Origin of the sequence: Bartonella sp. AA89HNZF (assembly GCF_042196905.1) — a bacterium.
GTDB lineage: Bacteria > Pseudomonadota > Alphaproteobacteria > Rhizobiales > Rhizobiaceae > Bartonella.
On record NZ_JBHIRD010000011.1, the window covers coordinates 1 to 57671 of the forward strand.

Genomic DNA, 57671 nt, shown 5'->3' on the forward strand with positions numbered 1-57671 from the left:
CTTAAAAACTCTTTGAGAAAAAATAAATTGGTACAAAACCTAGTGGCAAAATATACAAAAACCGCTGGCAAGCTACAACAACCGATGACAAGCTATAACTCCACACAAGAACGAATAAATACAAAATTCAATGGAGCGGGCGATGGGATTCGAACCCACGACCCCAACCTTGGCAAGGTTGTGCTCTACCCCTGAGCTACACCCGCTTACCGATTCGATATATGTCTTGTCTGTATGGCGTAGGCTTCTACGAATTGCAACAAAAAAATATCATTTTAGTTTGATTTATTTTGTCCATGTTTAAATAAAATGAAATAAAGATTGATTTTAGAAAATTCTTCAGTAATAAATTATTCCTTTTTTAATTTTTGCATGGAGAGGGGTGGAGTATAATGTTGAAGAGAATAAATATATTAGGGATTATCATTGCAACTGTTTTTATGATGAACAGTGTTGCAAAGGCCGATGACCAAGTTAAACACGTTAAAGTTGCAATAACGCAAATTATGGTCCATCCTGCTGCGGATGCTGTTCGTAAAGGTGTGGAAGATGTGCTTGCAGCAAATGGTTATAAGCAAGGTGAAAATTTTCACCTTACCTTTTTATCAGCGCAGGGTAATATTTCAACAGCAACGCAAATTGCACGTAAATTTGTTGGTGATAAACCCGATGTTATTGTCGCAATTACCACGCCTTCAGCACAAACGATGCTTGCGGCAACAAAAACAATTCCTATCGTCTTTGCAGCAATTTCTGATCCTATCGGAGCTAAAATCGTTTCTTCGCTTACCAAACCTGGCGGTAATATGACAGGGAGTTCGGATCGTATAGATGTTGCAGAAAGTGTTAGACTTTTACAAGAAGTAAAACCAGATTTGAAAAAAATTGGTTACCTTTATAATGCTTCTGAGGCAAATTCTGTTTCGACACTTAAGGTATTAAAGGATGTAGCAAAAAAAGCAGGAATTGAAATCATTCCTTCATCGGCACCAAAACCTTCAGATGTTCAGGCAGCAACACGCGCTTTAATCGGTAAGGTCGATATTATTTTTGTTCCTGCTGATAATACGATTTTATCTGTTTTAGAAGGTGCAATAAAGGTCTCAGAGGAAGCCAATATGCCTGTATTTACTGTTGATGCTAATACTATCGGGCGCGGGCCTTTTATGACGCAAGGTGTGAATTTCTATGATGTAGGGGTTGATGCTGGGAAATTGGTTGTACGTATTCTAAAGGGTGAAAAGCCTGGTGATATTGATGTTGTGCAGGCGGCTAATAATGACATTCGAATTGATTTGAAAGCAGCTAAAAAAGCAGGGATTGTTATTCCGCAGGCAGTTATTGATCGTGCAACAAAAGTGATTCAATAACTTTTATTGATAGAGTGTTGATACAATAAAAATACGTTAAGTTTTCATGGGGATTGTCTTTACATGAATATATTTGCGTTTTCTGGCGCTGTGGAATTAGGCCTTATTTATGCGTTTGTTGCTATAGGGGTTTATCTTTCATTTCGGGTTTTAGATTTTCCTGATTTAACGGTTGATGGCTCGTTTCTTCTTGGTTCCTGTGTCTGTGGTGTTTTGATTCTCTTAGGTTTTAACGCATGGACAGCTATGGCATGCGCTTTTTGTGCAGGTATGGCGGCTGGTTTATTAACAGCTCTATTGAATTTGCGTTTTGGCATTTTGAATCTTTTAGCTTCTATTTTAACAATGTCAGCACTTTATACAGTTAATCTTCGTATTATGGGAATTATGGGAGGGTCTAATGTTAATTTAGCACTTGCTGATACGGCGTTAACGCCCTTTTATAATCTGTTTGGTTTGTCTGATATTTTTGTGCGTCCTCTTTTCGTTGGTATTGTATTGCTCGTTATGGCGTTTTTGATTTGGCGCTTTTTGGAAAGTGAAATTGGTCTTGCTATGCGTGCAATGGGCGCTAATCCACGCATGGCGACGGCGCAAGGTGTCCATACATCAGCATTGATATATTTTGGAATGGGGCTTTCTAATGCCTGTGTGGCACTTGGTGGTTCTCTTTATATTCAAACTGCGATTGCAACAGATATTACTGGTGGAATTGGAACAATTGTTTTTGGATTGGCAGCCGTGATTATCGGTGAAACTCTCTTTCGTACGCGCAATATTTTTTGGATTATAATCAGCTGTATTGTAGGGTCTGTGCTTTATCGTGTAGCGGTGCAATTTGCATTTGAAGCAAATGGCATTGGTATTGATACATCGACAGATCTTCAGTTGATTACTTCGCTGTTGGTTGTTTTAACTCTTATTGTGCCACGTTATTGGAGGAGGCGTAAACGTGATTGAGTTGTTTCATGTTGGGGTCACATTTAAACCGCAAACGCCTTTGGAAAAACAGGCTTTAATTGATATTAACCTCAAAATTGAGCAGGGTAGTTTTGTTACGGTTATTGGTTCAAATGGTGCTGGTAAATCCACTTTGCTTAGTGTTTTGGCAGGTGCAACGCTTCCCTCGACAGGAAGAGTCGTTATTAATGGACAAAATGTTTCTAGGCAATCAGTCAGTGAACGTGCGGGAAAGATTGCTTGTGTTTTTCAAGATTCCTTAGAGGGAAGTTGTGGTTCTTTAACAATTGAAGAAAATTTGGCTCTTGCTGCTCTTCGAGGAAGTCGTCGTGGTTTGCGTTCAGCTTTAAATCATGAAAAACGGCAACTTTTTCGAGAAAAAATTGCTCAATTAGGCATTGGTCTTGAAGCATATATTCATAATCCTATGGATAGTTTATCAGGTGGGCAACGCCAAGCAGTTTGTCTTGTGATGGCAACATTAGCACATGCGGATGTTTTATTGCTTGATGAACATACCTCAGCACTTGATCCTGGAATGGCTGATTTTGTGATGCGATTGACTGAAAAAATCGTTGAAGAGAAAAAATTAACGACTATCATGGTGACTCATTCTATGCGTCAGGCTCTTGATTATGGCAATCGTACCTTGATGTTGCATGGTGGAAAAGTGATTTTGGATGTCTGTCATGAAGAGCGTAAGGGCTTGGATGTCAATGATTTAATTGGCATGTTTCAGAAAGTTCGCGGGGAAGTTCTTGATGATGATGAACTGTTAATAGGTTAATAATGTGGCTCAGAAAAAAGCACATGAAGTTGATCAATTTCTAACGCGTTTTTCACGTGCTTTTCCTATTGTTCTCATTTATGGAACGGATCGTGGACTGATTTGTGAGCGTGCACAACATTTTGCTAAGCTTACACGGGTGGCAATAGAAGATCCATTTTCAACAGTTCGTTTGGATGCTGGTGAAATTGATAAAGATCCTGCACGTTTGGAAAATGAAGCGCGTACGTTATCGCTTTTTGGGGGAGATCGTTTGATATGGATCTCTAATGCGGCTAACCAAAAAGGTTTTCTTGCTGCTTTAAAGCTTTTAATTGAGAAGCCACCAGAAGCTTGTTTTATTCTCATTGAGGCAGGAGATTTAAAAAAAGGAACAGGGTTGCGCAATGTTGTTGAAACAGCGTCAAAAGCAATGGCTTTGCCTTGTTTTGCTGATGATATGCGTTCTCTTGACAGTTTAATTGATGAGGTTTTAGGACAGTTTAAGAAGACTCTTTCTTTGGATGCACGTAGATGGTTGCATGAAAGTTTAGGGGCGGATCGTCTTGTGTCTCGCGGTGAATTAGAGAAGCTTTGTCTTTACGCTGAAAATGTTCATATTACTCTTGAAGATGTGAAAGCTGTTGTAAGTGATGTAAGTGTTCTTTCTCAAGATGAAGTCATTGATGCTCTTTTATTGGGCGATATATCAGGCTTTGAAGCGCATTTTAACCGACATGCAGCATTGCATGGGACGCTTTTTTTTATTTTAAGTACAGCACAGAGGCATTTTCAGCAATTACAGCTCTTGCGTTATCAGGTAGAGATTGAAGGAAAATCGCCTTTTACGGTGGTTTCTCAAGCACGTCCTCCTATTTTTTTTCAACGGAAAAAAACCGTTGAACAAGCTTTAAAATATTGGAAGTTAGAACAAATTTCTTATGCGATGGAAAGAATTCAGAGTGCTGTTTTAGACAGCCGTAAAAATCCGCTTTTGGGTGAAGCTATCATTCGTCAAGTTTTGTTAGGGCTTACAATTATTGCACGACGCCAGATGGCTGCTTAGTGTTTTAAAAATATTATGATTTTTTATTTTAAATACAATACAGAAGCATTTTCAGCAATTACAGCTTTTGCGTTATCAGGTAGAGGTTAAAGGAACGCTATTTTTGAGGAGGCGTTTTAAGAGCTTTAAAGTTTGATAAAAACTTTCCTTCAAAAGACAATCTTGATACAGTTTTATTATCTTATTGTGCCGCAAAACACTGTTCTTTAGGTTAGTAATATAAGGCTCAGGTGAAATTTTACGCATTCGGTGTTTTTTGTGTGGGGATGTGGTGAATATTAGGTTGGTTCATAGAGTCTTAATGGAGTAACACCCCCATGTAAAACAGAGTGTCTCAAACAAAAGAAGACACTTGTATGGTAGATTCATACGCTTTCTTAGAAATATTTTTCAATGCGCGTCATATCTATTTCGCGTCGGTGTTTATGAATGGTGTAGAAGTAAAGTTCCTTGTGAAGAATATAAAACCCATAGAGCAACTTTATCTTTACGCTTAATAAAAGTGCAAGTCGACACTCATTATATACTTTGCTAGTCTCTAATGTTGCTACAGTTTTTAGCATTAGAGAGCGTTTTTCATCATTTTGCTCACATGTCTTCTTGTGACGTGTAGACAAGAGATTTTAATTGATAAGAGGGTTTGTGATGGAAGAATTTTACAGTATTCGAAGTTATGATTTAAACTGAAAACAATAATTATATTTATAAATCAATGTATTATAGATTAATTGAATCACATAAAATAGTGAGCTAGAGGAATCTTTTAGACAAGAAAATGAATTGTTTGCAGATCGGTATGAATTAAGAATTTTCTTGGGATGAGGAGAAAGTCAAAATAGATTATGATGAAAACGACAGCACCTATGGGGAAACTTTTATGTTTGATACAGAGATGATAATCTTAGCAATGAATGTGTCTCATAAACAGAGCTAGCCATTGTTTATTATTAATAGTTTATTATTTTTCATATTGAATCAATCAGAACAATGTCTTTTGCACATCATAAGTGGGGGGGCGTGTGGATAAAAACTGTACAAGAAAGCACTAAAAATGCCTCTTATGAATGCTCTCAAATTCCAAGGTTTTTTGCAACATTGGGGGTAGGAAAATATAATGATAGTGTTTTATTAAGTGTGAAGAGGGTCGTGCTTAATAGATTATAGTTATAACATTTATGAACACTGTCGTGAGATAGGCTAGGGAGCGAGATGCCTTTTAAAACAAACCCATGAATTTGTAATCCAAATTTATTCTGTTAAGGGCGTTCTATTTTACGTGAGGGGTGTGATTCCATTAAAGGGATATTCGGTGTTTTTGTTATCAAACTTTTTCTTTATTGAGAGGGCGTGTTTTTCTCATATTTATTTGATTTATGGTATCCGGAATCGGGAGAGGAAAATGTTTTTAATGGTATCTGTTGGTATGCGTTGTTTTACGGTGTTTTCAATATTCGCGAAACTTATGTTGATGTTGTAGGTGGAGGCGTAATACGTTTTTATATAGGTCTAATGTACAAATTAATGAACGTATCGGGATAATTGGAGAAGAGTTAGTGTCTGCTTACGCTTTTGATGTGTTTTTTTGTGAGTAAATTAGTAAGATAAAGTAAACTGATGGGATTTTATGTAGAGTCGTTATTATCCTAATTGAGAGTGCATTTTATTTTGTTTCGGTGATGCGCTTTGATCAGTAATTAAGAGGGAGCTTTAGAGCGTGATGTTAGATTTCTCGTCATTTATTTTTTATGTGTTTTCTAGGTAAAGTGATCTGTTGTCAGCTTGTGCAGATGATAATTGGTAAATTGCGTTATTCTTTATTTCCTAGTTGTCATTTTTTAATATTTTACGCATAACTCGTGAACAAACAAACAAGAAAATTGTGATTTTACGATTGTCTTTATTGCCATTTGCAAAGAATCTTTGAAGGTGAAAGATGCTCCATATTCAGTTTGAAAAAATAGCACTCATTGGGATCGGTCTGATTGGGTCTTCTTTAGCAAGAGTGATTAAAAAGAAAAATCTTGCAGCTCAGATTTCTATTGCAACACGTCGTACAGAAACCCTGAAAAGAGCGCGTGAATTGGAGCTTGGGGACTTTTATACGACAGATAATGCAAAAGCTGTTGAAGGAGCAGATTTGGTTATTCTTTCTGTTCCTGTTGGGGCTAGTGCAGAAGTGGCAAAAACCATTCGTGATCATTTAAAACTTGGGGCGATTGTAAGTGATGTTGGTTCTACAAAAGAATTGGTTATTACAGAAATGGCACCTTTATTGCCCAAAACGGTTCATTTTATTCCAGGGCATCCTATTGCTGGAACGGAATATTCAGGTCCAGACGCTGGTTTTGCTGATTTGTTTATCAATCGCTGGTGTATTTTAACGCCTTTTGCAGATAGCGATGTTGCTGCTGTCGCACAATTAACAGCGTTTTGGGAAGCTTGTGGTGCGCGTGTCAAAAAGATGGAGCCTAAGCATCATGATCTTGTTTTGGCTATTGTTTCGCATTTACCACATTTAATTGCGTATAATACTGTTGGGACAGCGAGTGATTTAGAAAAAGTAACAAATTCAGAAGTGATTGCTTATTCTGCTTCTGGTTTTCGTGATTTTACGCGTTTGGCCTCTTCTGATCCCGTTATGTGGCGGGATATTTGTTTGCATAATAAAGATGCTATTTTAGAAATGTTGGGTCGTTTTAGTGAAGGGCTTGCTTTTTTAGAACAGGCAATTCGTTTAGGGGATGGTGAAACACTGTTTAATTTTTTTACGCGTACGCGTGCTGTACGTCGCAATATTATTGATGCCGGACAGGAAATTGATGCTCCTGATTTTGGACGTCAGAGTGTTTCTAAAAAAGGGTGAATAAAAGCAAGGGGGGTTGTTGAATTTCGTTGGTTTTTTCTAGAAATCGATAAGAAGTTTTTTCTTTATTCAGTCATAGATTGCAATAAAAAAGAGTGGCGATTGCTTCGATACAGATAACCATGACTTCAAAAGGTTTTATGTGTGCACGATCATCTTGCTTAGTTCTCTATAGGGCATGTGATGTACAGAAGAGGTTACTGATCTGTAGAAGTAACAAAAAAATGAAGTCGTTGTAGAACTTCATAGAGTGGGTTATTGTTTTTGTTTTGGTATAAAGTCGGGCTTGACCGTATTGATTATTGACCTTTATATTGCAACATTGCAAAATGTTTATTTGCAGAGTTTTGATGATTTTTATAAAACTTGAAATAGACTGAGGAAGAGTTTTACCAGAAAGTATTGAGTTTTGTTAAAAAATATCTTTTGGTATAGCTATCGTATTTTTGGTGACGCAGTAAGTCATTATTGGCGTGATAATGGGAGTGCTTTTGCAAGCCATGTTGCGCTATCGGGGCTTTTAGCATTTTTCCCTTTTTTTATTTTTGGAACATCTTTTGCTCGTTTTCTAGGTGCTTTTACCTATACACCGCAAAAAATTAAAGCACTGGTGCAGTTATTGCCTGATGTTATTGCAGAGCCTTTATCTCAGGAAATTGTCAATGTTTTAACCATTCATCGAGGAGGTGTGTTGACGCTTTCTGTCATTGGAGCGGCTTATTTTGCTTCTAATGGGATAGAGGCTTTGCGTACGGCTTTAAATAAAGCTTACCGTGTTACTGATCGACGGAGTTTGTTGTTTTGTCGTTTTCAAAGTCTGTTTTTTGTAATCCTTGGAGCTTTTGGTCTTGTTATGATTAGCTTTTTATTGATTCTGGCGCCTTTGCTGACCAAAATTATGCAAAATCATTCTTTTTTTATGACTGAATACATTGGTGTTATTCGTTTATGGCGTTATACAGTTGCAGTCGTTATTTTGTTTATCAGTCTTTTGATTGTTCATAAATGGCTTCCAGCAGGACAGCGGAAATTTATAGATATTTTACCAGGAATCGTGGTGACAATGTTTGTATGGTTTATGGCTTCTCTTGCTTTTGCACAATATTTGACGATGTTTGATTATATTTCAACCTATGCGGGGTTAGCATCTATTATGGTTGCCATTATTTTTCTTTACATCTTAAGCGCAATTTTTATTTTGGGAGGTGAAATAAACGCCGCAATAATGTTTTATCGTAACTATTGGCGCTCTCTTCGATGAATGAAAAAAACAGTAGATCGTACGAAAATCAAAAGATAGATAGAGGAATAAAACTTGCCATTACTTTGTTGGTTGATGCGGATGCTTGTCCCGTAAAAGATGAAGTTTATCGTGTGATGAATCGTTATCAGCTTAAGACATTTGTTGTGGCAAATCGTTCTTTGTTCCTTCCAGATGAAGCGCTCATTGAGAGAGTAGTCGTTGCTGGTGAATTCAATGGTGCTGATGATTGGATCGTAGAACATGTGCATGAGGCGAGTATCGTTATTACCAGTGATATTCCTTTAGCAGCAAGGGTTGTGCAAGCTGGGGGTTTTTGTCTTTCGCCAACGGGGCGTATTTTTGATGTAAATTCAATTGGTCAGGCTTTGGCGATGCGCAATTTGATGGAAGATTTGCGTGGACAGGGCAGTATAATAGGTGGTCCCCGTCCTTTTTCTCGTAAAGACCGTTCTGCTTTTTTGTCAGCACTGGATCTTGTTATACAACGTTTAAAAAGACGCGGTTATTAAAGTTATAGGGCTTCTTTAATCACTGCTTTTATAAGTGTTTTGGCATCGTCATTGGCCCATGGAGCTGCACCATTGAAGGAAGCAATGAGATATCCCTCTTTATCAATGAGCAATGTAATGGGGAGTCCTAAAGCAAGCCCCTGTTTTCTAACATTATTGAAAATATCCATTGTTTCATCGCGATAGTAAAGCAAATTATCTGAATGAATATCTCGTAAAAATTGCTGAATTTTTTCAGGAGAAGCAGTTTTATCGATATTAATCGCTATGACATCAAAGTTTTCTCCACCTAATTCACGTTTTAATTGCGCAAGTTCGGGCATTTCTGTGCGGCAAGGTGCACACCAAATAGCCCATAGATTGACCAGCATTGGTTTTCCGGTAAATTCGCTGAGTGTACGCTCTTTTCCTAGAATATCCTTGAAAGAGAGTTTATTCATATCCGAGGGTGTATCAGCAAATCGTATGTGGCTAAAAAAGCCTTTTGCTGCTTTTCGTATCGCCATCATTTTTTCTGCTCGTGCTTTATCAGTGTTTATTTCTTGTGCTTGTGCTGCTGAAATGAAATTGAAAAGAAAAAACTCTCTTTTAGTATCGTAGTTTATGGTTGCGTATAAACTCAATGCAATGATAAAGAATGCAAGGGAGAGTTGCCTTTTTTTATTGTTTTTTTCGCTGATGAAAATTTGAAAAATCATAATTTTGTCCTTTGGATGGGTGTTTTCAGAATATGACAGATGAGAAGTTAAAGAACCAAATATGGGGTGGTCGGTTTACGGCAGGTCCTGCTGCAATTATGGAAGAAATTAATGCCTCTATTGATTTTGATCAAAAACTTTATCGACAAGATATTGAAGGTTCTCTTTCTCATGCGGCTATGTTAGCGCAAACGAAAATCATTTCACAATCAGATTATGAAAAAATTGTTCATGGTTTGAAACTTATTCGCCAAGAAATTGAAGACGGTAAATTTGTTTTTTCACGAAAGCTTGAAGATATTCATATGAATATTGAAGCGCGGTTGAGTGAATTGATAGGTTCTGTAGCAGGGCGTTTGCATACGGCGCGTTCACGCAATGATCAAGTTGCTGTTGATTTTCGCTTGTGGGTACGTGAAGCAACGCAAAAGATAGCACAAGCTTTAAAAGGATTGATAGAGCAATTACTTATTCGCGCAGAACAACATGTTGATACCTTTATGCCGGGCTTTACGCATTTACAATTAGCCCAACCTGTAACATTGGGCCATTATATGATGGCTTATGTTGAAATGTTCGGTCGAGATTTATCGCGAATGCGTGATGCTCTTGAGCGAATGAATGAATCGCCTTTAGGGGCTGCTGCTTTGGCAGGAACAAGTTTTCCGATTGATCGCTTTATGACAGCACAAGCACTAGGCTTTCGGGAACCTACACGCAATTCAATTGATAGTGTGTCTGATCGTGACTTTGCATTGGAGTTTTTAAGTGCTGGTGCTCTTTGTGCGATGCATCTTTCGCGTTTGGCGGAAGAAATAATTCTTTGGTCAAGTGAACAGTTTTGTTTTATTCATTTGTCAGATGCCTTTTCAACGGGTTCGTCTATTATGCCACAAAAGAGAAATCCGGATGCGGCAGAGTTAGTACGAGCGAAAGCAGGTCGATTGAATGGTTCGCTTATGGGATTGTTAACGGTGATGAAAGGATTACCGCTTGCTTATTCAAAGGATATGCAAGAAGATAAAGAATATGTATTTGATGGGGCTTTGAGTTTGAAATTATCACTCGCAGCAATGACAGGGATGATTGCTGATTTGAAAGTGAATAAAAAAGCCATGAAACAAGCAGCGGATTTAGGGTATGCAACAGCTACGGATTTTGCTGATTGGCTTGTCCGTGAATTAGGGATTCCTTTTCGTGAAGCACATTACATAACAGGGCGTGCTGTGGCATTGGCAGAAAGAAAAAAGTGTCGCCTTCATGATTTATCATTAGATGAACTTCAAGCAATTTGTCCTGATGTCAATGCGACACTTTTTGATGTTTTGACCGTTGAAAAATCTGTTGAAAGTCGTAAAAGCTTTGGGGGAACAGCACCTTCAGAGGTTCTTCGGCAAATTGCATATTGGAAAAAGCGTCTCGTGAGCGCTTGAATAATTGTATTTTAAAAGTAAAAAAGAAAGCAAGATGAGGAAAGAGGACTAATGAAAGTTATAATAAAGGGGTTGATGGTTGTCCTTTTTGGGGGCTTTGGTGTCGTTGGGTGTGGGCGTAAAGGATCATTGGAGATGCCTCCTACAAGTGTGGAAAAACCTAGGCAGGGAACATCTGTTGCTAAAAGTGAAGATGATAAACCTTTTATTCTTGATCGTTTGATAAAGTAGGAGGCAAGTGTGGATTTTTTCTCCTATCATCAAGGTATACTTTATGCTGAGGGGTGTTCACTTGCTACGCTTGCACAGGAGGTGGGAACTCCTTTTTACTGTTATTCAGCCAATGCATTGGTTACACATTTTAAGGACTATCAAAGAGCATTTCAAGGGATGCCCAGTCTGATTGCTTATGCGGTTAAAGCGAATTCTAATCAAGCAGTTTTGCGGCTTTTAGCTAACAATGGAGCGGGAGCTGATGTGGTCTCAGAAGGTGAATTACGGCGTGCTCTTGCTGTTGGTATTCCGGCGCATTGTATTGTTTATTCTGGGGTTGGTAAAACCGTGAGAGAGATAGATTTTGCTCTTTCTCAGAATATTTATTGTTTTAATGTTGAATCAGAGCCGGAACTTGAACAGTTATCGCAACGCGCTGTTGCACTTTCAAAAATAGCACGTGTTTCATTGCGTATTAATCCAGATGTTGATGCAAAGACCCATAAGAAAATTACAACAGGAAAATCTGAAAATAAATTTGGTATTCCCTTGTTGTTGGCAAGAGAGGCTTATAAAAGAGCGTCCTCTTTGCCTGGATTGCAGGTTTGCGGTATTGATATGCATATTGGCAGTCAAATTTGTGATTTAAAGCCGTTTGAGGAGGCGTTTATTATTATCGTAGATTTGGTGCGTCAATTGTGGAGTGATGGTTATGCAATAACGCATATAGATATTGGTGGCGGGCTTGGTATTGCCTATGGTTGTGAACAACATACCGTACCCTCCCCTTTTGATTATGCCGCGCTGGTAAAGAAGCATATTGCTCCTTTAGGGATTAATATTGTGGTGGAGCCGGGGCGGAGCATTGTGGGTCAAGCTGGTGTGTTGGTAACCTCTGTTCTCTATTTAAAAAAGGGGCAAGGGCGGAATTTTGTTATTGTGGATGCGGCGATGAATGATCTGATGCGTCCAACGCTTTATGATGCTTGGCAGAATGTCGTCCTTGTGAAACAAGCAGCAAAAGACGCCTCCCTTATTCGTGCAGATATTGTGGGTTCTGTTTGTGAGACTGGTGATTATTTAGCATTAGATCGTTGCTTGCCAATTTTGGCACCCAGTGATCTTTTGGCAATTACGCAAGCTGGGGCTTATGGTGCCGTGATGGCGAGTACTTATAATAGCAGACTTCTGGTCCCTGAAGTTCTCGTTCAAGATATGCGTTATGCAGTTATTCGTCCACGTCTTGATTATGCGCAATTAATGGGATGTGATCATATTCCTGATTGGATTGAGCCCAAATTAGATTGAGCATTATTAAATATTTTTGGTCTTATTTTTACTAAACTTTGATGAAACAATTTATTTTCTAGAAATTGTTCTGTATGGGGTTTATGATCTTAATGCACCACGGTAAAAGGGGATAAATGCTTGTTTATGAAAAATAAAAACATCAAAGGCTTTGCAATGAAGCTTTTGTGTGTGCGCATTTTGATGTGGGGGATCCTTTCATTGGAACGGATCTGGGGTCGGTTATTACCATTTTTCCTTGTTCTTAGTCTGTTTTGTTCGTTTAGCTGGTTGGGACTTTTTGGCGTTTTGGGCTATTGGTTCCATTGGCTTTTACTTGGGGCTATGCTTGTTTGTGCTGGGGTAAGTTTATTTTTTCTTATTGGTTTTCGGTTTCCCACAATGCGGGAAGTGGATCACCGTCTTGAACGTGTCAATGGCCTTAAACACCAGCCTTTGAATATTCAGACAGATCGTTTATGTTCTGAAAATGATGAAGATTTTAGTGTTGTTATTTGGCGTGAACATCAACGCCGAATGGCAAAGCAATTATACCATTTAAAAACTGGATTTATCTCTCTTAATAGTGCGGATTATGATCCTTTAGCTTTGAGGGCTTTGTGTGCTCTTCTTTTTGTGTGCGCTTTTAGTTTTTCTTTTGGTTCACAAGGGGGGCGTTTGGCTGATGCCTTTGATTTTCGTCCTGTCGTTGATGAAAAACTCATGCGGATTGATGCTTGGGTAACACCACCTGCTTATACCGGTGTGGCACCGATTTATTTGACAAAAGATGAGAAAACACAACTAGAAATCCCTGAAGGGAGTAATGTTGTTGTGCGTGTTGTCAATGGGGCTGGCATTACAGTAAAAGCAAAGTCTGTAGAAGATGGGAGGGAAATTTCGTTTTCAGAGAAAACGGAGCAAACAGCTTTGAATGATCCAATTGTTCATTTTGAAACACATTTAAAGCATTCAATAAATTTATTTGTATCATCACGTCGTAAAAAACAGCAATGGCATTTGCAGATAATTAAGGACACGCTTCCAACAATTCATTGGTTGGAAAAACCAGGGAGGATTTTAACGGGATCATTGGAGTTACGATATGTGGTGGATGATGATTATGGTGTGACAAAGGCTTTTGTTGAAATAGAGCCTTTTCTTCCTCAGAATAAAAGTGCTTCTTCTCTTTATAATGCTCCGGAAATAGAACTTCTTCTTCCGCGTGGTGGAAAGGGGAAAATGCGAATGGTGCAGGATATATCAGCGCATCCATGGGCGGGTTCGCAAGTCAAAATTACTTTGGTGGCAGAAGATGGTGCGGGGCAGAAAGGACGTAGCAAAACTTTTGTTATGATATTACCACAGCGCGTTTTTTCGAATCCTGTTGCACGCGCAGTGGTTGAACTGCGTCGTTTATTAGCTCTTAATCCTTTAGCGCGAGAGCGGGTACTTGATATGCTTTCTGCTTTGCTTGTGCGTCCAGAAAAGGGGTTGCAAAATGCATCGCATTTTATTGTTCTACAAAGTGCGTGGACAAGACTTTCTTTAGCACAAACAGACGAGGATTTGCGCAATGTGGTGGATTATTTATGGCAAATTGCTTTGGGTATTGAAGGCAATCAACTTGAATCCGTGCAAAAAAAGTTAAAACAAGCACAAGCTGCTTTACGTGATGCATTGCGTTACGGTGCTTCAGCGGCAGAAATTGAACGGCTTATGGCAGATTTACGTCAAGCTATGGATGCGTATATTCGTGCTTTGGCTGAAAAAGCACCGGATAGTCAAGTTTCTAAAAATTCTAAAAGCTCAAAAAGTCCTAATCTTTCTGAAGCTACATTACAAGAAAAGCTAAATTTAATTGAGGAAATGGCTAAAACAGGCTCTTCTTTAGCAGCTGAACAACTCTTGGCGGAAGTTGAACAGACGCTTGATCATTTGCATGTGCAAAAAGGTAATCAAAATGAGGGAGAAAAAAGCCAATCTGCACAAATGAAAGAAAAGATGGACCAGCTTGGAGATTTAATGCGTCGTCAGCAAGAAATTCTCAATGAAACACATCAGTTAGAGATGGAACAAAAACGCGGAGAAAATGTACCGGAAACACAAAAAAAATCTTTAAAAAAACGTCAAGCTGAATTGCAATCTGAATTATCAACATTAGAAAAAGAATTATCAGAACAAGGATTTGAAACAGGGGGCGCATTGAAAAGGGCAGAAGAAAAAATGAATTCTGCGGAAAATGCTCTTGATAATGGAAATCATCAGGTATCTATACAAAATCAGTCTGATGCTTTGGAATCTTTGAGGCAAGGTGCACAAAATGTTTTGAAAAAAATGCGCGAAACACTTAAAGAAACGGGAGATGATCAAAATGCTGATTCTGGTCCTAAAGATCCGTTAGGACGTCCACTTTCTTCAAAAACAGATGAAGAACAAGAAGGCGAGGCACTCCCACAAGAAAGTGATCAAATGCGTACGCGGCAGATTTTGGATGAAATTCGCAAACGTCTTGGTAAAGAGCATCTTTCAGAAGAAGAAAAAAACTATCTTGAAAGATTGCTTCATTTTAATTAATCAGTGTTGGCTTTTTTCTTAATTGATGTCAAAAACAGTGTATGAAGAACCTCTATGGGGCTCATCTCCAAAAAAGTGATTAAAGTGCTTGTAAGGCAATAATCATCCTGCTGTACTGATTTTTTAATCATTTAAGTTTAAAATATGCAATATTGAAGTGTTCGCTATTGCGGAGAAAGAGCAGAAGTCCATATAAGTTGGATATATGAAAATCTGTAATGTTTGAAATTTGTTTCTACATGGTATGTTGAGTTGGATATCGTTACGCTGAAAGATTTTTATGCTTCTGCACTTGGGCTGCGTGTGCAAAAGACGCTGTGTGACCAATTAAATTTATGGTGGCCTGATCTTACGGATAAACGGATTATGGGGTTGGGTTATGCGATTCCTTATCTTTCTGTATTGCGTGAACGTGCCCAACAATGTTTTGCTTTTATGCCTGCTGCTCAGGGTGTTTCGCCTTGGCCTTGTGCTGAAAAAGTTGCTACAGCGCTTGTTTTTGAAGAAGATTTGCCGCTTCCTGATGCGTCAGTTGATTGTATTTTATTGGTCCATGCATTAGAATATACAGAAAATTCATTTGAAACGTTGAATGAAATATGGCGTGTTTTAGCACCCAATGGTCATTTGATCGTTATTGTTCCTAATCGCTCTGGCTTTTGGGCGCGCAATACGACTACGCCCTTTGGTTATGGCGAACCTTATAGTCAACAACAGCTTATTCGTTTGTTCGAAAAAACAAATTTTATTTCTGGACCAATACAAGAAATTGTACACTATATGCCCTCTACGGGGTATTTTTCGCGGTTGTTCTCATTTTTTTACGAGCCATTTGCTCGCTATCTTTTGCCTTATTTTGGTGGACTCTTAATGTGTCAGGCACAAAAACGTGTTTATCAGGGTCTGCTCGTACAGCGTCGTCAGTCGCGACGTATTTTTATTCCTGCTTTATCACCACAGACAAGAAATATTTTAAATTATAAAGATAATTAATCATTTTGTCATTGTCATAAGAACCGCAAGTATAAAAGGATTCTCTTATTTCAATTTTTTGCATTTACAATTAAAAAATATTCTTTTGTACATTAATATGTGGAATTGGTATGTGAATAAAAATCTCAAGTATCTATATATCGAACCATATTTCATGAATAGCGGAAACATTTTAAAAGAAAAAATGCTGGTATCTTCGTAAGCATAAAAATAGCAGAGTCCAAAGGATCTTGCATAATATGGTTTATGGTGGTAAAAACTGTACAAGGAATGATTAAAATGCTTCTTATGAACCATCTCAAGTATCAAGGGCTCCTCTGCAACATCGAGATCTAACATAAGTGTGTGATGGTGCTGGCTTGTTCTTTTATAAGCGTAAAGATGGTGGTGCTCAGTGGCTTTATCGTTAGGATAAACATTTAGCGTTATATCATGAATTATATAATCTCTTAAGAGGAGATAAAGTCATAAAGAATGGAGGAAAACTATAAAGATAAAAAACATCTCTCAAGTTAGGTTAGTGAATGTGAGATAAAGCAATGCGTGGAGCTGTTTTTCTGAAAAAAATAATTATAAATAGCACTCATCTAAAGATGATAGTTATGATCAAGAATGTTGCTAAAAGATATCACGATTATTTATATGCGAAACATATTAAAAACTTTAGAAAGAACAAAAGCATGTGAAACAGAAGTTACAAAGTATATCGTGAGAGTTGAAAGCATTTTTGTTTCTGGTTCTCATGTTGGAATATTTCGTTTTTTATTCGTAATGTTATATATTTTGTCATAAGAGTAAGTTCTAAGTAATAGCATTCGAATTATATGCGAAGGTTTTTTCATCTCGTTTCTGTTTTCATTTAGGATATTAAAATTATTTTTGAAACAGTAAATCTCGAATTAAAGATTTAAACGGTAACCATTTTGATCTGTTATGAGAATTTGTGCATTGGAGGGATCGTTTTCGATTTTTTGTCGCAAACGATAGATATGGGTTTCTAAAGTATGGGTGATAATATTTTCATTATATCCCCAAACTTGTTCTAACAATGTTTCACGGCTGACAATTTTATCATTGGCATAATAGAGACATTTAAGGATCGCTGCTTCTTTTTCTGTGAGACAGATTTTATTGTTGCATTGATCAAGAAGAAGTTTTTGTCTTAGTTTAAAAGTATAGGGACCAATATGAAAGGTTGCGTCTTCATTTTGTTCATATTGGCGCAACTGTGCTCGAATTCTCGCCAATAACACTGCAAAGCGAAAGGGTTTTGTTACATAATCATTGGCGCCTGTTTCAAGATCTAAAATATTATCACAGTCTGTATCATAATTTGTTATCATGATAATGGGGGCACGAAATCCTTGGGTGCGTAATTGTTTAACGGCTTTGTAGCCATCAAGATCAGGAAGTTGAAATCCCAAAATAGTGAGATCAATATTTTCTTTTTGGATTATTCTCATTCCCGCTTCTGCTGTTTTTGCTTGGGAAATTTTAAATTCTTGATGCATTTGCAATTGTTCTACTAAAATGGGGCGTAGATCATCGCCTTCAACGATTAAAAGAGTGTATTGGTTCATGTTTTTCCTTATAGGCATGTTGATGCACTGATTGATATAGTTTCATGAAAAATGAGATTTCATGCAAGAAAAATTAAAAGAGGAAAATTAAAAAAAAGTCTTTGAAAAAATAAACTTTTATAATTTCTATGGTTGTTTGCCGAAAAGAAGGTGTTTCCGTCTGCAGAGTATTTTACGTATTGGTTGGAAGCATTTTTTATGCTTTAGAATGTGTTTTAGCCATTGAGTGTCATCATTTTTACGCTTATGGAGAAACAAGCTAGCACTATCATTCACTTTGCCAGCTCGTGGGTGTTGCGGACAGTTCTTGGCACTTGAGACGATTCATAAGAGGAATTTTTAGTGCTTTCTTTCACGTTTTTTATCTATATGGGACTTTCTCCGCTTAGAATATGCAAGCAAATAGCTTTTGATTGATTCAATATAAACAGGTTGGGAATGAGAGAATCCAGCGGCATGAGAGGCTCTCATCCAACATGCGAACAATGAACACTCAATATGATGCGTTTTTTAAGCGTGAAGAGAACTGTGCAACACCTAGCAGATATGCACCGTTTAGGAGAATTTCACGGTCATTTTTATTGTTTTTTTATCCACGTTTAGTTTTGTTTTTTCGTAGAGTTTGTGTGCGAAGAGGTCTGTGTGATGCTCGTGGGTGTTGCTTATTATAATCGTTGAGTAAGTCTTGCCTTTAGAAATGCCTAAAAAATACCTAATGAAGGGGGGAAGTTTTGGGGCATTTTATATTGAGAAGAGTGCAGAATGAAAAATGATAAGGAAGAGTATCCTATTTATGTATTTAGCGTGAAAACACATCAATAGAGAGGGATGCCTTGTGCGATATGAAGTGCTTTTTCATATGAGTCTAACGGTAAATTCATCGAACACTCCCATCTTTACGCTTATGAACAAGTAAGCCGGATCACACACTTTGCCAGCTCGTGGGTATTTCGAGACAGCCCTTAGCACTTAAGACGGTTCATAAGAGCCATTTTCACTCTTTTCTTTAACAATTTTTATTCACACACTCATCCCGCTTTTTATGTGCAAGAAAGTGGTTTTAATTGATTCAACATGGGACAAATTTGAAATGGGAGAATCTTACGATATTCGGGACTCTTATTCAACATGCAAAACAGTAATTTATCATTATAAATCAATGGATTATTAATGAATAAAATTTATTGCTTTAAGATAAAAGCATTTCCTTCTTAAGGTTGCCCATCAAACAGACTTCTGTCCATTCCTCTTCTGTCACGGGTTGTACTGATAAGCGGCTGGCCTTGACCAACACCATATTTGCTAGTTTAGGATTGGCTTTGATTTGTTTTAATGAAACAGGTGTTGGCATGTCACAAAGTGCTCGGATATCTACACATTCCCAGCGTGGATCAGAACTTGTAGAATCAGGGTGTGCTTCAGCACATATTTCTACAATTCCTACAATTTCTAAACCTTTATTTGAGTGATAAAAAAAACCTTTATCACCATATTTCATAGTGCGCATATTGTTACGTGCTTGATAATTGCGTACACCATCCCATTGTTCGCCATTAACTCCTTTTTTCTTTTGCATCTCCCATGACCATTTATGGGGTTCAGATTTAAAAAGCCAATAAGCCATGAGTTCTCCTTTTTCATAGACTGTTATGCATTTTTATAAGTATCTTTGTAATACCATCAACGATGATTTTTAAAATGGGGTAAATAACGGCTATTATCTATTTTTCTTGTTTCAAAATAATGTGTAGTAGAGAGACGCGCTCCATTGATATTTCATGTTGTATAAAAGTATTTTGCTCTTTGTTTCTCTTTTCAACTATGGTCTGAAATGCGGTCACTATAAGAGTTTGTTGGAAAAAATTAAGAAAATTGGTTCTAAAAAGCTTTAAGATTACAATGACAATGAAACGAATAAATGGTCAAAGATGATGAGGTCAACGAATGGCATTCATATCTATGCTTTGTGGGAGAGAGTAGATCTTATTATGCTGTAAAATACCGTCATTTGAAGTGTAATGATATAAGGCAGTTTTTTGAGACATGAGGTTTTTAAGAATGTGTGGTGAATATTTAGATTTACGTGTCGAGCTTTGGGTTAAGTGAATTGTGTGAGTGGGAAGCAGGTGGAATCTGCTCGATAGAGAATTCGGACTATCTATAGACCGGAGTGAGTAGAAATCTTCGTTCTTTAAGATGTGTGTGGGACGTCAATTTTATTATGCTTTTGTTCCACGGCGTCCCATCCCGATCAAGGGTGGGGCTTTTTCATCTAATGGCCAGCGTGAGCGGGGTGCAATGTCAAGAGAGCTTGTTTCTCCTCGTGCGAGTTTTTGTGCACCGGCAAAAGCAATCATTGCAGCATTATCGGTACACAAGGAAAGAGGAGGGGCTATAAATTCAAAACCATGTTGATGGGCAAGTTCTTGCAACGTAGAGCGAATGGCTTGGTTTGCGGCAACACCGCCCGCAACAACTAAAGCAGGAGAATGCTTTTCTTGATTATCAGAGAGAGGATATTGGTGGGTAAAGTGTTGTAAAGCTAGGTGAACACGATCACGTACCGTATCAGTCACAGCGGCTTGAAAACTTGCGGCAATGTCAGCAATATCATTTTCTGTAAGGGGAGCTATGGCTGTTGCGGCTTGTCGAACAGCAGTTTTGAGTCCTGAAAAAGAAAAGTCTAATCGTTTTTCACCTTTTAAAGGTCGTGGAAGAGGGATGCGATTTTTATCACCAAATAAAGCTGCTTTTTCAAGTGCTGGTCCACCAGGATAAGGAAGACCTAAAAGTTTTGCTGTTTTATCAAAGGCTTCTCCTAACGCATCATCAATAGTGGTTCCTAAACGCTGGTAGTTGCCTACTCCATGAACAATGATTGTTTGTGTATGACCGCCTGAAACTAAAAGTAATAAATAAGGGAAGCTGACGTTGTGCGTTAACACAGCTGTTAAAGCATGTCCCTCTAAGTGATTTACCGCAATAAATGGTTTGCCAGTGGCAAGAGAGAGTGCTTTTGCGCTCATAACGCCTACCAACAATCCTCCTATCAAACCAGGACCACTGGTGGCTGCAATGCCATCAATATCTTTTAATTTTGTGTTTGCTTCTGTTAGTGCTTGCAGAATTAAATGATCAAGAACTTCAACATGGGCACGAGCAGCAATTTCAGGAACAACACCGCCGTAAGGTGCATGGTGATCAATTTGACTCCAAACAACATTGGAAAGAATTCGGCTGTTTGATTCATTGTTATATTCAATGACAGCCGCTGCCGTTTCATCACAACTTGTTTCTATTCCCAGCAGACGCATTTTAAACAAAACCTTATATTGAAGCTTCTTTCTTGCGTGCGTACCATGAACAGAAAAAGATGCAAAGTATTTCTCTTAGAATTGATTTTTCTATGAAAAATATGTGTTTTGGCATTTTCTTTAAATTTTATGATATCGTTGATTAAAAAATAAAGCTGTATTTTCGAGTATAAAATGCAAATATTTTTTTAAAACTTGTCTATTAAAGTCTATAATTGTAAATATTATTGAGAAAAATGAGATTTGGAAAATTTCTGTAAATTTATACTCTTTCGAAGATATTTGAGAAAAGCTTCATTTTTAAAACTTTTTTCATTTTATTATTTTATTTTTGAAAAAAGTGTGCACAAAAAGTGATAAAGATGGTCGATTCTTCAAAACCAAAAGTTAAATCACATTATACTGGTACGCGCCGTAAGAAACCAGTTATTGAACATGAAGCTATTTCCCATGATTCAGAGGAAAAAATCCACAATTCTGTAGAATCTCCTGCACGAGAAAAACAGAATATGCAAGGTCAGGATAAAAGTATCTCTAGTACAATTTGGCTTTTCTTATCCCTTTCTGGGATTTTGGGGGGATTCATTGCTTTGGGAATTTTTATGGGGCTTCAATGGGCTGGTTTTTTTCCTTCTCCTTTTGTGGCAAATTCTGCTGGGGAGGAAAAAGCCTTGCAGATTGCTGAAGCCGCAAAAAGTCAAGGTGAAGACACAAAGGAACAATTGAGCCGGGTCTTTCAAGAAATCGATGCGTTAAAAACAGAGTTTTCTTCTTTTTCATCACAACAGTTTAAAACAACGAAAAATGATGAACTATCGAAAGAAGAAAGCAAAAAAGCTTTTACGATTTTAGAGGAAAAAGTAAAAACTCTTGAAGAAACTGTACAAACTTTTGTTAGAGAGTCGAAAGAGATAGAGACGGCTTTGTCTGTTGGGCAGAGCAATGCAAATGATCTTGCTGCGTTAAAACAACAGTTAGAAGCACTACAGGAAGAAACTGCTGTTAAAAATAGTGAGAAAAAAGAAATAGATACCGCGCTCTTTACTGCAATTAGTTCATTAAAAAATGCTGTAGAGCGTGGTGGATCTTATAATAATGAATTAAAGCTGTTGCGGCAATTATCGCCTTCGATTAATGGACTTGATGTGTTGCAAAAAACAGCTACTGTGGGTCTTCCAAGTTCAGCACAACTTTCAGTTGATTTTGCTCATGTTGCTGATGCAATTGTTGGCACGCAAAATCTTGTTGCGTCAGATGCTGGTTTTTTTGACCGAATTTTAGCGTGGATAAAAGGGCTCATTGTTTCGCGACCGATTGGAAATGTTGAAGGGACAACGCTGGGGGCTATTGCGGCACGCATGGAAGTTGCCATTCAAGCTGGTGATTACGAAAAGGCTTTGAGTGAATGGCAATCATTGCCCCAAAGTGCAAAAGATGTTTCAATGGATTTTGTTAAGCAGCTTGAAAGACATATTGCTATTCAACAGTTGTTGCAGCAATTGTTATTGTCTGTGCAACAAGGATCTTTTAAAGCAACAAAGATGTAAATAGGCCCAAGATGATACGTGTTTTTATTTATATTTTTGTTGTTTGTATCCTCGGTTTAGCTTTCACGTGGGTTGCTAATCACAATGGTATTTTTGTTCTCACATTTTTGCATTTCAGATTTTCTGCTTCATTTCTTACAGTGTTAAGTGTGCTTATTTTGTTTTTTGTAACGCTGGTGCTTTTATGGTGGTTATTGTCTTTCTTTTTTTCCATACCGAATGCTCTTTCCAATTATTTTTATAAACGCCATCAAAAGCGTGGTTACGAAGCTCTTTCAAAGGGGATTCTTGCAACTTTTGCTGGTGATAGTATGGTTGCGCAAAAAATGGAAACACGGGTTGCTAAATATCTTGCAGGAAAACAAGAGCCATTGGTAAAACTCTTACAAGCGCAAACCTTGTCTTTACAAAATGACTCTGTTCGCGCCATCGGTCTTTATGAAGAGATGAGAAAGGAAGATCCGACAAAACTGGTTGGACTTTATGGTTTGTTTCGTGAAGCGATGAAGAGTAAAGCTTATGAGGCAGCGCAACAATATGCCGAAGAGGCACTGACTTTATCGCCAGCACTTTTATGGGCGCATCAGGCGGTGCTCGATCGGTTAAGTACTGAGGGTAAATGGGATAAGGCACTTACTATTTTTGAAAGAACGCAAAAAGCTCTCCCGCGTTCTATTCGCGCGACTCCAGAGCGGCAGCATATACAGGTTTTACTACTAAGTGGGCAGGCACTTTCTTTGTTTGATACACATCCTGTACAAGCACGTGAAGCTATTTTGAAAGCCCATAAATTGGCGCCTGATTTTGTTCCAATAATAGTTATTGCTGCTGATATTCTTTATAAATTAAACGAAACGCGTAAAGCGGATAAAATGATTATAGCGGCTTGGCAAAAGGAGCCTCATCCTGACTTGGGAGCGCTTTATCTTGAAAGAGAAGAAGGAGCCATTGGGCGATTGAAAAGGGCTAAGACACTTGCTTCTTATAATAAAGATGCATTTGAGTCGGCTTTCCTTATTGCTAAAGCAGCTTTGGATGCTGGTGAAACAGCATTAGCAAGAGAGAAGGCACAAAAAGCATTACAATGTCATCCACGGGAAAGTGTTTATTTATTGTTGGCAGATATTGAAGAGGCACAGGGAAACAGTCAAGGTGCTGTGCGTCAATGGCTTTCTTTAGCACTTCGTGCTGAACGTGATCCAGTGTGGATGTGTGATGGGGCCATTTTTTCTTCTTGGTCAGCGGTTTCTCCAATCAGTGGACGTTTGGGCTGTTTTGAATGGAAGGCGCCTCCTTGTATGCCTTCTCTCACATTAGAGGCGGACAATATTGTGTCGAAAAGGCAAGACAAAGAGTATGTTATGGGAAAAAGTGATGATGTTGGAGATAAGAAGCTTGAAAAATTAACACCTATAGATGATTCTCTTTTGCATAATGCGCAGGTGGAGAAACAAGATATAAAAGAAAAAGATGTAAAAATGTTCAGTCAAACTCACTTAAATGTTGATGATCCAGGGGTTAAAACAGAAGAAGAAACATCTTTATCGAGGAAAAAATTTCGTTTATTTTAAATTGCATCAATATGGTAGTATGAGCGTTTTTTCAGAAGAAAAAATTAATATAGAAGAAAAAAAATTATCTTTAATCTTGTCCAATAAAATTATTCTCTTATGCTTAAAAAATGAAATTTTGCTTGGTAGCAGAGGTGATTGGTTAAAAAATGTTTTTAAATCAGAGATGTCTTGATAAAAAACAAAAAAATAACAAACCAAGGATTGCTGTCGTTATTCATCGGCGCTCTACCTATACTGGTCGTTTGGGAAAATTTTTACAACAAAATGGTTTTGTTCTTGATATTTATCGTCCTATTTTTGGACAAAAACTCCCTGATACATTAGAGCATTATGCCGGCGTTGTTATTTTAGGGGGACCGATGAGTGTGAATGACAGCGAAGCCTATATTGGTGAGGAAATTGATTGGATTTCGTTATCACTAAAGGAAAATAAGCCTTTTTTGGGTATTTGTCTTGGAGCACAAATGTTAGCGCGAAATCTAGGGGGGCGCGTTGGTACAAGAAGTGATGGGACTGTTGAAGTCGGCTGGTATCCACTAGAAGCAACCCCACAAGGGAAGGAATTGATGAATTGGCCAGAGATGGTCTACCATTTCCATGATGAAGGTATTTATGATTTACCGAAAGAGGCAATGCTTTTGGCAACAGGGAATACATATCCTACACAAGCTTTTCGTTATGGAAACAATGCATGGGGCTTGCAGTTTCATGCTGAATTTACACGCGCTATGATGCGGCGTTTGGTCGTGCGTTCGGCACATAAATTGACTGAAAAAGGTGCTCAACCTGCTTGTGCACATTTGAAAGGTCGTTTAATCTATGATCGAGCTTTGAGCCAATGGTTTGAAAGCGCATTACACCAGATTTTTTGTACACCGCCCGTACTTGTGTAATTATTGATAACGCATTGATTTATATGGGTAATTCACGGTTTTGTATATTGAATGAGAACCCCGAATATAGTAAGGTTTTTTCATTCCAAACCTGTGTATATTGACTCAATAAAAACCTCTTGTTTGCATGTCACAAGTAGGGCTGGCGTGTGGGCAAAAACTGTATAAGAAAAGACTAAAAATGCTTCTTATGAACTGTCTTAAGTGCCAAGAGCTGTCGCAACATTTGGGGGCTAGCCAAATATAATGATGGTGCTGGCTTTGGGGCCTCCATAAGCGTAAAGATGGGGGGCTCAATGGCTTTATCGTTAAGAAACACTATTCATTATCATTTTTGTTGTGCTGTAAAAGAGTATGGTTTAAGGCAGAGGTAGAAAATCTATGTAAAACTTTACACATGAGGTATTTTTTGTTAAAGGGTATAATCGTTCTTCTTAAGAAAACCTTGTTGAGTTTATGAGATACAGTACTTTAGAATGATGTATGGGGGCTTCTTGAAGTGATCAGTAGATAAAGTCCGGTCGATTAAGAAGTTGGGTTGTGTATAAACTGACCGGGGTTAGAAATCTTTGTCCTTTTTAGGGTGGGAGAAAGTTAAGAGATAAAGAAAGTTTTAATGTTGTCCAAATCCTCTCAATTACCATTAAGACGAAAAAGTTTTTCTTTAAGCTATTTAATTTTTGGGCTTTTTTGTTTGGCTCTGATATTTATTTATAGCGCACTCTGGTTTTTTTTTCACGTAAAATAGAAGACCATGTTTCTGATATATTTGTAAAAGTATCTTCCCATAATATGGCGGCGGTATGCGAGAATGTACGCAGGGATGGTTATCCTTTACGTGTCGGTGTTGTTTGTGACAAGTTTCAATTTTCTTGGCCTTTACATGGGGTTTCTTTATCGACGGGGCGTTTGACGGCTGGTGCACCAATTTATTCACCTTATTTGGTCGAGTTTAATGTTCGTTCTCCTGCATTAATTGTTTTTTCCGGAAAAACTCCTATAGTATCGCATTGGCGCAATTTGGTGATTGAAACAGAGCCTTATTGGAAAACGGGTAAAACATTGAAGTTTATAGCTGAAGGGCTTGAGATTTCATCTTTTTCCTCTTTCTCTGAAGATCAAAAGCTTCAAGAAGCATTAAGAGCACAAACGATAGATAAAAAAACGACACAAGAAAATATTGAAGATCCGGCATCTTTGCAAAATACGCATGACGTGATTATTCAGCCATTAGAGCCACAAGATATGCCTCAAAAAATAACGGCAGAATTTTTGCGTTTTGATCTAAAACATGAAAAGAATGATTTATCGGGACATATAACTTTTGACGGTTTTGATGCTTCTCCCTTTTTAAAATCTTCTTTTGTTGATATTCCTAAAATTGATGGTAATTTGAAATGGATTTTAAATGACATTTCTTTTCTGTCTGAAGATGAAGAAAAAAATTGGCAACAGCGACTGTATGGAAAAAGTGGACTTTTAAAGCAAGGTGAATTGACTTTTCATACAGGTGGTGCAGTGCGTATTAGTGGACCTTTTTCTTTTGATGATGAAGGATATTTGACAGCAAAATTTGAACTTGTCCTTATTCAGTCCATGAAGCTTCTTGACACTCTGCAGCGCTTATTTCCCGCGCAAGCCAATAATCTTCAAGCGTTATTTTTTATTTTAGGTGCTTTGCCTAAAAATGCGGACGGCGCTCCCGTTCTTTCATTGCTCATTAACAATGGGTGGGTAAAACTGGGATTTTTAAAACTTGGTCGTCTTGCTCCACTTTAGGTGTTGTACCAAAGCCTTTTTTCATCTTTACTATCAAATTTCGACTTTTTCTGATTTTCACACTTTTTTGCAATTTTAGAGTGTCAAAATATATTTTAACAAAATGCGTATTTAATGGTAAAAAAAATAGCGATAAAAATAAAAAATTATCACCTACTCCTAACTCGTCCAACCTCTTTTCACTTAGTACAAAATCTTATGTCAAACTACATATAGCAACAGTGTTTGTATGGAAAAAGTGGTATTTTAAAGTATGCTGAATTGCCTTTTTATACAGGTGGTGTGGTTCTTTTTAGGAACCTTTGTCTTTATATATGGAATGAGCATATTGCATATATCTGTTTGGGTGTAACCTCTTAAAACAAGTAAATAGCCTAGTTGGAGGAAGATATGAAGTTGTAAAGCGGAAAATCAACATCCATCTTTACTGTCATTTTTTATTCGATTTTACGCATTTCAAAAGCAGTTACAGTTATATCTTTTAAATAATGGATTAAGCTTATCCTTTTATTTCTGATATTTTTTAATGAAGCCATATGTCTTCCACGTAAAACAGAATATATTTGTATTGCATATTTACGCATTTGTTAAAAAAATATTTCTCAGTACTTCTTATTTCCGATGTCGCTTATGAATGGTATAAGGATAAAGCCATTAAGCACCACCATCTTTTCGGTTATGGAGTAACAAGCTAAGGGGCAACACCATCATATTATATTTGCTAACTCTCAATGTTACTGCAGATTTTGGCACTTGAGGCGGTTTATGAGGGGCATTTTTAGTTCTTTCTTTACTGTTTTTATCTATTCGGCTTTCCTATTTGCAATATGCAAGGGGAAATGGGGTTAATTAATTGAATATAAACAGATTTTAAATGAGACAAATTTAGAATATCGAATTATCAGTCATCATAAAAATGATAAAATTATGATTGTAAATCAATATATTATATTTTTATGATGAAGGATATTTGACAGTAAAATTTGAATTTATTTTTTATTTTGAGTGCTCTGTCTAAAAATGCAGGATAGGGCTTCCGTTCTTCCCTTGTTGGTTAGTCATGGATGGATAGAACGGAGCAAAAGCTTAGCTGTTTTGTACTGCTTTTAAGTCTGAAAGTTTATGTTTTTAGGGTGAAAAATCAATCTTGTTGTTTTTTTGAAATTGTTGCAAACAATTCTATTGTGATAAATAGCGAGATTTTATTTTGGGTGTTATGTTTAAAATGCAAACTCCCGCTCTATATTTTTGCTGGTTTGTTGTGGTGGTGGGATAGAACGGGAGATTGAGTGGGTCGTTTTGTATTTGCTTTAGGTTTGAAAGCCAACATTTTGAAGTTGAGAAATCAATCCTGCTGCAAAAGTAAAACGAGAAATATTGAGATCATTTTCAATAAGGGCACTAATGCGGTTTGTAATATTATGAATATTATTTTCTTCTGTTTTTTTCCAAGTGTCAAAAGGATCTTTTTTCTTGCCATAATTTTTGAGGATTTTCATAACGATTTGCCGTAAGCTTTCGGAAACATTTTCTTTGGCTTGGCTTAGAGCCATACTATCATAATAATCTAAGATGGGAATTGTTCGACGAGCTTCATTAATGCGGTTTATACGAATGATTTGTGCAAGCGAGAAATAAATCTCTGCAGTTTTAATAAGATCACTGTTGCTTTGTTTTGCAATCAAAGAAATATCACAGATTATTGGTGCTGCTTCCAAGAGAGCCAATTGTTTTGCTAATGCTTTTGGTGCTCCTTCTTCACTGTAGTGTAGTGCTTTTTCTTCAATCTTTTGATTAATATCGTTGTTGGGAGAATGCATAAGCTCTTTTTCAATAATACTACGGGCTTGCTTTATTGTTTTTACAATTTCTTCTAGTGGACGTGAGAGATCCATGTTGTGCAAACCCCAATTGGTCGTTTCAAAGAGCATTGGGGTCATTGCTGCATAGAATTTGTTTTGGACAAGACCAGGTATTTTATTATCAAGCTTATCAATTTGATCAGATAATTGAGGAATTTCAAAACCATCACGGATGGCAATAAAAACGCGAATAATATTTTCAACCTTTTGTTGTGTTTCATCGTGTAGCCGATTAACAAAAGTGGGGCCTCCACGATTTACAATGTCATTGGCAATCAGTGTTGCGATAATATTACGACGCAATTGATGGTTAATCACTTCCTTCTTAAAATTTTCTTGAATTTGGGTTGGAAAATAGTTCAGCAAGGCTGTATTGAAATAGTGATCATCAACAATGGGGCTATTAGCAATTTCTTCTTTTAAGGTCAATTTAGCATAGGCAAAAATAACGGCGAGTTCTGGACGGAGAAGACCTTTGCCTTGGGTTGTTCTTTGTCGTAAAATTTGCTCATCAGGGAGTATTTCAACTCTGCGATCTAGAAGCTTTTTTTGTTCTAAATCGTGCATAAAGCGTATTTGATAGGGCAAATCAGCAATGCTTTGGTTTTCCGCCAAAGAAAGCGCAAGAGGTTGTAGATAATTGTTGCGCAAGACGAGTTGCTCGACTTGAGGCGTCATTTTTTTCAAGAGCTTATTGCGATCTTCGCGGGTTAACGTTTTGGCACGTAGTGCTGATGCAAGAACAATTTTGAGATTGACCTCAATATCAGAACAATTCACACCAGCAGAATTGTCAATGGCATCCGTATTACATCGACCACCATTTGAGACATATTCAATCCGTCCACGTTGTGTAACACCAAGATTAGCTCCTTCACCAATAATTTTTGCACGCACTTGTTCTCCGGTAATGCGTATTGCATCATTTGCGCGATCACCTACTTGGGCATCATTTTCTGTTGCAGCACGGATATAAGTACCAATACCGCCGAACCATAAAAGATCAACAGGGGCTTTGAGAAGAGCAGAGATAATTTCAAAGGGTGTTCCTGTTTGTTTTTCAAAACCAATGGCTTGTGCTGCTTCAGGTGAGAGAGTAATGGTTTTTTCTTTTCGTGAGAAGATACCACCGCCCTTTGATAATTTGCTTTTATCGTAATCTTGCCAACTTGAGCGAGGAAGTTTAAAAAGGCGCGTACGCTCTGCGTAGCTTTCGTCTATGTTTGGATCTGGATCAATAAAGATATCGCGGTGATCAAAAGCGGCAATCAATTTTGTTTGTTTGGAAAGCAGCATTCCATTACCAAAGACATCACCAGACATATCGCCAACACCGACACAGGTGAAGGGCGTTGTTTGAATATCATGATTAAATGATTCTCTAAAATGTCTTTTGACGGCTTCCCATGCGCCTTTAGCTGTAATACCAATGTCTTTGTGGTCGTAACCTGCTGAGCCTCCAGAGGCAAAAGCATCATCAAGCCAAAAGTGGTTTGCTTGGCTGATGGCGTTGGCTGTATCAGAAAAAGTTGCTGTTCCTTTGTCTGCTGCTACAACAAAATAGGGGTCAGGGTCATCATGACAGATGATATTGTGGGGCGCACTTATTTTGCCATTAACCAGATTGTCTGTGATGGAGAGCAAAGCAGTGATAAAGTCTGTATAAGCTTGACGTGCTGCTTCTATGATAACAGCACGGTCATTTGTTTGGGGAAGCCGATGGGGATAGAATCCACCTTTTGCACCGGCAGGAACGATAACTGCATTTTTAACTTGTTGGGCTTTGACTAAGCTCAGCACTTCGGTACGATAATCTAATGCACGATCAGACCAACGAATTCCGCCACGGGCAATAAGTCCAAAACGCAAATGGACTCCTTCAACTTCCGGTCCATAAACAAAAATTTCTCGGTAAGGGCGCGGTTCAGGCAAACCTTCAATCTGGCGCGGATTTAATTTGGTGGCTAAAATACGCCGTGGACTTCCATCAGGAAGAGGCGTAAAGGCATTTGTTCGTAAACTCGCCTCTATAAGGTTACAATAACGGCGTAAAATGAGATCATCATCTAAACCAGAGACTTTTCGTAATTTTTCTTCAATGCGCTTTTGAATGACTTGTTGGTTTTTTTCCCGTTCTTTTTCTGTATGGCTTTGATGAAATTTTAAATGAAATAAAGCATAAAGATCTTGGGTGATGTCAGGATAAGCATTTAAAGTTTGGGCAACGCGATCTTGCGAATAAGGAATTCCAGCTTGTTGGAGATAGCGCCCATAATGGCGGAAAATAACAATTTCATGCCAATCAAGCTCAGCTGTTTGGGTGAGAGCATTAAAGCCGTCATTATCAGCATTTTGTGCCCAAATGGCTTCAAAGGTTTCGGCGTGTTTTTGACCGTCTTTTTCAAAATCGATACAGCGTTGGAAAGTACTTTCTAGCTGCATATCATGAAGATACACAGAGCGCCCATTGCCATCTGGTAATTCAAGAGTTTGTTCAGCAATAACGCGAAACCCCATATTTTCAAGGAGTGGTACACGTTTGGAAAGGGCAAGTGCTTCATGGCGGTGAAAAAGCCGAAGAGAAATGCACTGTTTTTCTTTGTTTTGTGCATGATAAAAGATCACGAAAAGGGGCTTTTCATCATGAAGACTTAGAATATGTCCGGCATCGTTAATAGCGTCTTCAGCTGAAAATAAATCACGATAGCTGTTGGGGAATTCACTGGCTAGACGTGTTTGTTGCTCTGTTATTTTCTTGTTAAGAGCGATGGCTTGAACCCTGTCTTCCCAACTTCGTGCAATCGAACGTACATGTTGTTCAAGTGTGGAGCGCTCATGAAGGGGAACAGTTTCGTTTCCTTTGCGATGGATGATATAATAGACACGTATAAGGGTGCTTTCCAAAAATAGCGGATAAGATTCAAAAAAGTCACCTTTATAAAGCTCTACAAAATGTTCGCCAACTTTTTCACGCAGGCTGCTGCTATATTGGTCACGCGGTACGTAGACAAGGATAGAAACAAAGCGCCCAAAAGAATCAGTGTGGGCAAGAACCCGTAAACGTGGGCGCTCATCTAATTGTAGAATAAGCTTGGTGTTTTCTGTCAATGTATCAACATCAGAGCGAAACATTTCATCTCTTGGATAGGTTTCTAAAGCACTGATGAGTGCTTTTCCTGAATAATCGGCGTGATTGTGTCCAAGACGTTGAATAATAGTTTGGGCTTTTTCTTTTAAGAAAGGAATTTGCAAAATAGAACGTGTATAAGCTGAGGAGGTAAAAAGCCCTACAATGCGTAATTCTCCACAGAGTTGGTTTTCTTTATCAAAGATTTTAAGACCAATATAATCCAGCCAAACAGAACGGTGAATTTTGGAGCGGCTGTTCGCTTTTGTCACGATAAATAGATTATCGCTTTCCATGAAGGATAAAACTTCTTGAGGAGGCTCTTTCATGCTTTTATCGTCAACAATATGAATAGAAGCATCCGTGAGTATACCAAGTTCAATATTACTCGCTGTAAAGGATTTTAGGGGTTTTTGGTCTTTGATGAAGTTGTAAGTGCGCATACCAAGGAAAATGAAATTATCGTCCATTAGCCAGTGAAGAAACTCAATGGCTTTTTCGCCTTCTTGTTTGTAGTGCGGGGGAAGACTTATTTGGTAGGCATGAATATGTTTTTCAACTTCTTCAAGCATAGGTTTCCAGTCTTGTACAGCAGCATTAACCTGTTCAAGAACTAAGGTGAGTTCATTTTCAAGTTTCTGCGTCTGCTGTTTATTGAGTGACTCGATGTGAATTTGCATCAGACTGATGCGTTTTCCAGAAGCACTATCAAGAATGGGGTGTGCAATCAAATAAATATGGTTTTTGTGTTGATTGAAGACATTTAAAATAGAATCGAGAAGGAAGGGTTTGTTATCATTGACAAGCGTGATAACGGTTATAGGCTTGTTATTACGGGTCAAGTTTTGTTCAAAGAAGATGGTATTTTTTCCCGTCTGATGGAGATTAAAAGCTTTTACCGCGATAGCAGTGGCCCTTTGAAGTTCTTCACTTTCGTAATAAGCAATATCTTCTTCATCGGTTTGAGCAAAAAGGATTTGTTCTATTTTATCTTGGGTGTTTTTTATTTCTGTTTTTTTTTGTTGCAACACATTCACTCTCCCTTTTTGCTCTTAGGGGCCTTTTCTTCTCTTTGTTAAAAGCAGACCATTATATTTTTACATACTGTAACACCTTCTTCCTAAAGAAAATAGCTCTTTATTTGGAAAGAATGAGTTTGTTTTTGCTATTTTTTAGTAATATTTTGTACTTTAAAGAAATATTTTTCTTCAAGGAAAAGGCATTTTTAGTATTTTTGTATGTTAATAGTTTGTTTTTTAAAATATACAAAATGAAAGTAAAAAAAGAAGCAAAAGTAAAAAAAGAATGGCGCATTTACCAGAAAGACTTTTAAGTGGTTACCAAAACTTTATAAACAATCATTTTTTATATAAAATAGCAGATTATCAGCAATTGGTGATTGAGGGGCAGAAACCTGAAGTTTTGGTCATTGCTTGTTGTGATTCGCGTGCAGTACCAGAAATGATTTTTGATGCTAAGCCAGGGGAAATTTTCACCCTGCGCAACGTGGCGAATGTGGTTCCTCCTTTTTCTCCTGATGACCAATATCACGCAACATCAGCAGCTCTTGAATATGCTGTGCAATTGCTTGAGGTGAGACATATTGTCGTTTTTGGTCATGCCCATTGTGGAGGTATTCGTACTGCTCTTAATGAGACATATAAATCTTTATTATCAAATGATTTTATCGGTCAATGGATCAGTCTTTTAGCACCAGCCGCAGAAATTGTTTTGAATAATAAGTCGCTGTCGTGGCCAGAAAAACAGACGGCATTAGAGCAGCTTTCTATTCGTCATTCGTTGAGAAATTTAGAGACGTTTCCATGGATAAAGCTTCGCAAAGATCAAGGTTTTTTGACATTGCATGGGGTTTGGTTTGATATCTCTAGCGGAAAATTATGGAGCATGGAACAGGAAACAGGTTGTTTTATGCGTGTTGAAGTTGAAAGTTTTGAAGTATAGTATTTGTTGTTTTTATTTCTTCGTATAAAAAGACATTTTATGATAAAACTTGACAAAGCTGGGGTTTTATTGTTTGAAGGAGCAAGCTTTCAGTGACAAAATTAACTTGGAGCCACCGACTGAGACCCCGGTTTAAGGGTATAAAGAGATCTCAGAGGTCAACATCCGACGGCGCGATGCGTTCTCGGATGCTATTTTGGTTTGTTTGTTATGCAACAATGAGGTAAATGATGTTTGAATCCTTGCAAGAGCGACTTGGTTCTATCCTGTCTCATTTGACGGGACGTGGCGCTTTATCGGATCAGGATGTTGTAGAGGCGCTGCGTGAAATTCGTCGCGCTTTATTGGAAGCTGATGTTGCTCTTGATGTTGTGCGCTCTTTTACCGATAGAGTTCGGGAAAAAGCTGTTGGGGCCCAAATCGTTAAATCAATTAAACCAGGCCAAATGGTGGTTAAAATTGTTCATGATGAATTGGTTCATATTCTTGGAAATGAAAGTGTTCTGAGTGATTTAAATGCACCAGCTCCTGTTGTTATCATGATGACTGGTTTGCAAGGTTCGGGAAAAACAACCACAACAGCAAAGCTTGCAAAACGTTTTACTGATAAGCACAATAAAAAAGTTCTCATGGCGTCATTAGATACACGCCGTCCCGCTGCACAGGAGCAATTGCGCCAATTGGGAGAACAGGCAAAACTTGCAAGCTTGCCTATTATTGCGGGTCAGCTGCCCGTTGATATTGCATTACGTGCTGTGCAAGCTGCTAAATTGGGTGGTTATGACGTGCTTATTCTTGACACAGCAGGACGTAATCATATTGATGAAGCTTTGATGCTCGAATTGGCTGAAATTAAAGCATGTTCCCTTCCTCATGAGATTATGTTGGTGGCTGATAGTTTGACGGGGCAAGATGCTGTTCATCTTGCTTGTTCTTTTGATGAGCGTGTAGGGATTACGGGGATTATTTTAACACGGATGGATAGTGATGGGCGTGGTGGCGCTGCTCTTTCTATGCGTGCTGTTACAGGTAAACCAATTAAAGCAATTGGAACTGGTGAAAAAATAGATGCTTTAGAAGAATTTCATCCCAGTCGTATTGCTGATCGTATTCTCGGAATGGGGGATATTGTTTCTTTGGTTGAAAAAGCGGCAGAAACAATGGATCACGAGAAAGCTGCTGCTTTTGCAAAAAAAATGCAAGCCGGAAAATTTGATCTGAATGATCTTGCAGAACAGTTGCAGAAAATGAAAAAACTGGGTGGAATGGGCGGTATTATGGGCATGTTGCCGGGAATGGGGAAGGTCAAAGAGCAGATTGCGGCTGCGGGGTTTGATGATCGTTTGTTTGATCGTCAATTGGCTATTATTTCATCTATGACACCGAAAGAGCGGGCGAATCCAGAGCTTTTAAAACATAGCCGCAAACAACGAATTGCTAAGGGGTCTGGTACGACAGCGGCTGATATTAATAAACTTTTGAAGATGTATCGCCAAATGGCTGATATGATGAAAGCCATGGGTGGTAAAGGAAAAAGTGGTTTGATGGGAAAAATGTTGGGAGGCCTTGGTTCCAAAATGGGTTTTGGAGGCAAGGGGAATTTGAGTGGAGATTCTCCAGTTATACCTGATTTATCGGGAATGGATTTGAAGCAACTCTCAACGCTTCAAAAGCAGATTGAAAATAATGATGGAGGGAAGATTTTGCATGGACTTCCCAAGCGTGGGCCTATATTTCCTGGTCTTTCCAATAGCATTGCCGATGGGGGAAAATTTCCTCAGCATCCTAAGAAAAAATAAGATGTAAAGAGGGAAAGGAATATGATGCAGGAAACAGTATTAAACGAATTAGCACATTTACGAGCATCCATTGATAATTTTGATGCAACCTTGATTCATATCTTAGCAGAGCGGTTTCGTTGTACGAAAGCTGTTGGGCGCTTAAAAGCCCGTTATGATTTGCCTAAAGTAGATCCTCTGCGTGAGCAATATCAGGTAGCGCGTTTGCGGCAATTGGCTATAGATAGTCATCTTGATCCTGATTTTGCTGAAAGATTTTTAAAATTTATTATCAAAGAAGTTGTGAGTCATCATGAAGTTATTGCTGAAGAGCAAAAAACAAAAAAGTCAATTTAAACGAAAGCCAGAGCTGACAATAGGAGATAAAATATGGCATTGAAAATTCGTTTGTCCCGTGGAGGTTCAAAAAAACGTCCTTACTATCATATCGTCGTTGCAGATGTTCGTAGTCCGCGCGATGGGCGGTTTCTTGAACGTGTTGGTGCATGGGATCCAATGTTGCCTAAAGATGGACCGAGGGTGAAACTTAATGAAGAACGTATCCAATATTGGCTTGGGCAAGGGGCTCAACCAACAGATCGCGTTTTACGGTTTTTAGATGCAGCTGGCTTGAAAAAGCGTCCAACTCGTAATAATCCACATAAAGGTGAACCGGGTAAAAAAGCACAAGAACGTATAGCAGCAGCAAAGCAAGCGGCAGAAGAAGCAGAGGCAGCGGCTGAAGCAGAATCTGCTACAGCATAAGAAGCATGATTGTTTAATCAACGTGTTTTTAAAAGCTTTAGAAAAATAAATATTATCCGTTTTTGTCTATCAAAAACGGATTTTCTTTAAAAAGCTGCTTGTTTAAATCCGCACTGGTTTTTTTAATCAATGGTTTTAAAAATCAATGGCGCGGCCTTTAATTTCCCAGTCTCCATAGCGGGAAGGGTCCTTGCCACCGCGTCCGCCGTTTTCTAAAGGTTGTTCTTTTTTTGTTGCGCGTTTTCGTCTTTCTTCAGCTTCTTTAAGGGCGCGTTGTGCTGCGGGAGAAAGAGATTGCTGTTTAATGACAGTTGCATTTTTTTTGCTTGTTTTCTCATCTTTTTTATTCATTTTACACCTATTCCATTGAAGAAGCAGAAAGAAAACACCATCATATAGTATTGATTGACTTTTATCATGGAGTTTTTTGAGTAATGAATATAATGCGTACAGCTATGCTTTTGGCTTTTTTAACTGCTCTCTTTATGGGAGTTGGTTATCTTGTTGGAGGGGGTGGTGGCATGGTCATTGCTCTTTTGATGGCAAGTGGTTTAAACTTTTTTTCTTATTGGAATTCAGATAAAATCGTTTTACGCATGTACGGGGCGCGTGAAGTTGATCAGCATTCTGCGCCGGTTTACTATAAAATTGTAAGTGATTTAGCGCAAAGAGCTTCTCTTCCTCAACCAAAAGTTTATGTTATTGAGAATCCACAGCCAAACGCTTTTGCAACGGGACGTAATCCGCAAAATGCAGCTGTTGCTGCAAGTACTGGATTGTTAAAGCGGTTGAGTTCAGAGGAAATTGCTGGCGTTATGGCACATGAGCTTGCACATATTGAGCATCGTGATACGTTAACAATGACTCTAACTGCTACAATTGCAGGGGCCATTTCAATGCTTGGTAATTTTGCTTTCTTTATGGGAGGACCGCGCAGCTCTTCAGAAGATTCTCATGGGGTAGGGGCAATTGGAGGATTTATTGCCTTACTCGTGGCACCTTTTGCAGCGATGCTGGTGCAAATGGCGATTAGCCGTACACGGGAATATGCTGCGGATCGGAGAGGGGCTGAAATATGTGGTAATCCTTTATGGTTGGCTTCCGCATTGCGTAAGATTGCTGATGGGGGACGTGGGGTATATAATGAAGAAGCAGAGCATAATCCAGCAACCGCGCATCTGTTTATTATTAATCCTTTGAGCGGTGAGGGAGCCGATAGTCTTTTTTCGACACATCCAGCAACTGCAAATCGTATTGCTGCTCTTTATCGGCAAGCAGAAGAGATGAAAGGGGCTCTTGCCAAAAGTGTGGGCTGGAATAAAGAAGACGCTATACATGAAAAAAGCAGCGGGATGAACTATGGAGATTTTCATAGTGGTCAGGCTCATGCATTAGATGAGCAAGAAAACATTTCTTTTCAGCGTGTTACAAAACGTCCTTCTTGGCTTCGTTATGAAAATTCAAAAAGATCTCGTTCATAGAGTTATTGAGGGAGTTTTTAAGGAAGCAGTAATATAAAGGTGGTGTTTTGAAACACAAAAAAGCGGGGCATGTGTCTGAAAAAAATGTTCCAGGATTAGCTGTTCGGCAGGTGTGTGTGCGCCTTTTAGGGGCGGTGGTTGATAAGTGTACGCCTCTTTCTGGTTTGACGGATAATGAACACGGACATCCACACTATTTAAAACTTTCACAACGAGATCGTTTGTTGTGTCGGGCTATTTTGATAGCTTCATTACGTCATCGAGGGCAGATTATAGCGGCTTTCTCACGCTTTTTGGCACGTCCTTTGCCTTCACAAGCACTTTCACTTCAGCATCTTTTGCATATCAGTGTCGCACAAATTCTTTATCTTGATATTCCTGATCATGCGGCTATTGATTTAGCTGTACGTGTGGCAAAACTTGATCCTCGTATGCATCGTTTTTCAGGAGTTGTGAATGCTCTTTTGCGCAATGTTGCGCGTGAGGCAGAGCTTTTACGCCAACAAGTTCCTACCATTGAAGGTGTTCCAGCGTGGTTTGGACAGCTTTTAGTGTCAGCTTATGGAACAGAAAAGGCACATCAGATTATAGCAATTCAAAGTATGGAACCCCCTCTCGATTTGACAGTGAAATCTGATAGCGTTGGATGGGCTGAAAGACTTGGCGGTGTTGCGTTGCCCAATGGTTCAGTTCGATTGAATCGTTTGGAGTGTTCTGTTTCTGATTTACCTGGCTATCGTGAAGGGTCTTGGTGGGTTCAAGATTTTGCTGCAGCCTTGCCTGCTTGTTTATTTGGGAGTATTCGGGGTAAACGCGTTGCTGATCTTTGTGCGAGCCCTGGGGGAAAAACAGCACAATTGGCTTTGCAGGAGGCAGAGGTGACTGCAATTGAGCTTTCTGCTAACCGCGTCAAGCGTTTAAAAGAAAATATGGAACGGCTTCATTTTTCAGCTCACATTTGGCAGGGCGATGTGAAAAACTTCCATCCCACACAGCTTTTTGATGCAGTTCTTCTTGATGCCCCTTGTTCTTCTACAGGAACAATCCGTCGTCATCCAGATATTTTATGGACGAAATCGAGAGATGATATCGTCAAGTTAGCGGCGTTGCAATATGATTTGCTTGTCGCAGCAATTTCTTTGGTAAAGGAAGGGGGACGTATTGTTTTTTCCAATTGTTCATTGGCAAGAGAAGAAGGTGAAGATCTTATTGAGAAAATTTTATCGATACGCAATGACATTGTTTTAGACCCTATTTATCCAGAGGAAATGGGAGCATTGGAACATTTGCTTTGTGGGGGGATGTTACGGACAACGCCTGCGGATTTTTGTCATAAAAATTTTGATGCTGAGAAAACCGTATTTTTAGGAATGGATGGTTTTTTTGCTGCGCGCTTACGAAAAATTGCTTAATTAACGCTTCATTTACAAAAATGGTCGAAATTGTATTTGATTCAGCATAAATGGAGATGAAATTTTGGCGGTTGCGGTAAAAGCTACTCAGGTAAAAGTGGCAGACTGTATCGATACGATACAGAATGTTATGCGGCGTTTATGGGTTGGACCATTGTTTCGTTGGCGGTTTTCAGGGTTTCGTCCTCATAAAATTTTAGCGCATCCCATGGATTTGCATGTAGCTGATCCAATGATGGCGCATGAATTTTATCATGGTCGTTTTGCTTTTGCTGGTCACATTGTTCATTCTGGTGCTGTTTCGCCGTTTTCATTGGTTCCACCAACGCTAGAATGGGAAGCGGCTCTACATGATTTTCATTGGTTGCGCCATATGGAGGTAGCAGAAAGTAATTTAGCTTCTGCACATGCACGCTCTCTTTTAGAAGATTGGTTTGATCATACTGGCAAGAAGGTAAAAGGGCTTGCTTGGAGTGGTCCTGTTGTGGCGCGGCGCTTGATTTCATGGATTTGTCATTCGAAAATGTTGTTAGAAGGCGCAAGTGAGCGGTTTGAAAAACGCTTTTTACGTGCACTTGGTTTGCAATTTCGTTATTTGCGCGTGACAATTTGTAGTATGGAGCACAATGATCAACGTTTACAAGCAGCAGTGGCTTTGACATTCGCCTCTCTTGCTTTGCCTGTTTCTGTGGCAGTGAAAAAAAAGGTACAAACGACGCTTATAGAGGAGCTTTCCCGTCAAATCCTAGTTGATGGTGGGCATATTTCCCGTAGTCCTGTTATTTTGCTGAATTTGTTATCGGATTTATTGTCGTTACGGCATCTTTTTATGCGTAGCAATGAAACGGCACCTCGTATTTTGATTGATTCTGTTGAGCGTATGTTGCCAGCTTTACGATTCTTTATCCATGAGGATCAAACGTTGGCCCATTTTAATGGGGTTGGTCCCCTTGTGTCGGAACGTTTATCATCACTTTTGGAGCTTGATGAAACAGGAGGGAATCCTTTTAGTTATGCCCGTTATTCAGGATTTCAGCGCTTAAAAGCCAATCAAACAACAGTGCTTGCAGATACAGGAAAGTTTCCACCCCGCTCTGTAGCACAGCAGGCTTGTTCGGGATGTTTGTCTTTTGAAATGTCTTCACAAGGGCACCGTTTTATTATCAATACCGGTATTAATCCTGATGGGAGGGAAGATTATCGACATTTAGGGCGTGTTACTGCAGCACATTCAACAGCTACGCTTAATGATTGTTCAGTGGGTGCTTTTTATTATAAAAATAAAAATGGCGCGCCATTTTTGTTTGATGGACCAACAGATGTTCAAGTGTGCCGTATAGAGGATTCAGAGAAGACGGGTTTTATTGCGAGTCATAATGGTTATGTGAGACCCTTTAATCTTATTCATGAGCGTGGTCTTATTTTGGCGACAAATGGAGATACGATCGAAGGTTTTGATCGCTTTTTTATGCCAAATAAAGGGGGAAAGAGACACAAGAGTGTGCAAAATGAACAAAATCATGTTGCTGTTCGGTTTCATCTTCATCCACAAGTTGAAGTTAACTACGATGGCAAACGTGTGTGTTTAGCCGTAAAGAACGAGAACGTGAAGAGCGAACAAGTATGGTATTTTATATCGCCTGACGCAGATATTTGTCTTGAAGATTCGATTGATTTTGCAGAATTAACAGGTCCACAACGGACACAACAGATTGTTTTATATTTTCGTCCTGCATTTCAGGAAAAAGTTCGTTGGCGTTTTATCCGTAAAGCGTTTGATAAAAAATTAGAACATTGTTCCAACCCATAGTATATTGCGTTTTATCTTGTGTGTCGCAAAACATTATTGTTTATTGTAGTAATATTCTCAAAATTTGAAGATCATATCAATTTTATACACGAAGCATTTTTTTGGAGTATGGGTTGGATGTTTTTAGGCAAGGTTTGCTCATAGAGTTTCATGAGGTGATGCTAAAAGGGATTGGCTTCAGAAAAAAAGATTTTTGAAAGACCATTGTTGACAGATGAGTACTAGTTAAGGATTTTGATCCTTTAAAGATATGGAGAGAAAATTAAGCCGTTGCTTATCTTCAATAAGTTCTTAAGTGTGCTGTTGGGATCAATATTTCTCTCTGAGAGAGTTGCATTAATAGGATTACGCTCTTCACGAAAAACAGAGCGCTATTGTATATTCACGGACTTATTTTAAAGAAAAATCCCTTAACGCTTCCAAGCCTATTTTGCGACGATGCCCGTGATAGGTATAACGGTAAATCCATTAAGCACCCCCATCTTTACGCTTATGAAGGAGCAGCTCAGCACTATCACACTATTGATCAGTGTCCAATGTTTGTAACAAGCTCTTGGCACTAGAGATGGTTCATAAGAGGCATTTTTAGCCTTCTCTTAATAGCTTTTATCCATACAGCTCCCCCCGCTTGTAACGTGCAGGCGAATGGTTTTGGTTGATTCAACATACATAAATTTGAAATGGAAGAATCTTACGGTGTTCGGGGTTCTCATTTAATATAAATAACGCTAAATTATTATTATAAATCAAAAGTTATATATCACAGAAGCACCGAAAATTCGAGAAATGATACACAGCAATGGCCAAGAAAAACAACTCTTCTGCTCTTTGTTACTATACTAAAAATGAAGTCATAATAACAAACCACAAAATGCATGCTTTTTCATAGCAAAGCATTCTCTCAAATATCTCAAACAACTTTCATAAAGATTTACGCGAATAACGTCGTGCAATTGAATCAATATCACCTCGACAAATTCCAAGATCGCTGAGTTCATATGTTGAAAGACGACTTAACGCATTAACGGTTCGACGATAACGGCGCCAATTACTATAAAAACGTAGAATATTCATATCCTCTACTCAAACTTTTCATTACACTCTTTAGTTTAAGAATAGAGTATATTACTAAAAAGAGTTGTGTTATAATATCATAGCAGGTATGCATCTACATACAAGATAATACCCCTTTAACATTTTCCTCATGCGAAAGGGTAACCATTAAAAATATCAACAAGAACATCTTATCCCTAACCAATGGCTAAATTATGTGCATTTTCTGCGGTGATAAACTTCTTCACGTGTAGATTCTTTGGATTGAATAACTGCTTCCATTTCAACAGTTATCAATAGTCATACGATAATTATGAAAAAGTCCTTGAAACCTTTGTTTCATACGAAAAGAAAAGCAGCAAAATTATTAATGGCGGAAGTGACGTGTTCCTGTAAAAACCATCGCTAACCCCTGTGCATTAGCAGCGGCGATAACTTCTTCATCACGCATGGAGCCTCCTGGTTGAATAACTGCTGTTGCCCCTGCTTCAGCTGCTGCTAATAAACCATCTGCAAAAGGAAAAAATGCATCTGATGCAACAACAGATCCTTTTGTGAGAGTTTCTGTTAAGCCTGCTCTTTGCGCACTTTCTGCTGCTTTACTTGCAGCAATTTTGGCTGAATCGATGCGGCTCATTTGTCCAGCTCCAATTCCAACTGTTGCACTATTTTTCGCGTACACAATAGCATTCGATTTAACGTGCTTTGCTACACGAAAAGCAAATTGAAGATCACGCATTTCATCTTGAGTTGGGGTCCGCTTTGTCACTACTTGCAATTTAAGATCATCGACTACCACGTTATCACGTGATTGCACTAAAATGCCTCCCGCTAATGTTTTAGCAAGAAGTCCTCCACAACGTGGATCAGGAACTCCACCTGTAATAAGCAAACGAAGATTTTTTTTCTTGGCAATAATTTCACGTGCCGCCATTGTGGCATCAGGAGCAATAATCACTTCTGTAAAAATTTTAACAATCTCTTCAGCACATTCTTCATCAAGGGGCTGATTTAAAGCAACAATTCCACCAAATGCCGATACATTATCACACATAAGAGCTTTCAAATAAGCTTCTTTCAAATTTTCTCCTTCCGCAACACCACAAGGATTGGCATGTTTAATAAGAGCGACAGCAGCGGTTTTTTGCGGATCAAATTCTGCCACAAGTTCAAAGGCTGCATCTGTATCATTCAGGTTGTTATAAGAGAGCGCTTTGCCTTGTAAAAGTTTTGCTGTTGCAATACCAAAACGTTTTTCATTATTGCGATAAAATGCTGCCTGTTGATGTGGATTTTCTCCATAGCGCATAACACTTTCAAGATGACCAGAAAAACTCTGCCACGATGGAGTTTCAATTTCTAAATCCCGTGCAAACCACGATGCTATTGCCGTATCATAAGCAGCGGTGTGTGCATAAGCGCGCATTGCTAGCTGATGACGCATAGATAAGCTTAAACATCCATTATGCTGCTTTAATTCAGCTAGAATCGAATCATAGTCGTTTATCGCTGTTACAACACCGGTATAAGCATAATTTTTTGCCGCTGCGCGAATCATTGCCGGTCCGCCGATATCAATATTTTCAAGAATTGTTTGATTGTCGGCGCCGGATTGGGCTGTCTCTTCAAAAGGATAAAGATTCACAACTAAAAGATCAATTCCATGAATGTTGTTCTTTTCCATAGCATCTTTATGGCTAGGGTCTTCTCTTACCCCTAACAAAGCACCATGAATCAAAGGGTGGAGTGTTTTAACACGCCCATCCATTATTTCAGGAAATCCGGTAACTTCAGCAACATCTTTTACGGGTAAACCAGCCGCTATGAGGGTTTTGGCTGTTCCTCCTGTTGAAATCAATTCAACATTGTAAGTAGCGTTAAGAGCTTGTGCAAAAGCAACCACACCCGTTTTATCAGACACAGAAAAGAGAACACGACGAACCTGATGAAGATCAGGTATGGGAAAATTTTTGGCAACAACACCCATAACAGCAGCCTTAAAAATGAAAGAGTTAAAATTCTAGTAAAACAAGCTTATACGTTTATAGCATAAGCCTTTAGCAAAATACATTGAAAGGATAAACTGTCTTTTTAGAATATAGGAAGACTCACCTTTTTCTATTATTCTGTAAAAACCTCTCATTTGAGGTGTGATGATAGGTATAAAAGTCTCATTGAGACATTAAATGTTTTTTTGTTGCTTATAACTCAACATCTCACCTTCATAGCAGTTTTGAAACAAAAATGCATCCGTATGTTCTCTGCTATATTAGCCTTTATACTAGATGAAGGCGAAAGTATTGCATATATCAATTGGAGTAATCTCTGAAATGGGAAATAATCTAATGAAGCAAGAATATAAAATTATAAAGGCAAAAATGGGTGACTATCTTTCCTATTATTTTTAAATTTGACTTTATGTTTTTCAAAAGCGTTATGACAATTCTTTTTAAGAGTGTGGCGTAAATCTTTTGTGGATGGTATAAAGTTCATTGTATGCCTATGATCTTTAATTTAACAAAGGCGCAAGTTGGTAGCTTTTATTCTCTTTATCAGTTTTCAAGATTCTAAAAATTTTTGTTACTTGAGATGGAAGAGGTATTTTTTTAGTTTTTTTGCCGTAGCAGAAAAAGAAAACCTCCTAACACACCAGCAGCTAAAATAAACCACGTGATTGCATAAACGAGATGATTATTTCGAAAATGGATAATCGTAAGACCAGCAATGGGAAGGTTTGCTTGTGGGGTTGTTTTTTTTCCGGCATCAATGAAATAAGGGGCAACAGTGGATAAACCAAGTTTTTGTGCCATAGCGGGGAGATCGCGCGTATACCATAAATTTTTGTCAGGATTATTTTTGCGTGGAAAAAATCCATTTTTTTCACTCATGCGTAATAAACCTATGATCGTTGTTTGTTCTGTGTCCGTGGTAGAATGTTGCTGAGATGGAGTATTTGTATCCAATTGCTCTGAGTTTTGAAAATTGTTACGTTCATCCATGGGGATAAAACCACGGTTGATAAAGGTCAATGTATTGTCATCAGTGGTTTGTAAAGGAGTCAAAACCCAATATCCCGTAGTATTTTGAGCGGTAGCCGTGACCAAAATATTTTTATCTGTTAAAAATTTTCCCGTGATAACAACAGGTTGATATTCATATTTTTCAAAAGTAACATCTGCCCATTGATTTTTGGGGGGGGCTTTTATGGGGGGCAAATGAATGCGCTGATTGGTACTGGTGATAAGATTTGTTTTCCAGTTTAACCGTTGTACTTGCCATATACCTAATGCGCTGAAGAGAAGAAAAAAACAAACACATAAAGTTCCAAACAAAAAAGAAGAAAAACGGTTAGGATTTTCTTGAAGCTTTGTCATGGGGGACTCTTGTTTACTCATGATTTATATTTCCTTTCAGGACAATAAGCTTTCATTCTAACATGGTGTGACTTTAAAAAAACATTTTGTACGCCTTATTGCAGAAAAAGATGAAAAATGCTCCCATAAGAGATGAAAAAGGTTTTATAAAAGACTTGACCTTTTGTTGTCGACCCCCTATTAGAAAGAAACTTCCCAATGATGCCCGTTCGAGGTAGTGTTGTGCGTGCTTTACGTTCATTCTATCCTTTGGGTATAGGGATTTGAAAGTTTCTTAGAGTTTTAAGGGTGAAGTTTATGTCTCGTGCATGTGAATTGACAGGGAAGACGGTTCTGTATGGTAATAATGTTAGCCATGCAAATAATAAGACTCGGCGTCGTTTTTTACCAAATCTTTGCAATGTGACATTGATTTCAGAAGTGTTACAGCAAAGTTATCGTTTGCGCATTTCTGCAAGTGCGTTGCGTTCTGTTGAGCACCGTGGTGGTCTTGATGTTTTTTTAATGAAAGCAGACGATAAAGAGTTATCGCAACGTGCGCGTTTATTAAAGCGCCAAATCATTAAGAAGAAATCTGAGCAAGAAGGTGAGAAAAAAGCTGGGCAAGCAGCGTAATTTTTAACGTCATTGTTTCCGGCTTTTTTCTTTTTGATCGCTCTGTTTTATTGGTTCCATACCCCAGGTTAAAAAAAATGTCTTCAAGCGGTCTTTTATTAGAACAGCAAAGAAAAAGGTATGTTGTTTTTTCTATTTTTGCAATGTGCCTTGCTGTCACTGCTTCTAATATTTTAGTTCAATATCCTGTCTATTGGTTTGATTTGAATGAGCTGTTGACTTATGGGGCTTTTACCTATCCATTTGCTTTTCTGATTAATGATTTGACCAATCGTTTTTATGGTCCATCTGCTGCGCGGCGTGTGGTTTATGCTGGTTTTTTTGCGGGTGTCTTTGTTTCTTGGGTATTGGCGACCCCACGGCTTGCAATTGCCTCTAGTCTGGCATTTTTATTTGGGCAACTCCTTGATATTATTGTTTTTACTCCGTTGCGACGTAAAACATGGTGGAAAGCTCCTTTAGCAGCAGCATTGGTTGGTTCGGCTTTGGATACAGTGCTGTTTTTTTCTCTTGCTTTTTCTAGCTTTTTTGCCGTTCTTGATAGGATAACAGGCTATGCTGATAGTTCTCTAGTGGAGAGTACTGTTTTGGGAGGGATAGGCATGCCAGTTTGGCTCTCACTTGCTTTTGGTGATTTTTCGGTAAAAATTGTTATGAGTCTGTTGATGTTGATTCCTTATGGGACAATTCTTAACATTATAAAGCTTCCTCTTTATCGAGGGCATTCAAAGGATGCTTCCTCTTTTGTTTGTAACAAATAATAGTCTTTTTGTTTTCCTGAAGCCAAGAAAATTGTACGCTATATTTAGTATGGCAAGTTATTTATAATGATACTTTATCATTTACCAACTTAAGTAAGAACTCTAACACAAAATACTTTTCTTCTTTCAAAACTCTCTTGTGAGGAAGAAATAGAGTCATTTGTTTGTATCTCACAAGAAGGCAATGTGAATAAAATTGTTTGAGAAGGGGCTAAATATACTTTTTACGAGCGGTTTAAGGTGAAAAAAATTATAACTTATTTTCATTAATAGATTAAAATGATAATTATGTTTTTCATTTGAGTGAAAAAGTCCAATATCATAAACTTTTACGCGTTTTAAATACTCTTATTATTGAGTGAATAAAAATTATTTATTTGTCTATGTTACAAGAGAAATTGGCGTGGAGACAACGCCATTTGAAAAGGAAATACTTCTTATGAAGAGCTTTAATGCAATAAAAGTGCAATATTAGACGCTGGAAGTATACTGATTGACCTTAAAATATTGGAAGCTTGAAAATAGGTTTCTGCTGTTGGCTTTTCGCTTGTAAAGCGTAAAGGATGATTGCGGATTCTACATTATGCTATATATGGGTACTGTCGTGAAATCGGCTTGGAAGCAAGGAAGAATGTAAGAGTGCGGATAAGATATATAATGGTGTGTGCTTTTTTCGTGAATGAAGCAATATTCTTTTTTTCGTGTTTTTTCTTATATTTTATGTGAGTAAAGGTTTTTGCTTTTATTAATGAGATGGGAGCTTATGTTGATCATTCACTCGTGGAGAGTACTGTTTTGGAATGGTTATGAAGTGTCAGTTTTGCTTGTCGTTTGCTTTTAGCAATTTTGCCGAAAAATCGCTATGAATCCATTTATGCTGATTCTTTTATAAAATAACTCTTAGTGTTTAAAACAGCCTCTTTGGATTATTCTTCTTGTCTGTATCATAAATACGAATTTTATCATTTTGTGTTACTGAAGATGAAAGGTTAAGTATTATATTTTCTATGAGAGCAACATTTTAAAGCTATGTCTAGTGGAGATATTTTTCTATATACGTGTATTTCAATATTTAAATATAACGAAATAACACAAGATCGAGACAAAAACGGGTGATTATTCAGTCTTTTAATTTGAATGACACTTTGGGATATGGTCGTAAATGGAGAATTCCAAGTAAAACTTATCCGTTGCAATAAAACCGGAAAGTAAAAACAAACTCATTATAATTTTTGAAGATGGTTGGAGCATTTCTTTTAGAATTCATAATGCATCCAGTAAAGTAGAAGCCTTCCTTAAAGTTCGATATTCAATTTGTGGGATTATCTTCTCAGGTTTTTAGCCATCAAATTCCGATGGTTTAATGATAGAAATAATTTTTTAAAATGTAATCGTTGTTGATTCAAGGAAGGCTTATTTCTTATAACTATGAGGACTTTTATCACTAAAAAGTACTTCTAATTGTTTTGTTATAGCGTCGGCAAGTTCTTCAGCATTCATAATTGTTACAGCACGTTGATAATAACGTGTTACGTCATGACCAATTCCAATGGCAATGAGTTCGATGGGGGAATGGGTTTGGATTTCTTGAATCACTGCACGTAAATGTTTTTCTAGATAATTGCTGGAGTTGACCGATAGTGTCGAATCGTCAACAGGAGCACCATCAGAAATGACCATAAGAATGCGACGTTGTTCACGCCGTAATAAAAGGCGTTGATGTGCCCAAATCAAAGCTTCTCCATCAATATTTTCTTTTAATAATCCTTCTTGCATCATCAAACCTAAATTGCGTCGTGCGCGACGCCATGGGGTATCAGCACTTTTATAGATGATATGGCATAAATCATTAAGACGTCCAGGATTATGGGGGTTGTTTTGGGCAAGCCATTGTTCGCGTGATTTTCCTCCTTTCCAAGTTTTAGTGGTAAAACCTAAAATTTCAACTTTGACACCACAACGTTCAAGAGTTTGTGCCAAAATATCGGCACAACTTGCAGCAACGCTAATGGGGCGTCCGCGCATTGAACCAGAATTATCAATGAGGAGTGAAACAACCGTGTCTCGAAATTGGGTATTACTTTCTATTTTAAAAGAAAGGGGTTGTGTTGGGTCGATAATAAGGCGTGGAAGTCGTGCTGTATCAAGATATCCTTCTTCAAGGTCAAATTTCCAATTGCGATTTTGTTGCGCCATCAAGCGGCGCTGGAGACGGTTTGCTAAACGTCCAACGATGTTTTGGAGATGATTGATTTGCTTATCAAGATAACGGCGTAAGTTATCTAACTCGTTTTCAGAACAAAAATCTGTTGCTTCCAAAATTTCATCAAATTGACGGGTGAAGATTTTATAATTGCCAAGTTTTTGCATTTGTTCCGAATCGGAAAAAAGGTGTTTGGGTTTGTGCGGCTTTTCTTGCCAAGGTCCATTTTTTTGCTCGCCGTCAGCTTGATCATTGTTGTTTGATTGTGTCGCTTGTGTTTTTCCGTCGTCTTGCACATCACTTTCTTGTTCAGTGCTGGTTTGTTCTTCACTTTGAGCGTGTTTTTTGTTTTTACTCTCTTCTTCTGCTTGGTCTTGAGGTTCATATTCGTTTTTTAATTTTTTATTGTTTTCACTGTTAGAAGCTTCAGCTTGTTGTACGGTCATTTTGAGTGTAACAAGCATTTGGCGAACGATTTGTGCAAAAGCCTGTTGGTTGTAAATATGATGTGTAAGTTCATTAAGCTCTGCTGCGGCTTTTTGTTCGAGTTCTTGACGCCACAATTCTAAAACAGGGCCCGCTTCTTTTGGGGCAGGGCGCTTTGTTACTTTTTCACGCAATAAAAGTGCAATCGCTTCTTGGATGGGAGCCTCACTTTGGTTGCTAATTTTATGATAATGGGCTCTTTTGTATTTATCGGCGAGCATGACATCAAGATTTTTTGCAAGCCCCTCCATGGTTAACGTGCCAATTGCTTCCACACGTGTTTGTTCGAGAGCATCAAAGACAGCACGTGCTTCTGATTCTAGTGGAGCAAATTGCATGTGAATGCGGTTGTCATGCCATGCTTTGCGAAGAGCCATGGAATCACCTAATCCGCGGGTAATGGTGATGTCTTTATTCGTTGCGTATTGAGGTAATTCTGGTAAACGTGCACAACTTTCGCTCAAAGATGGTCGGTTATGACTAAAGGAAACTTCAAGGTTGTTTGTGCCTGCAATCGCACGCATACAGGTGGAAAGTGCTTTTTTAAAAGCTTCAGTATTAAGAGTGTTGTTGGAAGAATCTTTTGCTGGATTTTTGTTGTCACCAATATCGGTAGCCATGAGTGACAGATTCCTTAAGGCGAAACACCATGAATGAGTGATTCGGGAAGCTCTTGTCCAAAGGCGCGTTGATAAAATTCTGCAACAGTGGCACGTTCGAGTTCATCACATTTATTGAGAAAGGTTAATCGGAAGGCAAAGCCGACATCTTGAAAAATTGTTGTATTTTCTGCCCAAGTAATGACGGTACGTGGACTCATGACAGTTGAAAGATCTCCATTGATAAAAGATTGGCGTACCATATCAGCAACATGAACCATTTGTGAAATTATCTTTTTTCCTTCAGTCGTTTGAAAGGATTTGACCTTTGAACAAATGATATTAACCTCTTTATCATGGGGTAAATAATTGAGTATCGTAACAATAGACCAGCGGTCCATTTGAGCTTGATTAATTTGTTGGGTACCATGATAAAGACCGGTTGTATCGCCAAGACCAATGGTATTTGCTGTTGCAAAAAGACGAAACGCTGGATGTGGAGAGATGACACGGCTTTGATCAAGTAAGCTTAGTTTTCCAGAAGTTTCAAGAACGCGTTGAATGACAAACATAACATCGGGACGCCCCGCATCATATTCGTCGAAAACAAGAGCAATATTATTTTGATAAGCCCATGGCAAAATGCCCTCTTTAAATTCAGTGATTTGTAAGCCATCTTTTAAAACGATAGCATCTTTTCCTACAAGATCGATACGACTTACATGACTATCAAGATTAATGCGAAGACAAGGCCAGTTAAGACGTGCAGCAACTTGTTCAATATGCGTTGATTTCCCTGTACCGTGATAGCCAGAAACCATTACACGGCGGTTAAAGGTAAAACCTGCGAGAATCGCTAAAGTTGTTTGCTGATCAAAAAGATAATCAGGATCGATATCAGGAACATGGGGACTTTTTGTGCTAAAAGCAGGGACTTTCAGATCTGTTTCAATATGAAATAGATCGCGAGCACAAAGTGTAATATCGGGCAAATTTTCAACGGTAAGATTTGTCATTATGTTTCTGGAAGGGAAAAGACGCTATTTATTCATTAGAAACGATACAAGAGTTAAAGTATTTATGCAATGCTCTATAATGAGAGCCTTAGATATTAAAGAAAGATTTTTTTACGTATTCTATAATGTTTTGCAAAAAAAAGTAACATTTTGCGCAAATAATGATGGTCTAAATGAAAATAGACTCATATAAGCGCATATTTTCAGCACAAACCAGACTTTTTTAGCAAATTGTAAGCATGTAAAACATCACGAAAGCGCTCTTCTGAAGCACGATTACCACCATTGGAATCAGGATGGTGCTTTTTTACCAACTCTTTATATTTCATTTTGATGTCTTCTGCTGAAGCGTTTGCCTGTAGTCCCAGTGTATCAAAAGCTTTTGCTTCTAAGGGCTTTAATTTTCGTGAAAACTTATTGCTTGAATGCTGCCCAGTAAAAAGCGTGAAGGGATCGCGCATGCGATTTTGATAGGCCGCTGTTCCAGAGCGAATCTTTGCATAATTCGCGGCTGTTTTTTTCGATGTACCATTGCTCAGATCTGTAGGCCATGTCGGACGATGTCCTGTGAGAGCATCCTTTTGAAATTTTGCGATATCTTTATTGCTAAGACCAGAGAAGTAATTAAAATTTTTATTATAGGCGCGTACGTGTTCAATACAAAAATATAAATATTGTCCTTCGTGATTTCGACCTGCTGGTGCTTTATGGGATCCTGTTTTTTCACAACCTTCCCACTGACACTGTTGTGCTTCTGGCTCAGCTTTTTGTTTTTTATTTGAGCTTATGCGAATTGAATCGAATAATTTAGATGTTATTGTCATATTATTGGTTTATGCAAAATTGATTAATTTTACAAGAATTGACTTTTGAAAAATTTGTTTTCACACTTATTCTATTATGAAAAAGGTGTATTTTTGCACGTTCATTTTGTTTGAGGAATGAAAAATGTCTATAGAAACAATCATCAACAGAAAGCTTCAGGATGCTTTTCATCCGCAGAAATTGGAAGTGATTAACGAAAGTCATCTTCATGAGGGACATCCTCATGATGAACATGCTTTTGATGGTAAAGGAGAAACACATTTTCGGGTGAAAATTTTATCTTCTTCTTTTTCCAATATGACGCGTGTAGAAATACATCGAGCGATTTATCAAGTTTTAAAAGAAGAGCTTGCTACTTGTGTTCACGCTTTGGCACTTGAGGTTGAAACACTCTAATTTTTTGATGAGACGTTTTTAGGAACGGGGATGGGCCTTTTGATAGATTTTTAACAAATGGTCTGTATCGACGTGGGTATAGATTTGTGTGGTGGAAAGACTAGCGTGCCCAAGAAGTTCTTGAATGGTGCGTAAATCTCCCCCCCGTGATAAAAGATGGGTGGCAAAAGAATGGCGTAGTGTATGAGGCGTGGCAGTTTCTGGTAAACCAAGGCTTGCACGTAAATTACGGACAGCTTTTTGAATAATGGCAGGCTGTAGGGGACCACCCCGCGCACCACGAAACATGGGTTGGTTGTCTATTAAAGGATATGGGCAGCATTGAAGATAATTTTGTACGGCTTCGTAAACAATTTTTATGAGGGGAACAAGGCGTGTTTTGCCTCCTTTTCCAGTTATAAATAAACTTGTTTTTTCAGGATCAGAAAATTGTTCTGGTGTGAGGCTTAAGGCTTCTGATATTCGCATTCCACAGCCATAAAGAAGCATGAGGACAGCAGCATTACGCGCGGTAATCCAAGGTTCATTTTCCAGTTGATTTTCTTGTTTGACTATGTGAAGTGCTGATTTTATCGCTAAAGGTTTTGGGAGCGATTTGGGGTGTTTGGGGCTTCGGATAAGTTGAGCTGCGGGAACATTGACGATTCCTTCACGTGATAAGTATTTGAAAAAAGAACGGATGCCTGCTACTCCGCGGCTTAAAGAGCGAGCACTTACATTGTTTGTACGCCGATAAGCAAGATAAGCACGCAAGTCACTGATGCGTAAATGAGCAAGATCTGTAAGGGTTGGTGTATGGCTTAAGTGTTGACAGAGAAAAGACAAAAATTGCCGCGTATCACGTTCATAGGCTTGCACTGTTTGTGCTGACATACGACGTGTTTGGGTAAGACACTCTAACCAATTTTTCCTTGCGTTTAAAATTGCATGGTCTGCTGGAATGAGAGGAATGTTTTCATCTTTTCTCTTGTCGTTTTTGATAGGCATTATCTAGTTGAGAGTTTCTTTCTTTTTAGATTTTTCATCGTTAGAATGACCATTCTTGTTTTGAGGTTTCTCTTCACGATTGATAAGCTGCTTTTCACCTTTGAGAGAGAGTATTTTCAAAAGATTGTGCGTTGACATCAAATGCGCAAAAATTAATCCTAAAAAGCCATTTTTATGAAGTTTGGCAAGTTGGCTTGCTGATAATTTATTCAATTTTTCTTCATCAACAACCCAAAAATGTTCCAATTGCGCTGAGAGACCTTTATCGTTTTTCACATTGATGGATTTTTGGCTTAGAAGATCCATTTCTACAAGAGCATCAATAAACTCAGAGGTTTTCTCCATAGCGATTTTAAAACTTTCAAGAAAGCGAATACGTTCTTCCATAAAAGGAGAAATAGAGCCATCGGAATTAAAAAGTTCTGTTCCTGCAACTTCATTAAACATACCGGACTGTTGATCAAAGCACACAGAAAGTTCTTTTTCATTGCTAATTTGTGCCAAAACAAAAGGGTAGCGGCGGACAAAAGCAGGAACATAAGTATTGTTTTTCCAACTTTTATCAGAAGCGATATAGTCATTTTCGTCATTAGAAAGACCGACAAGAGCTGCGGATGTGTAGTGCCGTTTTTTTTGTTCATCTTCAGCGCACATAAATAAAATAGGATAGTCTAGTGCTGCTTGAAAATATTCAGTACTTGCTAAAGGAACCCAATGAGTATCCTTGGCAAAAGACATATCACTTGGAGGAGCAAATTTTAGATTTTTATGAGAAATTTTGTTGATTGGTGTGATATCTTTGTAAAATAGCATAATATTTGCCATAAGACTTTCTCCTTTATTAATTTGTTTTTGTTACCAAGAAAGGTCTTTTAGAAGATTGTCTCATATGGCAACAAGATTGAATAGAAAACTATAAGATTGAAGGGTTCGTTTTTGAGAGATAATATTTTTGCATGAAGTATAATAAAGAAAAGCTTAAAAATAAAGTCTATCTTGCCATTATTGGTACGCCTCATGGTATAAAAGGGGATGTTTTTGTTAGAATTTTAAGTTCTGATCCCCAGCGTTTCAAGTCTTATGGTACTCTTTATGATGATATGGGGCGTTCTTATGAAATTGTAACTCTTCGCATACAAAAAAATAAGGCGATTGTACGTTTTAAAGGGGTAGAAAATCGTAATGCGGCTGAGTCTTTAAAAGGTATTCGCCTTTATGTGACGCGTGATCAATTAATTGATGATTTGATGGAGGATGAGTTTTATCAAGTCGATTTAATAGGCTTGTGTGTCCAAGATTGTGGGGGGAAAATCTTAGGTGAAGTGTGTGGTTTTTTTAATTTCGGGGCTGGTGATTTGCTTGAAATACGTTTGAATACAGGTAAAAGAGTTCTTATTCCCTTTAGTAAGGCGGCGGTACCAGAAATTTGTATGGATTCTGGTTTTCTTGTTGTTGATCCCATGGCCGCTGGTTTAATTGATGGGGGAGACAATGATAAAAAGGAAATAGCTTGAATCTAAAAATAAAGATGAAGGTAAAAAACAACAGATGAATTTCGTCAATAAAAAGTGGAATGTGTGAAAATATTAAAAATGCTCTTTTGAGCAGATATTGTAAGCACTTTATCTCGAAATAGTCCTGAATTTTTAGAGTCTTTTTTAGTGCAAGTATTTAGAAGGATCGTATTGAATATGGCGCAGATCAAGAAGACTCAGATTAACGCTATAGCGTTAAAAGTCTTGTTTGTGCTATTTTTGCTATTAAGAGTCTGTTTAAGAAAATAAGGATAAGAAATAAAATGAAATTTCAGGCGCGCGTTTTAACCCTTTATCCTGAAATGTTTCCTGGTTTTTTAGGGTATTCTTTAGCAGGGCAAGCTTTAGAGCGTGGAATTTGGTCACTGGAGACGGTACAGATTAGGGATTTTGCTTTAGACAAACACCATAGCGTTGATGATAAACCTGCTGGTGGGGGAGCTGGTATGGTAATGCGGGCGGATGTATTGGCGGCTGCTCTTGATTGCTGTCCACAGGATTCGCCAAGATTGTTGATGAGTCCACGTGGACGCCCTTTTGACCAAGCTTACGCGCATAGCTTGGCTCGTGATACGGGTGTAACGTTAGTTTGTGGACGTTTTGAAGGGGTTGATGAGCGAGTCATAGAAGCACGAGAATTAGAAGAAATTTCTATTGGTGATTATATTCTTTCAGGGGGTGAAACAGCCGCATTGGTTATCTTAGATGCTATTATACGTCTTCTGCCCGGAGTGATGGGGAATGCAGCTTCTGCAAGGTGTGAAAGTTTTGAAAATGGCTTGCTGGAACATCCGCAATATACACGCCCTTCTCTTTTCGAAGGGCGGGGTATTCCGCCTGTATTGCTCTCAGGTCATCACAAAGCGATCGCAGATTGGCGTCAAAGCCAAGCCGAATTGTTAACACGTCAACGTCGCCCTGATCTTTATGCGCGTTATGATAAAAATCATCAGAAAACTTGATTCATATGATAAGGTGGTGTATTGCATGGCTCTCTTTTTAGAGAGTTTTTTATAAAAGGTTTTCTGTAGTTCCAAAATTAAAATGAAGGAATGGTGTATTCGCTCCTGTGTAAGACATAGCCTAAAGAGCTCCTTATTCTTAATAAAGGCTTTTTTGGTAAGAGTTGAGCGCTCTGACTGTTCGATAAAGAACGTGAAGGATAAAAGAAATGAATATTATCGCACAGCTTGAAGCTGAACAATGTGCAAAAATTGAAGAAAAGCGCCAATTTCCAGCATTTCAGCCAGGAGATACAGTCCGTGTTATGGTGCGTGTGACAGAAGGTACACGGACGCGTGTTCAGGCTTATGAAGGTGTTTGTATTGCACGTTCAGGTGGTGGGTTGAATGAGACCTTTACAGTACGCAAGATTTCTTACGGTGAAGGGGTGGAGAGGGTATTTCCTGTTTTTTCTCCTTTGATTGAAGGCGTTGAGCTGGTGCGCCGTGGTAAAGTGCGCCGTGCAAAACTCTATTATCTGCGTGGCTTGAGAGGTAAAGCTGCGCGTATCGCTGAAAAGAGAGATTATCGGAAAAAAGCTGAAAAGGTTGTTGAGAAAGTAGAAGCAGCAGCCGTAAGTACAGATGTTGAAAAGCAAGTTTCTGAGTAAAGATTATATCGGCTAAACTTTATGCAAAAGCGGCTTTTATGCCGCTTATTTGTGTCTTTCTTGATTCGTTTTGCCTTTTAAAAGGCTTGGAGGAGACATAAAAATGTTTAATCTATCAATTTTCCCTCTTTTTATTCTTAATCATGGGTGCAGTTTAAGAGACTATTGCATATATCGTGGATACTCAAAAGGATAAGTTTAATCTGAAAAAATGTCTGTTTATATTTGGAAAATATTTTAGACCTTTGACGTGAAGATAAAAGTGTATTAGATTAAGGCGAGTTTTGCGGATCATATCCGGGGAGTAATCGGTTTTTTTATGCGTGACCTTTAATCCGTTATTTGAGACAACCGACCTGTAATATCGGTATCTTGAGATGCCAAACAAGTAAAAACGAGAGAGTATGTTTAGTCGTTTTGCGCGAACTTTTTCGTTCATTGCGGTTGCAAAAACCAGGTCAGGATATTTTATGATAAACCAGGTCAGGATATTTTATGATAGAGACAACTAGGATAAAAGAGCGCCCTCGTTCCCCTCATATAAGCATTTATCGTTGGACAATTACTATGGCCATGTCTATTGCACACCGCATTACGGGTATGGCACTTTATGTTGGAACGGTTTTTCTTGCTGTTTGGCTAATTGCTATTGCGTGTGGCGAGGAGACATTTAGAACAGTTTACGAAATTTATAGTTCTTGGTTTGGATTGTGTATTTTGTTTCTTTATACTTTGGCAGGGGTTCATCACATGGTTGGTGGTGTTCGCCACATTGTTTGGGATCTGAAGCCTTGCCTTTTGGCAAAAGAAAAGGCAACAGTCACTGCGTGGGCGACAGTGTTTATTTCTCTTATTGTTACTTTTGCGATTTGGATTATTGGATATACCGTTGTTTAGCTGGGGGTGAAAAGAGATATGAAAAAAGATTTTCGAACGGAACTTGGAAAAGTACGGGGGCGTGGCAGTGCTCATGAAGGAACAGAGCATTTTTGGCTAGAACGTTTGACAGGGTTTATCAATCTACCACTTTTGATATTTTTTATTGTTCTTATTCTTTCGCTTGTGGGCAAGGATTATAGTATTGTGCGTGCACGGCTTGCACATCCTATTGTTGCTATTTTGATGGGATTGATGACTTTTTCGGTCCTTTATCATATGAAACTTGGTATGCAGGTGGTGATTGAAGATTATATTCCACGTGAAGGTTTTCGGATATTCTTTTTGACGTTAAATATTTTATTTTGTTTTCTCGTAGGTGGTATCATTATTTTTTCTCTTTTGAAAATTGCATTAGGGGGTTAAACAAGTATGGCGGGTACAGGATCA

46 protein-coding genes, 1 tRNA gene and 1 pseudogene (1 of these 48 running past the window's edge) are annotated in these 57671 nt (G+C 38.3%); 33 read left to right on the forward strand and 15 right to left on the reverse strand.

The window, feature by feature from the left end; genetic code table 11:
* Nucleotides 1-131: 131 nt before the first annotated feature.
* A tRNA-Gly gene (locus ACFIN0_RS06145) sits at nucleotides 132-206 on the reverse strand.
* Between the two features lie 186 nt (nucleotides 207-392).
* Between ACFIN0_RS06145 and ACFIN0_RS06150 the strand changes: the two genes are divergently transcribed.
* From ACFIN0_RS06150 to ACFIN0_RS06180, 7 genes are all read left to right on the forward strand, one after another.
* Entirely contained in the window at nucleotides 393-1370 is a 978-nt protein-coding gene (locus ACFIN0_RS06150) for an ABC transporter substrate-binding protein (protein ID WP_375609962.1), read from the forward strand.
* Nucleotides 1371-1433: 63 nt separating this feature from the next.
* Nucleotides 1434-2330 (forward strand): ABC transporter permease, encoded by an 897-nt coding sequence (locus ACFIN0_RS06155; RefSeq protein WP_375609961.1) that lies wholly within the window; start codon nucleotides 1434-1436, stop codon nucleotides 2328-2330.
* Nucleotides 2323-3117, forward strand: coding sequence for an ABC transporter ATP-binding protein (locus tag ACFIN0_RS06160; RefSeq protein ID WP_375609960.1), 795 nt, complete (start codon nucleotides 2323-2325; stop codon nucleotides 3115-3117). Before ACFIN0_RS06155 ends, ACFIN0_RS06160 begins: the two co-directional genes overlap by 8 nt.
* A gap of 4 nt (nucleotides 3118-3121) precedes the next feature.
* Complete coding sequence (holA, locus tag ACFIN0_RS06165) at nucleotides 3122-4162, forward strand: DNA polymerase III subunit delta (RefSeq protein ID WP_375702135.1); 1041 nt, start codon at nucleotides 3122-3124, stop codon at nucleotides 4160-4162.
* Between the two features lie 1933 nt (nucleotides 4163-6095).
* Nucleotides 6096-7025, forward strand: coding sequence for a prephenate/arogenate dehydrogenase family protein (locus ACFIN0_RS06170; RefSeq protein WP_375606051.1), 930 nt, complete (start codon nucleotides 6096-6098; stop codon nucleotides 7023-7025).
* A gap of 409 nt (nucleotides 7026-7434) precedes the next feature.
* Entirely contained in the window at nucleotides 7435-8286 is an 852-nt protein-coding gene (locus ACFIN0_RS06175; protein WP_375702136.1) for a YihY/virulence factor BrkB family protein, read from the forward strand.
* Nucleotides 8283-8798 carry a YaiI/YqxD family protein gene (locus ACFIN0_RS06180; RefSeq protein WP_375606049.1) on the forward strand — a complete coding sequence of 172 codons (516 nt, stop codon included), beginning with the start codon at nucleotides 8283-8285 and terminating at the stop codon, nucleotides 8796-8798. Before ACFIN0_RS06175 ends, ACFIN0_RS06180 begins: the two co-directional genes overlap by 4 nt.
* A gap of 2 nt (nucleotides 8799-8800) precedes the next feature.
* Here the strand turns inward: ACFIN0_RS06180 and ACFIN0_RS06185 are convergent, their stop codons facing one another.
* The gene (locus ACFIN0_RS06185; RefSeq protein WP_375609957.1) at nucleotides 8801-9496 is read right to left on the reverse strand and encodes a TlpA disulfide reductase family protein; all 696 of its coding nucleotides are present in this window, start codon (nucleotides 9494-9496) and stop codon (nucleotides 8801-8803) included.
* Between the two features lie 32 nt (nucleotides 9497-9528).
* On the opposite strand from ACFIN0_RS06185, the gene argH reads away from it, so the two are divergent.
* The 5 genes from argH (at nucleotide 9529) to ACFIN0_RS06210 (ending at nucleotide 15999) form a co-directional block, all read left to right on the forward strand.
* Nucleotides 9529-10929: an argininosuccinate lyase gene (argH, locus tag ACFIN0_RS06190; RefSeq protein WP_375702137.1), complete on the forward strand. Its 1401-nt coding sequence runs from the start codon at nucleotides 9529-9531 to the stop codon at nucleotides 10927-10929.
* A gap of 51 nt (nucleotides 10930-10980) precedes the next feature.
* A complete protein-coding gene (locus tag ACFIN0_RS06195) occupies nucleotides 10981-11160 on the forward strand; it encodes an LPS translocon maturation chaperone LptM (RefSeq protein ID WP_375609955.1) in 180 nt (59 codons plus the stop codon).
* A gap of 9 nt (nucleotides 11161-11169) precedes the next feature.
* Nucleotides 11170-12450, forward strand: coding sequence for a diaminopimelate decarboxylase (lysA, locus tag ACFIN0_RS06200; RefSeq protein WP_375702138.1), 1281 nt, complete (start codon nucleotides 11170-11172; stop codon nucleotides 12448-12450).
* Nucleotides 12451-12576: 126 nt separating this feature from the next.
* Nucleotides 12577-15006, forward strand: coding sequence for a TIGR02302 family protein (locus tag ACFIN0_RS06205; protein WP_375609032.1), 2430 nt, complete (start codon nucleotides 12577-12579; stop codon nucleotides 15004-15006).
* 222 nt (nucleotides 15007-15228) lie between these two features.
* A complete protein-coding gene (locus tag ACFIN0_RS06210) occupies nucleotides 15229-15999 on the forward strand; it encodes a class I SAM-dependent methyltransferase (protein ID WP_375606043.1) in 771 nt (256 codons plus the stop codon).
* An 899-nt stretch (nucleotides 16000-16898) separates the two neighbouring features.
* Here the strand turns inward: ACFIN0_RS06210 and ACFIN0_RS06215 are convergent.
* The 3 genes from ACFIN0_RS06215 to tsaD form a co-directional block, all read right to left on the reverse strand.
* The gene (locus tag ACFIN0_RS06215; protein WP_375606042.1) at nucleotides 16899-17579 is read right to left on the reverse strand and encodes a response regulator transcription factor; all 681 of its coding nucleotides are present in this window, start codon (nucleotides 17577-17579) and stop codon (nucleotides 16899-16901) included.
* Between the two features lie 1189 nt (nucleotides 17580-18768).
* The gene (locus ACFIN0_RS06220; RefSeq protein ID WP_375606041.1) at nucleotides 18769-19203 is read right to left on the reverse strand and encodes an EVE domain-containing protein; all 435 of its coding nucleotides are present in this window, start codon (nucleotides 19201-19203) and stop codon (nucleotides 18769-18771) included.
* 595 nt (nucleotides 19204-19798) lie between these two features.
* Complete coding sequence (gene tsaD, locus ACFIN0_RS06225) at nucleotides 19799-20893, reverse strand: tRNA (adenosine(37)-N6)-threonylcarbamoyltransferase complex transferase subunit TsaD (RefSeq protein WP_375702139.1); 1095 nt, start codon at nucleotides 20891-20893, stop codon at nucleotides 19799-19801.
* A 362-nt stretch (nucleotides 20894-21255) separates the two neighbouring features.
* Here tsaD and ACFIN0_RS06230 point away from each other — a divergent pair, with 362 nt between their 5' ends.
* The 4 genes from ACFIN0_RS06230 (at nucleotide 21256) to ACFIN0_RS06245 (ending at nucleotide 26686) form a co-directional block, all read left to right on the forward strand.
* Nucleotides 21256-22440: a hypothetical protein gene (locus ACFIN0_RS06230; protein ID WP_375609951.1), complete on the forward strand. Its 1185-nt coding sequence runs from the start codon at nucleotides 21256-21258 to the stop codon at nucleotides 22438-22440.
* Between the two features lie 11 nt (nucleotides 22441-22451).
* Entirely contained in the window at nucleotides 22452-24011 is a 1560-nt protein-coding gene (locus ACFIN0_RS06235) for a heme biosynthesis protein HemY (protein ID WP_375606038.1), read from the forward strand.
* A 149-nt stretch (nucleotides 24012-24160) separates the two neighbouring features.
* A complete protein-coding gene (locus ACFIN0_RS06240) occupies nucleotides 24161-24907 on the forward strand; it encodes a glutamine amidotransferase (RefSeq protein ID WP_375606037.1) in 747 nt (248 codons plus the stop codon).
* 792 nt (nucleotides 24908-25699) lie between these two features.
* Nucleotides 25700-26686 carry a DUF2125 domain-containing protein gene (locus ACFIN0_RS06245; protein ID WP_375702140.1) on the forward strand — a complete coding sequence of 329 codons (987 nt, stop codon included), beginning with the start codon at nucleotides 25700-25702 and terminating at the stop codon, nucleotides 26684-26686.
* 1310 nt (nucleotides 26687-27996) lie between these two features.
* Here the strand turns inward: ACFIN0_RS06245 and ACFIN0_RS06250 are convergent.
* Nucleotides 27997-32706, reverse strand: a complete 4710-nt coding sequence (locus ACFIN0_RS06250) for an NAD-glutamate dehydrogenase (RefSeq protein WP_375702141.1) — start codon at nucleotides 32704-32706, stop codon at nucleotides 27997-27999.
* Between the two features lie 274 nt (nucleotides 32707-32980).
* Between ACFIN0_RS06250 and ACFIN0_RS06255 the strand changes: the two genes are divergently transcribed.
* The 4 genes and pseudogenes from ACFIN0_RS06255 (at nucleotide 32981) to rpsP (ending at nucleotide 36180) form a co-directional block, all read left to right on the forward strand.
* The gene (locus ACFIN0_RS06255; protein ID WP_375606034.1) at nucleotides 32981-33637 is read left to right on the forward strand and encodes a carbonic anhydrase; all 657 of its coding nucleotides are present in this window, start codon (nucleotides 32981-32983) and stop codon (nucleotides 33635-33637) included.
* Nucleotides 33638-33867: 230 nt separating this feature from the next.
* Nucleotides 33868-35436 carry a signal recognition particle protein gene (ffh, locus tag ACFIN0_RS06260; RefSeq protein WP_375702150.1) on the forward strand — a complete coding sequence of 523 codons (1569 nt, stop codon included), beginning with the start codon at nucleotides 33868-33870 and terminating at the stop codon, nucleotides 35434-35436.
* 24 nt (nucleotides 35437-35460) lie between these two features.
* Nucleotides 35461-35789 (forward strand): annotated as a pseudogene (locus ACFIN0_RS06265) (chorismate mutase).
* 16 nt (nucleotides 35790-35805) lie between these two features.
* Nucleotides 35806-36180, forward strand: a complete 375-nt coding sequence (gene rpsP / locus ACFIN0_RS06270) for a 30S ribosomal protein S16 (protein ID WP_375606033.1) — start codon at nucleotides 35806-35808, stop codon at nucleotides 36178-36180.
* A gap of 135 nt (nucleotides 36181-36315) precedes the next feature.
* Here the strand turns inward: rpsP and ACFIN0_RS06275 are convergent, their stop codons facing one another.
* A complete protein-coding gene (locus tag ACFIN0_RS06275) occupies nucleotides 36316-36531 on the reverse strand; it encodes a DUF1674 domain-containing protein (RefSeq protein ID WP_375606032.1) in 216 nt (71 codons plus the stop codon).
* An 83-nt stretch (nucleotides 36532-36614) separates the two neighbouring features.
* On the opposite strand from ACFIN0_RS06275, the gene htpX reads away from it, so the two are divergent.
* From htpX to ACFIN0_RS06290, 3 genes are all read left to right on the forward strand, one after another.
* Entirely contained in the window at nucleotides 36615-37661 is a 1047-nt protein-coding gene (htpX, locus tag ACFIN0_RS06280) for a zinc metalloprotease HtpX (protein WP_375702142.1), read from the forward strand.
* Nucleotides 37662-37708: 47 nt separating this feature from the next.
* Nucleotides 37709-39073 carry an RsmB/NOP family class I SAM-dependent RNA methyltransferase gene (locus ACFIN0_RS06285; protein WP_375606030.1) on the forward strand — a complete coding sequence of 455 codons (1365 nt, stop codon included), beginning with the start codon at nucleotides 37709-37711 and terminating at the stop codon, nucleotides 39071-39073.
* Between the two features lie 64 nt (nucleotides 39074-39137).
* Nucleotides 39138-40883, forward strand: coding sequence for a heparinase II/III family protein (locus ACFIN0_RS06290; protein WP_375606029.1), 1746 nt, complete (start codon nucleotides 39138-39140; stop codon nucleotides 40881-40883).
* 921 nt (nucleotides 40884-41804) lie between these two features.
* On the opposite strand, the gene ACFIN0_RS06295 is transcribed toward ACFIN0_RS06290, so the two are convergent.
* The 3 genes from ACFIN0_RS06295 to ACFIN0_RS06305 all read right to left on the reverse strand — a co-directional run bounded on the left by ACFIN0_RS06295 (nucleotide 41805) and on the right by ACFIN0_RS06305 (nucleotide 45331).
* Complete coding sequence (locus ACFIN0_RS06295) at nucleotides 41805-41957, reverse strand: DUF1127 domain-containing protein (protein ID WP_273790070.1); 153 nt, start codon at nucleotides 41955-41957, stop codon at nucleotides 41805-41807.
* A gap of 346 nt (nucleotides 41958-42303) precedes the next feature.
* The gene (gene purH, locus ACFIN0_RS06300) at nucleotides 42304-43923 is read right to left on the reverse strand and encodes a bifunctional phosphoribosylaminoimidazolecarboxamide formyltransferase/IMP cyclohydrolase (RefSeq protein WP_375702143.1); all 1620 of its coding nucleotides are present in this window, start codon (nucleotides 43921-43923) and stop codon (nucleotides 42304-42306) included.
* Nucleotides 43924-44542: 619 nt separating this feature from the next.
* Nucleotides 44543-45331 (reverse strand): SURF1 family protein, encoded by a 789-nt coding sequence (locus ACFIN0_RS06305; protein WP_375702144.1) that lies wholly within the window; start codon nucleotides 45329-45331, stop codon nucleotides 44543-44545.
* Between the two features lie 276 nt (nucleotides 45332-45607).
* Here ACFIN0_RS06305 and rpmB point away from each other — a divergent pair, with 276 nt between their 5' ends.
* From rpmB to ACFIN0_RS06320, 3 genes are all read left to right on the forward strand, one after another.
* Nucleotides 45608-45925, forward strand: a complete 318-nt coding sequence (gene rpmB, locus ACFIN0_RS06310; protein ID WP_375702145.1) for a 50S ribosomal protein L28 — start codon at nucleotides 45608-45610, stop codon at nucleotides 45923-45925.
* Between the two features lie 77 nt (nucleotides 45926-46002).
* The gene (locus tag ACFIN0_RS06315) at nucleotides 46003-46686 is read left to right on the forward strand and encodes a VUT family protein (RefSeq protein WP_375609943.1); all 684 of its coding nucleotides are present in this window, start codon (nucleotides 46003-46005) and stop codon (nucleotides 46684-46686) included.
* A gap of 1195 nt (nucleotides 46687-47881) precedes the next feature.
* Nucleotides 47882-48028: a HaeIII family restriction endonuclease gene (locus ACFIN0_RS06320; RefSeq protein ID WP_375610051.1), complete on the forward strand. Its 147-nt coding sequence runs from the start codon at nucleotides 47882-47884 to the stop codon at nucleotides 48026-48028.
* A gap of 71 nt (nucleotides 48029-48099) precedes the next feature.
* On the opposite strand, the gene cobT is transcribed toward ACFIN0_RS06320, so the two are convergent.
* From cobT to ACFIN0_RS06335, 3 genes are all read right to left on the reverse strand, one after another.
* Nucleotides 48100-49995 (reverse strand): cobaltochelatase subunit CobT, encoded by a 1896-nt coding sequence (gene cobT, locus ACFIN0_RS06325; RefSeq protein WP_375702146.1) that lies wholly within the window; start codon nucleotides 49993-49995, stop codon nucleotides 48100-48102.
* A gap of 14 nt (nucleotides 49996-50009) precedes the next feature.
* On the reverse strand, nucleotides 50010-50990 hold the full coding sequence (cobS, locus tag ACFIN0_RS06330) for a cobaltochelatase subunit CobS (protein WP_375608469.1): 981 nt from the start codon (nucleotides 50988-50990) through the stop codon (nucleotides 50010-50012).
* A 203-nt stretch (nucleotides 50991-51193) separates the two neighbouring features.
* On the reverse strand, nucleotides 51194-51814 hold the full coding sequence (locus ACFIN0_RS06335; RefSeq protein WP_375606021.1) for a J domain-containing protein: 621 nt from the start codon (nucleotides 51812-51814) through the stop codon (nucleotides 51194-51196).
* A gap of 124 nt (nucleotides 51815-51938) precedes the next feature.
* Between ACFIN0_RS06335 and ACFIN0_RS06340 the strand changes: the two genes are divergently transcribed.
* Nucleotides 51939-52211: a BolA family protein gene (locus tag ACFIN0_RS06340; RefSeq protein ID WP_375606020.1), complete on the forward strand. Its 273-nt coding sequence runs from the start codon at nucleotides 51939-51941 to the stop codon at nucleotides 52209-52211.
* 18 nt (nucleotides 52212-52229) lie between these two features.
* Here the strand turns inward: ACFIN0_RS06340 and ACFIN0_RS06345 are convergent, their stop codons facing one another.
* Both ACFIN0_RS06345 and ACFIN0_RS06350 read right to left on the reverse strand, forming a co-directional pair.
* A complete protein-coding gene (locus ACFIN0_RS06345) occupies nucleotides 52230-53198 on the reverse strand; it encodes a tyrosine recombinase XerC (protein WP_375609046.1) in 969 nt (322 codons plus the stop codon).
* Nucleotides 53199-53201: 3 nt separating this feature from the next.
* Nucleotides 53202-54023 (reverse strand): SapC family protein, encoded by an 822-nt coding sequence (locus ACFIN0_RS06350; protein WP_375606018.1) that lies wholly within the window; start codon nucleotides 54021-54023, stop codon nucleotides 53202-53204.
* Between the two features lie 131 nt (nucleotides 54024-54154).
* Between ACFIN0_RS06350 and rimM the strand changes: the two genes are divergently transcribed.
* From rimM to sdhA, 6 genes are all read left to right on the forward strand, one after another.
* Nucleotides 54155-54712 carry a ribosome maturation factor RimM gene (gene rimM / locus ACFIN0_RS06355; protein WP_375702147.1) on the forward strand — a complete coding sequence of 186 codons (558 nt, stop codon included), beginning with the start codon at nucleotides 54155-54157 and terminating at the stop codon, nucleotides 54710-54712.
* A gap of 284 nt (nucleotides 54713-54996) precedes the next feature.
* Nucleotides 54997-55695, forward strand: coding sequence for a tRNA (guanosine(37)-N1)-methyltransferase TrmD (gene trmD, locus ACFIN0_RS06360; protein ID WP_375606016.1), 699 nt, complete (start codon nucleotides 54997-54999; stop codon nucleotides 55693-55695).
* A 209-nt stretch (nucleotides 55696-55904) separates the two neighbouring features.
* Nucleotides 55905-56345, forward strand: a complete 441-nt coding sequence (gene rplS, locus ACFIN0_RS06365; RefSeq protein ID WP_375606015.1) for a 50S ribosomal protein L19 — start codon at nucleotides 55905-55907, stop codon at nucleotides 56343-56345.
* A gap of 495 nt (nucleotides 56346-56840) precedes the next feature.
* Nucleotides 56841-57242: a succinate dehydrogenase, cytochrome b556 subunit gene (gene sdhC / locus ACFIN0_RS06370; RefSeq protein WP_375606014.1), complete on the forward strand. Its 402-nt coding sequence runs from the start codon at nucleotides 56841-56843 to the stop codon at nucleotides 57240-57242.
* An 18-nt stretch (nucleotides 57243-57260) separates the two neighbouring features.
* On the forward strand, nucleotides 57261-57647 hold the full coding sequence (gene sdhD / locus ACFIN0_RS06375; RefSeq protein WP_375606013.1) for a succinate dehydrogenase, hydrophobic membrane anchor protein: 387 nt from the start codon (nucleotides 57261-57263) through the stop codon (nucleotides 57645-57647).
* A 6-nt stretch (nucleotides 57648-57653) separates the two neighbouring features.
* Nucleotides 57654-57671: the beginning of a succinate dehydrogenase flavoprotein subunit gene (sdhA, locus tag ACFIN0_RS06380; RefSeq protein ID WP_375702148.1), read on the forward strand. Its footprint extends 1827 nt past the window's final position; the window shows 18 of its 1845 coding nt (coding positions 1-18); its start codon is at nucleotides 57654-57656; the stop codon falls past the right edge of the window.

What these genes read in the sequence shown, in the direction of transcription:
- ACFIN0_RS06305 (WP_375702144.1), bottom strand. Translation starts at nt 45,331, where the DNA reads ATGAGTAAACAAGAGTCCCCCATGACAAAGCTTCAAGAAAATCCTAAC.
- ACFIN0_RS06185 (WP_375609957.1), bottom strand. Translation starts at nt 9,496, where the DNA reads ATGATTTTTCAAATTTTCATCAGCGAAAAAAACAATAAAAAAAGGCAA.
- htpX (WP_375702142.1), top strand. Translation starts at nt 36,615, where the DNA reads ATGAATATAATGCGTACAGCTATGCTTTTGGCTTTTTTAACTGCTCTC.
- rpsP (WP_375606033.1), top strand. Translation starts at nt 35,806, where the DNA reads ATGGCATTGAAAATTCGTTTGTCCCGTGGAGGTTCAAAAAAACGTCCT.
- ACFIN0_RS06315 (WP_375609943.1), top strand. Translation starts at nt 46,003, where the DNA reads ATGTCTTCAAGCGGTCTTTTATTAGAACAGCAAAGAAAAAGGTATGTT.
- cobT (WP_375702146.1), bottom strand. Translation starts at nt 49,995, where the DNA reads ATGGCTACCGATATTGGTGACAACAAAAATCCAGCAAAAGATTCTTCC.
- ACFIN0_RS06350 (WP_375606018.1), bottom strand. Translation starts at nt 54,023, where the DNA reads ATGGCAAATATTATGCTATTTTACAAAGATATCACACCAATCAACAAA.
- ACFIN0_RS06275 (WP_375606032.1), bottom strand. Translation starts at nt 36,531, where the DNA reads ATGAATAAAAAAGATGAGAAAACAAGCAAAAAAAATGCAACTGTCATT.
- cobS (WP_375608469.1), bottom strand. Translation starts at nt 50,990, where the DNA reads ATGACAAATCTTACCGTTGAAAATTTGCCCGATATTACACTTTGTGCT.
- ACFIN0_RS06170 (WP_375606051.1), top strand. Translation starts at nt 6,096, where the DNA reads ATGCTCCATATTCAGTTTGAAAAAATAGCACTCATTGGGATCGGTCTG.
- rplS (WP_375606015.1), top strand. Translation starts at nt 55,905, where the DNA reads ATGAATATTATCGCACAGCTTGAAGCTGAACAATGTGCAAAAATTGAA.
- ACFIN0_RS06150 (WP_375609962.1), top strand. Translation starts at nt 393, where the DNA reads ATGTTGAAGAGAATAAATATATTAGGGATTATCATTGCAACTGTTTTT.
- ACFIN0_RS06255 (WP_375606034.1), top strand. Translation starts at nt 32,981, where the DNA reads ATGGCGCATTTACCAGAAAGACTTTTAAGTGGTTACCAAAACTTTATA.
- ACFIN0_RS06155 (WP_375609961.1), top strand. Translation starts at nt 1,434, where the DNA reads ATGAATATATTTGCGTTTTCTGGCGCTGTGGAATTAGGCCTTATTTAT.
- ACFIN0_RS06220 (WP_375606041.1), bottom strand. Translation starts at nt 19,203, where the DNA reads ATGGCTTATTGGCTTTTTAAATCTGAACCCCATAAATGGTCATGGGAG.
- ACFIN0_RS06180 (WP_375606049.1), top strand. Translation starts at nt 8,283, where the DNA reads ATGAATGAAAAAAACAGTAGATCGTACGAAAATCAAAAGATAGATAGA.
- ACFIN0_RS06245 (WP_375702140.1), top strand. Translation starts at nt 25,700, where the DNA reads ATGGCGGCGGTATGCGAGAATGTACGCAGGGATGGTTATCCTTTACGT.
- purH (WP_375702143.1), bottom strand. Translation starts at nt 43,923, where the DNA reads ATGGGTGTTGTTGCCAAAAATTTTCCCATACCTGATCTTCATCAGGTT.
- ACFIN0_RS06340 (WP_375606020.1), top strand. Translation starts at nt 51,939, where the DNA reads ATGTCTATAGAAACAATCATCAACAGAAAGCTTCAGGATGCTTTTCAT.
- rpmB (WP_375702145.1), top strand. Translation starts at nt 45,608, where the DNA reads ATGTCTCGTGCATGTGAATTGACAGGGAAGACGGTTCTGTATGGTAAT.
- ACFIN0_RS06230 (WP_375609951.1), top strand. Translation starts at nt 21,256, where the DNA reads ATGGTCGATTCTTCAAAACCAAAAGTTAAATCACATTATACTGGTACG.
- ACFIN0_RS06215 (WP_375606042.1), bottom strand. Translation starts at nt 17,579, where the DNA reads ATGAACCAATACACTCTTTTAATCGTTGAAGGCGATGATCTACGCCCC.
- argH (WP_375702137.1), top strand. Translation starts at nt 9,529, where the DNA reads ATGACAGATGAGAAGTTAAAGAACCAAATATGGGGTGGTCGGTTTACG.
- sdhD (WP_375606013.1), top strand. Translation starts at nt 57,261, where the DNA reads ATGAAAAAAGATTTTCGAACGGAACTTGGAAAAGTACGGGGGCGTGGC.
- ACFIN0_RS06205 (WP_375609032.1), top strand. Translation starts at nt 12,577, where the DNA reads ATGAAAAATAAAAACATCAAAGGCTTTGCAATGAAGCTTTTGTGTGTG.
- ACFIN0_RS06240 (WP_375606037.1), top strand. Translation starts at nt 24,161, where the DNA reads ATGTTTTTAAATCAGAGATGTCTTGATAAAAAACAAAAAAATAACAAA.
- ACFIN0_RS06195 (WP_375609955.1), top strand. Translation starts at nt 10,981, where the DNA reads ATGAAAGTTATAATAAAGGGGTTGATGGTTGTCCTTTTTGGGGGCTTT.
- ACFIN0_RS06235 (WP_375606038.1), top strand. Translation starts at nt 22,452, where the DNA reads ATGATACGTGTTTTTATTTATATTTTTGTTGTTTGTATCCTCGGTTTA.
- ffh (WP_375702150.1), top strand. Translation starts at nt 33,868, where the DNA reads ATGTTTGAATCCTTGCAAGAGCGACTTGGTTCTATCCTGTCTCATTTG.
- ACFIN0_RS06345 (WP_375609046.1), bottom strand. Translation starts at nt 53,198, where the DNA reads ATGCCTATCAAAAACGACAAGAGAAAAGATGAAAACATTCCTCTCATT.
- trmD (WP_375606016.1), top strand. Translation starts at nt 54,997, where the DNA reads ATGAAATTTCAGGCGCGCGTTTTAACCCTTTATCCTGAAATGTTTCCT.
- rimM (WP_375702147.1), top strand. Translation starts at nt 54,155, where the DNA reads ATGAAGTATAATAAAGAAAAGCTTAAAAATAAAGTCTATCTTGCCATT.
- tsaD (WP_375702139.1), bottom strand. Translation starts at nt 20,893, where the DNA reads ATGCGTCTGCTGGGAATAGAAACAAGTTGTGATGAAACGGCAGCGGCT.
- sdhC (WP_375606014.1), top strand. Translation starts at nt 56,841, where the DNA reads ATGATAGAGACAACTAGGATAAAAGAGCGCCCTCGTTCCCCTCATATA.
- ACFIN0_RS06335 (WP_375606021.1), bottom strand. Translation starts at nt 51,814, where the DNA reads ATGACAATAACATCTAAATTATTCGATTCAATTCGCATAAGCTCAAAT.
- ACFIN0_RS06295 (WP_273790070.1), bottom strand. Translation starts at nt 41,957, where the DNA reads ATGAATATTCTACGTTTTTATAGTAATTGGCGCCGTTATCGTCGAACC.